The 57671-nt window shown below is 49.8% G+C and carries 58 protein-coding genes (1 of these 58 running past the window's edge); 4 read left to right on the forward strand and 54 right to left on the reverse strand.

The annotated features are described in order from the left end of the window. Positions 1–136: 136 nt before the first annotated feature. Entirely contained in the window at positions 137–1468 is a 1332-nt protein-coding gene (locus BZG78_RS03665) for an outer membrane protein transport protein (RefSeq protein ID WP_077660417.1), read from the forward strand. 110 nt (positions 1469–1578) lie between these two features. Here the strand turns inward: BZG78_RS03665 and BZG78_RS03670 are convergent, their stop codons facing one another. The 10 genes from BZG78_RS03670 to ccmA form a co-directional block, all read right to left on the reverse strand. Beyond that, positions 1579–2337, reverse strand: a complete 759-nt coding sequence (locus BZG78_RS03670; RefSeq protein ID WP_077660418.1) for an MlaA family lipoprotein — start codon at positions 2335–2337, stop codon at positions 1579–1581. Positions 2338–2411: 74 nt separating this feature from the next. Beyond that, positions 2412–3623, reverse strand: a complete 1212-nt coding sequence (gene ccmI, locus BZG78_RS03675) for a c-type cytochrome biogenesis protein CcmI (RefSeq protein WP_077660419.1) — start codon at positions 3621–3623, stop codon at positions 2412–2414. After that, on the reverse strand, positions 3620–4165 hold the full coding sequence (locus tag BZG78_RS03680; RefSeq protein WP_077660420.1) for a cytochrome c-type biogenesis protein: 546 nt from the start codon (positions 4163–4165) through the stop codon (positions 3620–3622). Before BZG78_RS03680 ends, ccmI begins: the two co-directional genes overlap by 4 nt. Then, positions 4162–4713, reverse strand: a complete 552-nt coding sequence (locus BZG78_RS03685; protein WP_077460323.1) for a DsbE family thiol:disulfide interchange protein — start codon at positions 4711–4713, stop codon at positions 4162–4164. Before BZG78_RS03685 ends, BZG78_RS03680 begins: the two co-directional genes overlap by 4 nt. Beyond that, the gene (locus BZG78_RS03690; protein WP_077660421.1) at positions 4710–6683 is read right to left on the reverse strand and encodes a heme lyase CcmF/NrfE family subunit; all 1974 of its coding nucleotides are present in this window, start codon (positions 6681–6683) and stop codon (positions 4710–4712) included. The genes BZG78_RS03685 and BZG78_RS03690 overlap by 4 nt, the downstream gene beginning before the upstream one ends. Beyond that, positions 6680–7165 carry a cytochrome c maturation protein CcmE gene (ccmE, locus tag BZG78_RS03695; protein ID WP_021023089.1) on the reverse strand — a complete coding sequence of 162 codons (486 nt, stop codon included), beginning with the start codon at positions 7163–7165 and terminating at the stop codon, positions 6680–6682. Before ccmE ends, BZG78_RS03690 begins: the two co-directional genes overlap by 4 nt. Next, positions 7162–7368 carry a heme exporter protein CcmD gene (gene ccmD, locus BZG78_RS03700; RefSeq protein ID WP_021023088.1) on the reverse strand — a complete coding sequence of 69 codons (207 nt, stop codon included), beginning with the start codon at positions 7366–7368 and terminating at the stop codon, positions 7162–7164. Before ccmD ends, ccmE begins: the two co-directional genes overlap by 4 nt. Continuing rightward, the gene (locus BZG78_RS03705; protein WP_077460321.1) at positions 7368–8105 is read right to left on the reverse strand and encodes a heme ABC transporter permease; all 738 of its coding nucleotides are present in this window, start codon (positions 8103–8105) and stop codon (positions 7368–7370) included. Before BZG78_RS03705 ends, ccmD begins: the two co-directional genes overlap by 1 nt. A gap of 28 nt (positions 8106–8133) precedes the next feature. Continuing rightward, positions 8134–8802, reverse strand: a complete 669-nt coding sequence (gene ccmB, locus BZG78_RS03710; RefSeq protein WP_077660422.1) for a heme exporter protein CcmB — start codon at positions 8800–8802, stop codon at positions 8134–8136. Beyond that, complete coding sequence (ccmA, locus tag BZG78_RS03715; protein ID WP_077576587.1) at positions 8799–9416, reverse strand: cytochrome c biogenesis heme-transporting ATPase CcmA; 618 nt, start codon at positions 9414–9416, stop codon at positions 8799–8801. The genes ccmB and ccmA overlap by 4 nt, the downstream gene beginning before the upstream one ends. 121 nt (positions 9417–9537) lie before the next feature. Between ccmA and BZG78_RS03720 the strand changes: the two genes are divergently transcribed. Then, positions 9538–10341 (forward strand): hypothetical protein, encoded by an 804-nt coding sequence (locus BZG78_RS03720; RefSeq protein WP_077660423.1) that lies wholly within the window; start codon positions 9538–9540, stop codon positions 10339–10341. Then, positions 10341–10676: an EscU/YscU/HrcU family type III secretion system export apparatus switch protein gene (locus BZG78_RS03725; protein WP_242412980.1), complete on the forward strand. Its 336-nt coding sequence runs from the start codon at positions 10341–10343 to the stop codon at positions 10674–10676. The genes BZG78_RS03720 and BZG78_RS03725 overlap by 1 nt, the downstream gene beginning before the upstream one ends. Positions 10677–10679: 3 nt before the next feature. Here BZG78_RS03725 and BZG78_RS03730 read toward each other — a convergent pair whose 3' ends face one another. The 36 genes from BZG78_RS03730 to BZG78_RS03910 all read right to left on the reverse strand — a co-directional run bounded on the left by BZG78_RS03730 (position 10680) and on the right by BZG78_RS03910 (position 46135). Further along, positions 10680–11114: a DUF2802 domain-containing protein gene (locus BZG78_RS03730; RefSeq protein ID WP_021023082.1), complete on the reverse strand. Its 435-nt coding sequence runs from the start codon at positions 11112–11114 to the stop codon at positions 10680–10682. Next, entirely contained in the window at positions 11114–11602 is a 489-nt protein-coding gene (locus BZG78_RS03735) for a chemotaxis protein CheW (RefSeq protein ID WP_021023081.1), read from the reverse strand. Before BZG78_RS03735 ends, BZG78_RS03730 begins: the two co-directional genes overlap by 1 nt. Positions 11603–11636: 34 nt before the next feature. Continuing rightward, on the reverse strand, positions 11637–12800 hold the full coding sequence (locus BZG78_RS03740) for a chemotaxis protein CheW (protein WP_077660424.1): 1164 nt from the start codon (positions 12798–12800) through the stop codon (positions 11637–11639). Then, the gene (locus BZG78_RS03745) at positions 12787–13569 is read right to left on the reverse strand and encodes a ParA family protein (RefSeq protein WP_077460316.1); all 783 of its coding nucleotides are present in this window, start codon (positions 13567–13569) and stop codon (positions 12787–12789) included. Before BZG78_RS03745 ends, BZG78_RS03740 begins: the two co-directional genes overlap by 14 nt. A gap of 10 nt (positions 13570–13579) precedes the next feature. Further along, positions 13580–14716, reverse strand: a complete 1137-nt coding sequence (locus tag BZG78_RS03750; RefSeq protein ID WP_021023078.1) for a chemotaxis response regulator protein-glutamate methylesterase — start codon at positions 14714–14716, stop codon at positions 13580–13582. A gap of 18 nt (positions 14717–14734) precedes the next feature. Then, positions 14735–16951: a chemotaxis protein CheA gene (locus tag BZG78_RS03755; protein WP_077660425.1), complete on the reverse strand. Its 2217-nt coding sequence runs from the start codon at positions 16949–16951 to the stop codon at positions 14735–14737. Between the two features lie 9 nt (positions 16952–16960). Then, on the reverse strand, positions 16961–17695 hold the full coding sequence (locus BZG78_RS03760; protein WP_021023076.1) for a protein phosphatase CheZ: 735 nt from the start codon (positions 17693–17695) through the stop codon (positions 16961–16963). 31 nt (positions 17696–17726) lie between these two features. Further along, entirely contained in the window at positions 17727–18095 is a 369-nt protein-coding gene (gene cheY / locus BZG78_RS03765; protein WP_037353866.1) for a chemotaxis response regulator CheY, read from the reverse strand. Between the two features lie 51 nt (positions 18096–18146). Further along, positions 18147–18872 (reverse strand): RNA polymerase sigma factor FliA, encoded by a 726-nt coding sequence (locus BZG78_RS03770; RefSeq protein WP_021023074.1) that lies wholly within the window; start codon positions 18870–18872, stop codon positions 18147–18149. After that, the gene (locus tag BZG78_RS03775; protein WP_021023073.1) at positions 18865–19752 is read right to left on the reverse strand and encodes a MinD/ParA family protein; all 888 of its coding nucleotides are present in this window, start codon (positions 19750–19752) and stop codon (positions 18865–18867) included. Before BZG78_RS03775 ends, BZG78_RS03770 begins: the two co-directional genes overlap by 8 nt. After that, positions 19745–21283, reverse strand: coding sequence for a flagellar biosynthesis protein FlhF (flhF, locus tag BZG78_RS03780; protein WP_077660426.1), 1539 nt, complete (start codon positions 21281–21283; stop codon positions 19745–19747). The genes BZG78_RS03775 and flhF overlap by 8 nt, the downstream gene beginning before the upstream one ends. A gap of 25 nt (positions 21284–21308) precedes the next feature. Then, on the reverse strand, positions 21309–23414 hold the full coding sequence (gene flhA, locus BZG78_RS03785; protein WP_077660427.1) for a flagellar biosynthesis protein FlhA: 2106 nt from the start codon (positions 23412–23414) through the stop codon (positions 21309–21311). Positions 23415–23608: 194 nt separating this feature from the next. Then, the gene (flhB, locus tag BZG78_RS03790; protein WP_077576583.1) at positions 23609–24745 is read right to left on the reverse strand and encodes a flagellar biosynthesis protein FlhB; all 1137 of its coding nucleotides are present in this window, start codon (positions 24743–24745) and stop codon (positions 23609–23611) included. Continuing rightward, complete coding sequence (gene fliR, locus BZG78_RS03795) at positions 24745–25533, reverse strand: flagellar biosynthetic protein FliR (protein WP_077576582.1); 789 nt, start codon at positions 25531–25533, stop codon at positions 24745–24747. Before fliR ends, flhB begins: the two co-directional genes overlap by 1 nt. An 11-nt stretch (positions 25534–25544) precedes the next feature. Continuing rightward, positions 25545–25814, reverse strand: coding sequence for a flagellar biosynthesis protein FliQ (fliQ, locus tag BZG78_RS03800; protein ID WP_021023068.1), 270 nt, complete (start codon positions 25812–25814; stop codon positions 25545–25547). Positions 25815–25825: 11 nt separating this feature from the next. Continuing rightward, positions 25826–26665: a flagellar type III secretion system pore protein FliP gene (gene fliP, locus BZG78_RS03805; RefSeq protein ID WP_021023067.1), complete on the reverse strand. Its 840-nt coding sequence runs from the start codon at positions 26663–26665 to the stop codon at positions 25826–25828. Then, positions 26662–27054 (reverse strand): flagellar biosynthetic protein FliO, encoded by a 393-nt coding sequence (fliO, locus tag BZG78_RS03810; protein ID WP_021023066.1) that lies wholly within the window; start codon positions 27052–27054, stop codon positions 26662–26664. Before fliO ends, fliP begins: the two co-directional genes overlap by 4 nt. A gap of 1 nt (position 27055) precedes the next feature. After that, the gene (gene fliN / locus BZG78_RS03815; protein ID WP_021023065.1) at positions 27056–27454 is read right to left on the reverse strand and encodes a flagellar motor switch protein FliN; all 399 of its coding nucleotides are present in this window, start codon (positions 27452–27454) and stop codon (positions 27056–27058) included. A 29-nt stretch (positions 27455–27483) separates the two neighbouring features. Then, a complete protein-coding gene (fliM, locus tag BZG78_RS03820) occupies positions 27484–28554 on the reverse strand; it encodes a flagellar motor switch protein FliM (RefSeq protein WP_077460309.1) in 1071 nt (356 codons plus the stop codon). An 8-nt stretch (positions 28555–28562) separates the two neighbouring features. Continuing rightward, positions 28563–29054, reverse strand: a complete 492-nt coding sequence (fliL, locus tag BZG78_RS03825) for a flagellar basal body-associated protein FliL (protein WP_077660429.1) — start codon at positions 29052–29054, stop codon at positions 28563–28565. A 35-nt stretch (positions 29055–29089) separates the two neighbouring features. Then, positions 29090–30649: a flagellar hook-length control protein FliK gene (locus BZG78_RS03830; protein WP_077660430.1), complete on the reverse strand. Its 1560-nt coding sequence runs from the start codon at positions 30647–30649 to the stop codon at positions 29090–29092. Positions 30650–30745: 96 nt separating this feature from the next. Beyond that, complete coding sequence (gene fliJ, locus BZG78_RS03835; protein WP_021023061.1) at positions 30746–31195, reverse strand: flagellar export protein FliJ; 450 nt, start codon at positions 31193–31195, stop codon at positions 30746–30748. A gap of 3 nt (positions 31196–31198) precedes the next feature. After that, the gene (gene fliI / locus BZG78_RS03840; RefSeq protein WP_077660431.1) at positions 31199–32518 is read right to left on the reverse strand and encodes a flagellar protein export ATPase FliI; all 1320 of its coding nucleotides are present in this window, start codon (positions 32516–32518) and stop codon (positions 31199–31201) included. Next, positions 32515–33492 carry a flagellar assembly protein FliH gene (locus BZG78_RS03845; protein ID WP_077660432.1) on the reverse strand — a complete coding sequence of 326 codons (978 nt, stop codon included), beginning with the start codon at positions 33490–33492 and terminating at the stop codon, positions 32515–32517. The genes fliI and BZG78_RS03845 overlap by 4 nt, the downstream gene beginning before the upstream one ends. Before the next feature lie 29 nt (positions 33493–33521). Further along, positions 33522–34574, reverse strand: a complete 1053-nt coding sequence (gene fliG, locus BZG78_RS03850) for a flagellar motor switch protein FliG (RefSeq protein ID WP_021023058.1) — start codon at positions 34572–34574, stop codon at positions 33522–33524. Next, positions 34564–36339 carry a flagellar basal-body MS-ring/collar protein FliF gene (gene fliF / locus BZG78_RS03855; RefSeq protein WP_077660433.1) on the reverse strand — a complete coding sequence of 592 codons (1776 nt, stop codon included), beginning with the start codon at positions 36337–36339 and terminating at the stop codon, positions 34564–34566. The genes fliG and fliF overlap by 11 nt, the downstream gene beginning before the upstream one ends. A 15-nt stretch (positions 36340–36354) precedes the next feature. Next, positions 36355–36666: a flagellar hook-basal body complex protein FliE gene (gene fliE, locus BZG78_RS03860; RefSeq protein WP_021023056.1), complete on the reverse strand. Its 312-nt coding sequence runs from the start codon at positions 36664–36666 to the stop codon at positions 36355–36357. A gap of 110 nt (positions 36667–36776) precedes the next feature. Next, the gene (locus tag BZG78_RS03865; RefSeq protein ID WP_077660434.1) at positions 36777–38189 is read right to left on the reverse strand and encodes a sigma-54 dependent transcriptional regulator; all 1413 of its coding nucleotides are present in this window, start codon (positions 38187–38189) and stop codon (positions 36777–36779) included. After that, entirely contained in the window at positions 38186–39235 is a 1050-nt protein-coding gene (locus tag BZG78_RS03870; protein WP_021023054.1) for an ATP-binding protein, read from the reverse strand. Before BZG78_RS03870 ends, BZG78_RS03865 begins: the two co-directional genes overlap by 4 nt. Positions 39236–39373: 138 nt before the next feature. Continuing rightward, a complete protein-coding gene (locus BZG78_RS03875; RefSeq protein ID WP_077460303.1) occupies positions 39374–40858 on the reverse strand; it encodes a sigma-54 dependent transcriptional regulator in 1485 nt (494 codons plus the stop codon). A gap of 163 nt (positions 40859–41021) precedes the next feature. Further along, a complete protein-coding gene (gene fliS / locus BZG78_RS03880; RefSeq protein WP_021023052.1) occupies positions 41022–41426 on the reverse strand; it encodes a flagellar export chaperone FliS in 405 nt (134 codons plus the stop codon). A gap of 12 nt (positions 41427–41438) precedes the next feature. Further along, on the reverse strand, positions 41439–41741 hold the full coding sequence (locus BZG78_RS03885) for a hypothetical protein (protein ID WP_021023051.1): 303 nt from the start codon (positions 41739–41741) through the stop codon (positions 41439–41441). A gap of 2 nt (positions 41742–41743) precedes the next feature. Continuing rightward, positions 41744–43102: a flagellar filament capping protein FliD gene (gene fliD / locus BZG78_RS03890; RefSeq protein ID WP_077660435.1), complete on the reverse strand. Its 1359-nt coding sequence runs from the start codon at positions 43100–43102 to the stop codon at positions 41744–41746. A gap of 18 nt (positions 43103–43120) precedes the next feature. Next, on the reverse strand, positions 43121–43549 hold the full coding sequence (locus BZG78_RS03895) for a flagellar protein FlaG (RefSeq protein WP_021023049.1): 429 nt from the start codon (positions 43547–43549) through the stop codon (positions 43121–43123). 55 nt (positions 43550–43604) lie between these two features. After that, positions 43605–44729 (reverse strand): flagellin, encoded by a 1125-nt coding sequence (locus BZG78_RS03900; RefSeq protein WP_077660436.1) that lies wholly within the window; start codon positions 44727–44729, stop codon positions 43605–43607. Positions 44730–44992: 263 nt separating this feature from the next. Next, entirely contained in the window at positions 44993–46135 is a 1143-nt protein-coding gene (locus tag BZG78_RS03910) for a flagellin (RefSeq protein WP_077660438.1), read from the reverse strand. Between the two features lie 470 nt (positions 46136–46605). Here BZG78_RS03910 and BZG78_RS03915 point away from each other — a divergent pair, with 470 nt between their 5' ends. Then, positions 46606–48708, forward strand: coding sequence for a tetratricopeptide repeat protein (locus BZG78_RS03915; RefSeq protein ID WP_077660439.1), 2103 nt, complete (start codon positions 46606–46608; stop codon positions 48706–48708). Positions 48709–48812: 104 nt separating this feature from the next. Here BZG78_RS03915 and flgL read toward each other — a convergent pair whose 3' ends face one another. From flgL to flgE, 8 genes are all read right to left on the reverse strand, one after another. Then, positions 48813–50006 (reverse strand): flagellar hook-associated protein FlgL, encoded by a 1194-nt coding sequence (gene flgL, locus BZG78_RS03920; protein ID WP_021023043.1) that lies wholly within the window; start codon positions 50004–50006, stop codon positions 48813–48815. Positions 50007–50018: 12 nt separating this feature from the next. Further along, positions 50019–51896, reverse strand: coding sequence for a flagellar hook-associated protein FlgK (gene flgK, locus BZG78_RS03925; RefSeq protein ID WP_077576575.1), 1878 nt, complete (start codon positions 51894–51896; stop codon positions 50019–50021). A 171-nt stretch (positions 51897–52067) separates the two neighbouring features. Further along, complete coding sequence (gene flgJ / locus BZG78_RS03930; RefSeq protein ID WP_077660440.1) at positions 52068–53018, reverse strand: flagellar assembly peptidoglycan hydrolase FlgJ; 951 nt, start codon at positions 53016–53018, stop codon at positions 52068–52070. A gap of 9 nt (positions 53019–53027) precedes the next feature. Continuing rightward, positions 53028–54116 carry a flagellar basal body P-ring protein FlgI gene (locus BZG78_RS03935; protein ID WP_077660441.1) on the reverse strand — a complete coding sequence of 363 codons (1089 nt, stop codon included), beginning with the start codon at positions 54114–54116 and terminating at the stop codon, positions 53028–53030. 25 nt (positions 54117–54141) lie between these two features. Next, positions 54142–54882, reverse strand: coding sequence for a flagellar basal body L-ring protein FlgH (locus BZG78_RS03940; RefSeq protein WP_242412982.1), 741 nt, complete (start codon positions 54880–54882; stop codon positions 54142–54144). Between the two features lie 81 nt (positions 54883–54963). Beyond that, positions 54964–55752 carry a flagellar basal-body rod protein FlgG gene (flgG, locus tag BZG78_RS03945; protein WP_021023038.1) on the reverse strand — a complete coding sequence of 263 codons (789 nt, stop codon included), beginning with the start codon at positions 55750–55752 and terminating at the stop codon, positions 54964–54966. A gap of 22 nt (positions 55753–55774) precedes the next feature. Further along, complete coding sequence (locus BZG78_RS03950; protein ID WP_077460296.1) at positions 55775–56524, reverse strand: flagellar basal body rod protein FlgF; 750 nt, start codon at positions 56522–56524, stop codon at positions 55775–55777. Between the two features lie 170 nt (positions 56525–56694). Next, a protein-coding gene (gene flgE, locus BZG78_RS03955; RefSeq protein ID WP_077460295.1) for a flagellar hook protein FlgE crosses the window boundary here: on the reverse strand, positions 56695–57671 show its 3' portion. Its footprint extends 337 nt past the window's final position; only the last 977 of its 1314 coding nucleotides appear in the window; the start codon falls outside the window, past its right edge; the stop codon is at positions 56695–56697.

The following is a 57671-nucleotide window of genomic DNA, read 5'->3' on the forward strand; positions in this document are numbered from 1 at the left end:
TTATTAGATTATTCAACTGAAAAATAAAAAGTTACAAATTATTATTTTATTTTAATCCATTTTGGCAGCGCTAAATTGATTTGCGCGCACGAGCTTTTACTCTAGGCCTCCCTTTAAACCGCGAACAAGTAAGCAGATGAAAAATAATAAGATCGTTTATCTCGCCGTTGCCACCGCACTCGGCTCGCTTTCCACCACCGCCCACAGCGCGGGTTTTCAGTTAGCAGAAACCTCAGCAACCGGCCTTGGCCGTGCCTTTGCCGGTGAAGCCGCAATGGCCGATAACGCCAGTGCGCAATTTCGCAACCCTGCCCTGCTCAGCTATTTGGCGGATACCCAGGTATCAGCGGGTGGCATCTACGTGAATCCCAATGTCGATATTGATGGCACGAATACAAACACTTCAGGCAAAAAGACGGCGACATCAACCGATGATGTCGCTCATGATGCCGTGATCCCTAACTTTTACTTTTCGCATCAACTCGACGACCGCTTGACCGCGGGCATCGCGCTGGCCACCAACTTTGGCATGGAAACCGATTTAGGCAACGACTTTACCGGCACCCAGTTTGGTAACGAAGCGGCGGTCACTACTTTTGAAATCAACCCAAACCTTGCCTGGAAGGCCACCGACCAGTTGCGTATTGGCGCCGGTATCCGTTATGTGCTGGGGGAAGGCAGTATTGGGGCGAAAAGCAGTGCAAAAGTAGGTAGTATCCCGAAAGGAACAACTTTAAAATATATGGAAGGCGATGATCGTGCCTGGGGCTGGCAATTGGGTGCCGTGTACGACATCAATGACAAGCACCGTGTCGGTTTTAATTACCGTTCCGAAGTGAACCTCACGCTGGATGGGCATGCCGAAGGGTTAACTTACAACAAGATAGCAATTCAAAAAGGTCAACTTACACCAAAAGACTATTTGAGTGGCAACCACTATTCAGGCAGCATGGATCTTACTCTCCCCGCCACCGCCGAGCTATCATCCCTGCATCAGCTGACTGAGCAGTGGGCGGTACACACCAGCCTTAATTGGACCGAGTGGAGCAGCTTTGACAAGTTAGAGGCAGATATTCCATCGCTGTCTAGTGACCCACAAATGGTCAAAGTCGAAAACTGGGAAGATAACTACCGCTTTGCAATCGGCACCACGTATCAGTGGGATCAACAGCTAACACTGCGCTCAGGCATTGCCTATGACACCTCGGCAGTCAGTGATCAAAACCGTACCTTGACCATCCCAGAAACCGATCGTACCTGGTTAAGCGTGGGTGCTGGCTATGAGATGACGCCACAGCTCACCCTAGACGCGGCCTTTACCTATGTCTTTGCCAAAGACGCCCCGGTAAAAGAGCCGCGTGACGGGATCACGTCGGATAAAGGTGGCTCTGATTTCGGCGGTGACTTTGAGGGTGAGACCACCGGTAATGTGTGGTTAGTCGGCGTGCAGGCCAGCTATCGTTTTTAAGTGCTAGACCAATAAACGCTCGCCAGTCGATGGGAGTGATTAAATAAAAACACCACGGTGTCGCCGTGGTGTTTTTTGATCACGCTTGTCCTCAACGAGTTCACGTTAACTTACGGTGCAGCGTCGATATCATCGATAAAGTCATCGAGAAACTCATCATTCAAGGCCGGTTGTTGCTCTAACGCCTCGTCCCCTTTGGCACGATAGCGACGATTTTGTAGATAAGCCTCACGCGCAAACGCATAAGGGTCTGGCGAGTTGTCCAGCTGTGATTCTTGCGATACCAAGGCCGCTCGTGATTCCATGCCATCAAACATCCACTTTAACGCCGACTGCGGCAAGGTCAGTAATGCCAGTGGCGGGTATAAACCATCGACCACTTCGCCGGCGCCTTCTCTGACCGACGTAGGACCATAACCCGGCAGCATAATATAGGCGCCCGTACCGACATCATAGTGCCCCATCGCATCGCCAAACTCACGTTGGTCGTATTGCTGAATATCAGCTGCAGAGGCGATATCAATTAAGCCACCCAAGCCAAACAAGGTGTTAATCCAAAAGCGATTAAAATGGGTGACCGCTTTTTCGCCCTCTAGCATCAGCACGCTATTTAAAAAACTGGCTGGCTCTTCTAGGTTACCCAAAAAATTGGAAATCCCGGTGCGCATTGGACTCGGTACATAATCGACGTAGGCGATCGAAACCGGACGCGCAACATAGGGATCAAGGTAATCGTAATTTACTGTCCACATCGCACGGTTAAATCCTTCTAATGGATCATCGGGGTGCGGCTCGGCACCCGGTGGGCGTGACGCACACCCTGCGACAAGACCTAACATAAGCGCCATTAAACACAGACGTTTCCACATCAAATGGGATTCCTCTATAAAATGAAAGGCTGGGAATGCCCAGCCTTGGTAACAATCTGTCTATTTTGTCTTGGTTACTGCTGTTTGTCGATAACCAGTTCAACCCCTTCGCTTAAGGCCACCGGATCACTGACACCTACCCAGTCGCCTTGCTTAGTCGCGACATTGCCATCTCGGTCAATACGCGCTTTGATCACCACGCTATCAAGCGAAGAAAGTGCCTGCACCGGGTTCAAACTGTCGCTATCAGCCAAGGCCAGTGAAACCGGAAACTTAGACAGTGGGAGACGCTTAGCGGCAATCGGCATCGCCGCCTCAGCCGATGCATGCGCGGAAATGATCAGCACGCCATCCTCGGGTAATTCAACCTGCTCCCCCAGTTTCACCGTGATCGCTATCTTGGCTCCTGCGGCACTGTTGAGAGCAAGCTGGGCACGGGCAATCGACTGATCAAGGGTTTGGTTACGCGGATTGTCTTTGCCAATCAAGGTTTTCATCGCATTCCAGGTCGCGATGGCATCTTGATAACGGCCTTGCTCGAACGCCTGGTAGGCCAGTAACGACATCGCCTGTAGATTAAAGGGATCGTCTTTCACTACAGATTTTAATAAATTCTGCGCCCGGGCACTGTCTGCCTCATCACCTGCAAACAGCAAGGCTTGCGCCAACCCCACTTGAATATCGGATTGCGAGGGTGCCAAGGCATAAGCTTTTTCCATCGCCCCTTTGGCGGTTTCGCCATCCCGATTGGCCAAGCCAATGCGTCCGAGCAACAACCAACCGGTGCTGTCTTGCGGCTCGTGCTGCAAGCGGGTCCGCAACGCCAAGGTAAGATCTTGCATCTCTTGCTGAGTTAATGGCTTCTCGCCCTCGAGTAACCGCTTTGATAGCTCGGGCAACTGTTTGGCGGTTTGCTGCCACTGCGCGACCTGATTCGCACTCCCTTCGATGCCATATAACCCAAAACTCACTATCGCAAGCACAATAAGCCCCGGCACCCATTGCATTGGCGTTAAGCGCAAATGACGAGCTTGCTTGGCTTTTTCTTTTTCAGGGATATCGTCCAACAAGGATTGTTGCAAATCCTGCGTTAAGTCCTGCTCATTATCAATCAGCCCTTCGGCACCCTCAGACTGGATTTCTTCAACCCGGTCATAATAAAAGGCTTTGTTAAGTGCATCCCGGCTGGCTTGATGGTCGTGTTCGCTTTTTTGCCAAAGGGGCCAGAGAAACATCACCGCGCCAAGTACAAAAAACACCAAGGTGGCGCCCCAAAACTCAATCATTTTGGCTCCTTTTTCTGTTCGGTTGATCCATGCTCAGCGGATACTTTAGGCTCTGCGTCGGTCGTTTTTTCTGAGGCTAAGGTCGCTTTCTCTGAAGCTAATAACGCATCAAGCCGTTGTTGTTCTTCATCACTGAACGCCTCATTCAGCGTGTGTTTGGCTCGGCGACTGCGCACAACCATCAACCCAAGCCCCGTGAACATGACCAGTGCAGGCGCAAGCCATAAAACTATGGTGGAGGCAGTCAATGGCGGATTATAGGTCACAAAATTGCCATAGCGTGCAATCATAAAGCTGCGAATTTCATCGTCAGTACGCCCTTGCTGCAGCATTTGATGGACTTTTTGCCGTAAGTCTTGCGCCAGTTCGGCATTGGAATCAGCAATGCTATTGTTCTGACACTTAGGACACCGTAACTCACTGGTGAGGGCGCGAAAACGCGCCTCTTGTTTGGCTGAATCAAACTGATAGACATCAATCGCATTGGCAAATGCTAAGGTCGCACCGGCCCACAATAGGACAATCATGATCACTTTTTTCACGATCCCTCCTCCTGCAATGCGTCAAATTTAGGCTTTAAGGTTTCTTGCCAATTACGTGCGTTAACATCCCCCACGTGCCGGTATTGAATGATGCCGTTGGCATCGATCAGAAAGGTTTCTGGCGCGCCATATACCCCTAAATCAAGCCCTAGCATGCCATCGCCATCGTATAGACTGATCTGGTAAGGATTGCCAAGATTATTCAACCATTTTACCGCTTTGCCGCGATCATCTTTGTAGTTGAGTCCAATGATTTTGACCCCTTGCGACGCCAGTTTATTGAGAAACTGATGCTCGGCATAACAGGTAGGACACCAAGTCGCCCATACGTTTAATAGTAAAGGCTCGCCATTAAAAATAGCCTGGTCATACACTTTGCCCGGCGTTTGCAAATCTTCGAGATGAAAAGCGGGCACCGGCTTGCCCACTAATACCGATTCAAGCTTGGTGGGATCGTCTCCTTGCGCATTTTTATCGAGCTGGGCGACAAAAAAACCAGCGAGAGCAACAAAGGCGAGCAATGGGAGAAACCACAGTAACTTCTTCATCCTTTCGCCTCCGATGTCGCAGTTGATGAGATCGATTTACGACGAAAGCGGTAGCGCTTATCACTGATCGCTAACGCGCCGCCGAGTGCCATCACGATGGCACCAAACCAGATCCAACGGACAAAAGGTTTGTAATAAAGCCGCATCGCCCAAGCGCCATCCGGCAATTCTTCACCCATAGCAATGTAGAGATCTCGGGTTAAACCGCGATCGATGGTTGCTTCTGTCATCATCGAACGCTGAACCGAATAAAAACGCTTTTCTGCTTCTAAATGATTGATAAAGCGCTCGCCATGGTACACATCAAAAGAGGCTACATAGCCTTGATAGTTCGGTCCTTGCTTTTCCGACAAGTCAGTAAAGTTAAAGGTATACCCTTGCAGCGTGACACTGCTTCCTGGCGCCATTTTAACGTCACGTTCAATATCATAATTTTCCACCATGGCCACACCGATGATGGTAATGGCTAAGCCAATGTGTCCCAACACCATCGCCCAATGACTGCGCCCTAACTTTTTGATCCCGACACGGAATGGATGCCGATGCGTGGCGCGTAAATGCAGCTCATAGCCATGCAAGAAGGTAATCCACAGCGCCATGGTGACTCCCATGGCCGCCATCGCTTTAAAGCTATCAGCCAATAAGGCAATGGACCCAATCCCCAAAGCGACCGCCGCGATCCCGCTTGCGAGCATGGGTTTGGCGAGGGTGGAAAGCTTATCGCGCTTCCAACGGATTAAGGGACCAATCCCTAAGAAAAAGGCAAAAGGCAGCATTAGCCATGCAAACAAAAAGTTAAAGAAAGGTTCGCCAATGGAGACCGATCCTAACCCAATTTGTTTGTGCACCAAGGGAAGCAAGGTGCCGATTAAGACTATCACCAACGCGGTCATCAACAAGGTATTGTTAACCAACAAAGCGTTCTCGCGTGAAATGAGCGACACCTTGGTGTTCCCTCGAATTTCTGAGGCGCGCAACGCATAGAGCAACAATGAACCACCAATCACCACCACCAAGAAGCCAAGAATAAATAGCCCTCGCGCCGGGTCGGACGCAAAAGAATGTACCGAGACCAAGACGCCTGAGCGCACTAGGAAAGTACCTAACAAGCTTAATGAGAATGCGGATATCGCCAATAATACGGTCCAGGCTTTAAAGGTGCCCCGTTTTTCGGTCACTGCCAGCGAGTGCATTAATGCCGTCCCAGCAAGCCACGGCATAAACGACGCGTTTTCGACCGGATCCCAGAACCACCAGCCTCCCCAGCCCAGTTCGTAATACGCCCACCAGGATCCGAGTGCGATCCCAAGGGTAAGAAATAGCCAAGCGGCCGTAGTCCAAGGTCGTGACCAACGCGCCCAGGCGGTATCTAAGCGACCGGCCAACAATGAGCCAATCGCAAAAGCAAACGCAACCGAGAAGCCCACATACCCCATATACAAAATCGGTGGGTGGACAATAAGTCCTGGGTCTTGCAGCAATGGGTTTAAATCACGCCCGTCGACAGGAAAGTAAGGTAAGGTGCGATCAAAGGGATTGGACGTTAGAATAATAAAGAGTAAAAAGCCAACCGAAATCATCCCCATGACGGCTAAAACGCGCGCGACAGAGGACAGCGGCATGCCGCGACTAAACACAGCCACCGCTACCGTCCACAGTGCTTGCACCAACACCCAAAGTAATAATGAGCCCTCGTGAGCGCCCCATACCGCAGTGAGGCGATAGTACCAAGGCAGTGCACTGTTGGAGTTACTGGCGACGTAAGCTACCGTAAAGTCATTGGTGTAAAAGGCCCAACTCAAGGCGATAAAAGAAAACAGCAACATGGCAAACATTCCCACAGACAGTGGCCGTGCCATTTTCATCATGCCTTCATGCCCTTTACTCGCCCCATAGAGGGGATAAAAACTTAAAAGTAGCGCCAGCCCCAGGGCGAGGATTAACGCATAATGCCCGAGCTCAACAATCATAACTGACTACCTTGTTTTTGCTCCTCGGTGTATTCAAGTGGCTGATGGTTTTTCTCCATCGCCTCCGCAATTTCTGGCGGCATATATTCTTCATCGTGCTTAGCCAGTACTTCACTCGCTTTCACCGTACGCGAATCAACAAGTACCCCTTGCGCGACAATGCCTTGTCCTTCTCGAAATAAGTCCGGCAAGATCCCCTCATAGGTCACAGTGACGGCAGGGCCTACATCGGCGACATCAAACTGAATTTGCAAAGACTCCTGATCGCGTTTCACCGAGCCTTCTACCACCATACCGCCGATACGAAGACGCTGACCGACTGTTGGCTTGGTCCCATCGGGTTTGCCTTGCACGATTTCAGTGGGGGTATAGAACAAGTCCATATTCTGATTCAAGGCGTAAACAACGAGCCCAATCGTGGTCGAGGCGCCAAGAACCAAAGCAAGGGTAATCCACAATCGTTTCTTACGTCGGGGCGTCATAAGGTGTTCTCCAGTGATTGAGCGTCTTTTATTCGCTGCTCTCGTGCGATTTGTTGTTTAACGGCTTGCAGGCGTTTGTTGTGAGTACGGTGATAACCGATAATCAGCGCAATCATCGCACCCGCGGTGATACCAAACGCACTCCACACATAGGCGGCATAGCCCCCCATGGATAAAAACGCACTGATACTATCAAAATGCATTAGTGGTCCTCCGCCAGCGCACGGACCCACGGTCGATGAGACTCGCGTAACAAAATTTGATTACGCAGCCCCATCAAGGTCAGGGCGATAAAAAAACAAGCGAAACCCAGCAGGCAAACCAATAGCGGCCATAGCATGCCAGGATCGATAGACGGCCGAGCGAACTTAGTGATGGTGGCGCCTTGATGTAAGGTGTTCCACCACTCTACCGAGAAGTGAATAATAGGAAGATTAATCACGCCGACCATGGCTAAAATACCGGCGGCTTGTGAGGCGGTACGCGCATCATCGAACGCGTTGTAAAGTGCCATCACACCGATATAAAGGAACAGCAAAATCAACTCAGACGTGAGTCGGGCATCCCAGACCCACCAGGCGCCCCACATCGGCTTACCCCAAATTGCGCCGGTCACCAACGCTATAAAGGTAAAAACGGCCCCAACAGGCGCAATGGCACCCACGGCCCAATCGGCCATTTTAATCTGCCAGACTCGACCGATAAAAGCGGCTATCGCCATCGACATATATGCACCCATCGACCAGATTGCGGCCGGCACGTGGATATAGATAATGCGAAAACTATCGCCTTGTTGATAATCTGCGGGCGCGAACGCCAGCCCCCATATATTTCCGATCATTAAGCTCAGCCCAGCCAGCACGGCAAACCAAGGGAGCAAAGTCCCACAGAGCCGATAACTCACTTCAGGTTTTGCGTAAGGGTGAAGCCACTTCCACATGACAATTGCTCTACTTCCTGATTAATAATTAATTCACGCTCACACGCAACGCGGCGGCGATAGCAAATGGCGCCAAGGTGACCGATCCCACCAACATGGCGCCAAGAATAGCCAGTTGCCCACTGATGTCTGCCCCTAATGCGGCCATATCAATCGCTGAGGTAGCAAAAATCAGTACAGGGATATAAAGAGGGAGGATCAATAGGCTCAACAAGACGCCGCCTTTACGTAACCCAACGGTTAGCGCCACGCCAATAGCGCCAACAAAACTCAGTGTTGGAGTCCCCAATAACAAGGTTAAGACCACCGCTTGGTAACTAGTGCTATCTAATGACAGCAACAACGCCAGTACCGGGCTCACAAGCAGCAAAGGCAACCCCGTTAACAACCAGTGTGCAATCACTTTGGCGATCACCAACACAGGTAAAGGGACAGGCATCAGCATCATCTGCTCTAATGAGCCGTCCAGATAATCGTCGCGAAAAAGCCGCTCTAAGGATAATAATGCAGAGAGCAAGGCCGCGACCCAGATCACACCAGGAGCAATTTTCTGCAGTAATTGCGGGCCAGGCCCTACCCCTAATGGAAATAAGGTAATCACGATAATGAAAAACCATAATGGATTGAGACTGTCAGCAGGCTGACGGAAGGCCACTTTTAGCTCTCGACAAATGGTCAACCACATGGCTTGGATCATTGGGCCCCCAAACGAATACGACGCAGCAAAGGATGGTCGACAAACATATCTTGATGCGTGGTGAACAATACAATACCACCTTGGTTGACATGCCGCTCGAACACAGCTTCAAGCACCTTCACGCCCTGTTTATCAATCGCAGTTAACGGCTCATCGAGAATCCACAATCGACGGTCGGTAAGCCACAAACGCGCCAATGCTACGCGTCGATTTTGACCCGCTGATAGTTGTCCTGCGGGAATATCTTCGCGCCCAGCCAGGCCGACTTTAGCCAAGGCTTGCCAAATCGCATCACTGTCATAGCGGCCATGCATTTGCATCGCATGAGAGAGATTCTCAAAGGCGGTTAGTTCGCGTTTCACCCCGGGGGTATGCCCTAGAAAGAGAAGGTTACGATAAAACACGTCGCGCTGTTGGGTAATCGTCTGCTGCTGCCAACAGACCTCTCCGCTATCCGCTAAGCCTAGACCCGCGATAATACGTAATAGCGTGGTTTTGCCTGCCCCGTTTGGTCCCTCAACTTGAACAAGATCACCCGGAGACAGAGAGAATGTCAGCGCATCAAACAACACTCGATCATCACGAACACAGCACAGCTGTTTCACTTCCAACATGACAAATGTTGCATCCTGCTTTGTGTTACAAAAGTGGACGCATAGTATCACAATGGTCAAAATGACTGTTAGTTACCATAGGGTTGCAAAGTGTGACTCGCGTAAATAATTGTGAGAAACCATGAAGATTGGGCCAACGAATCCACAACAATGGGTGGAAAAACCAGCAGCGCTTGCAAGACCAATGACAGGTCAGATAGACAGTCGTGCACTGACGCAGGCGCAATTTACGTTGCTAACCGGTCAGTCCCAGGCCTCCCTCTCCGGGGTGCTGGCTCAGTTACACCTATTGCCCGCGCTGACCGCCACTATCCAGCAACAGCCTGCCGCGACACAAACGCTGATGCAATCGTTGCTGTCATTGTGGACGTTACCGAGTCGCTCACACGACCTGAACCCGGAGAAAATCGCCGAATGGCTGTCACAACGCCCCGCAGATAAATTAATGGCGACGTTACTGCGCCAATGGCTGACACCACTATCTGAAGGCGACGGTATGAAGGGCGCATTGCGATTAATGGCCGAACAACGGGTCGCTGAATCGGTTCGCCCGGGCGAGTGGCAATGGGTGCTGCCCTTTTCCGACCCCCAACAACCCCCTATCCGGGTAAACGCGCGTCAATGCGGGGCTCAAGATTCATCGGAGTCGGCACCAAACCTAAGCTGGCAAATTCGACTTTATCTTCCCGTTGGCCGCCAATTTATTCGTGCGGATGTCGACGTCTCAGATGTCGAGAATAAAATAACGCTAACCGCCCCGACACACGCACTCCAGCAGCGAATTTATCAAACGGTTGATTGGCTTAATGATCGACTCGCTCAGCAAGCCATTGCGATGGATATCAATGTTAGTGATAAAGTAGAAACAGTCACACCGAATACAGACGAAGTGCCACCAGGGGCCGGCATTTCAGTGAGGGTATAATGATGAAAAGTGAGAAAGGTGACAAAGATAAGAAAGGTGAAAAAGGTGAGAAACGTGCCATCGCGCTTGGATATGATGGTTATAACGCTCCGACGGTTCAAGCCAAAGCGTCTAACCAACTCGCGCATGAACTCATTGAAGCACTTAATGAACAAGGCTGCCTAATTCACGAAGATGCTCACCTGCTCGCGTGGTTAGAAAAGCTTGAAAAGGAGGATGAAATCCCACCGATTCTTTACCAAGTGATAGCAGAGTTGATTGCTTATGCGTGGGTGTTGGAAGGAAAAACCCCACCAGGCTGGCACGAGCATAAGCCAATCAATACGCAGGTATAAAGACTAGCGTTGCTGATTGGCCGCTTGACGCTTACGTAAACTCAGTAAAAGCTCAGCCTCGGCTTTAGGGAGATCACATTCTTGCATCAGTTCATCCACATCGGCACCGAGGTCGACCATTTTGCTCGCACGGCTATATAAGCGGCTACCTGAATCGTGCATCTCCAGCTCGACGTGCTTTTCCAGTAGATCGTCGACATTGGCAGATAAATCCGCCAACTTTTTACCCATACCCATACTACCGGCACGCAATTCATTAAACTGCTTAGCAAGACTGTCATGGCGTTGACGCGCACTTTTTAGCACGGTTTCCATCGCCTGCAACTTGTTCTCTAGTCGCTCCCGAGCGCGCTTTTCCGCGCCCAAGCGCCACAAAGTGACGATGGCAAACACCACCGTCACCACAACCGGCAACCAAGTAAGCAGCAGCTCAACCATTACAGCATGGCCATTTCATTCCACTCTTCATCGGTCAATAACTTGTTGAGATCGACCAAGATAAGTAGTTCACCATTACGGTTGCTTACGCCTTGAATAAACTTGGCGCTTTCTTCTGTACCGACGCTCGGCGTGGTATCAATTTCTGATGTTTTCAGATATACCACTTCGGCCACGCTATCGACCATAATGCCAATGACTTGGGTTTCTGCTTCAATAACAATCACACGCGTATTGTCTGTGACCTCGGCAGAGGCTAAACCAAAGCGAGAGCGTGTGTCGATCACTGTCACGACGTTACCACGCAGATTAATGATACCCAATACATAGTCAGGGGCGCCAGGGACCGGTGCAATTTCGGTATACCGTAATACCTCACGCACCTGCATTACGTTGATGCCGTAGGTCTCTTCTTCAAGCTGAAAAGTAACCCACTGCAATACTTCGTCATTGACGCCTTCTTTTTGAATTTCAGCTACCTGAGACATTGATTTTCCTCTTTACGCGCTGTGTAACTAGTTATTACGCCATCGCTTTGGCGTCAATCCCCTGATTTAACATAGCAATAAATGCTGGGACATGGATCAAAGCACACATTTTCTCTTTTACCATGCCCGCTAGCCAAGGCCTTTTTCCGGCTTGTTTTCGCCAGCGAATGGCTTTTCCACTGAGAGCTTGTGTGCCTAGGAGTTGATCACACGCCAACCCCCACTTACTGTCCCCCAGTATCACAATATAATTATAGTCGTCCCTGTGCTGATTATCTGCCAGTTTTTCTGGCATCACCCAACGAGCAGTATCAACGACATCAAGCTGTTGCTGCTTCTCTGTCTGCAATCCTAGATACCAATCTGGTCGTCCGATCAAACGATTACAGTCTCCGAGTTGATGAATACCACCTAATTCTGCAAGTGGCACGGCATAGGTAACGCCCATACTCTCAAAAAATAATACCTGAAACTCCGCTTCAGTTTCAGCATTTTCCCACTGTGTGGGAGGAATCTCTTCACCGGCTTGTGTGTCAACCTCGACGTCAACGTCCGCCTGTTGTGCTTGCTCCGTCCTGAACGCCTCATCAACACGCACTTCTTCTTGGTCGGACGTAGATACCGTTGCTTCGGACTCGATGGAGACACCTTCGTCCGTCTCGGTCTCGGTCTCGGTCTCGGTCTCGGTCTCGGTCTCGAATGCAGTCTCTACCTCAGGCACAGACTCGTCTACCGTAATCGCGTCTTTTTCTTCTAGGCCCCAATCAGCCATGGTGTAAGTGTCTGCCACTGATTCAGACGCTTCTTCAACCAAGGGTTCTGTTGTTTCAGTCGCAGTGTCTTGGGCGCGCTCAGTTTCTGTTTGCGTTGAGGTTTCCGCTTGCGCGTCGACTTCAGCTTCTTCATCAATTCTAAGCTGAGCTAACAAACGCTCAACTTCTGCCAGATCGCGCTCTGGCTCGGCATAAGCAACCGGATCGGGCTTCAACGGTGCAGCACTAGGTTGTGGCTTGGGCTGCAAGCGTGGCTGTGTCGGATCATTATCCTCGATCAATGAGGCAGACGACACCCGCGTCACGCCCAAATCGGGTGTGACGGATTGGGAATCGCTTTCCGAGCTGTCACCTAAGTCATCCAGTAGGGCTTCAAAATAGTCATCGAGCGCCTGACCACTGGAGAGGGTGTTATGCTTGTTCATCCTGTTCCAGTCGCTCCAAATAGGTTAATAGCGTTTTGTAAGCAAAGACACCGCGGCAGTTTTTGGCATAGAAAGACGCTGGCATATGTTTGAGGCTCGCATCTCGAAACTTGGTATCAATAGGAACAGCTGACGCCCAAACTTGATCACTGTAGCGAATCTTTAACTCTTGCAATGTTTCTAACGAGGCGCGTGTTCGCTTGTCGTACATGGTAGGAATGATGGTGAGATTAAAGTTGGAGCTACGAGATTTTTGCATGATCTGTAACGTCCGCATCATTCGCTCCAGCCCTTTCATGGCCAAAAATTCAGTTTGTACAGGAATTAAAATTCGATGACTCGCCGCTAACGCATTAACCATCATCACACCTAGTATGGGCGGGCAATCAATTAATACATAGTCGTAGTCATCCGAGAGTGCGCTCAACGCCTTCTTTAGTACCAGCCCCATGCCACCACGGTTACCCATGACACGATCCAACGTTGCCAGTGACATATGAGCGGGAATCAAATCTATGTTTTCATACTGGGTCTTTAAAATAATCGGTTTGACCGTGTCTTTATTCACGGTCTGTAATTGGAATAAATCAAACAAACTTGCCGGAAGCTGCTCCGAATCAAAATTCAAATACGTCGATAGTGAGGCGTGCGGGTCGGTGTCCACCAGCAGGACACGTTTCTTACGCTCGCTAATCAATCCTGCTAATGTCACTGTGGTGGTTGTCTTACCAACACCGCCCTTTTGGTTGGCGATACTCCAGACTATCAAGCCCCACTCCTTATTTTAAATTCAGCTCAACCAGTATGCGCTCGGCAATCCGGTCAAGTGGCAAGTCTTCCGATGAGATGCCCGCTTTGGCGACCGCTTGCGGCATGCCATAAACAACACAACTGTCTTCATCTTGCGCCCAGATCGTCGATCCCGCATTTTTGAGCATGCGTGCACCTTCTCGACCGTCCGCTCCCATGCCTGTTAGCACCATAGATAGGACTTTATCGCCATAGATTTTTGCCGCCGAGCCAAATGTCACATCCACACAGGGTTTGTAATTCATCCGCTCGCCGCCATCGAGAATTTTTAAACGTGCAGCACCCGGCCGACCATCTACCATCATTTGCATGCCACCAGGCGCAAGATAAGCATGACCCGGTTTGAGCATATCGCCATCTTTTGCCTCGGCCACGGTTACCTTACTCAGACCATTTAAACGCTGAGCAAATGCGGCGGTAAATGTCGCTGGCATATGCTGAATTAAGATAATGGGCAGTGGAAAGTTCGCTGGCAGTTTAGTCAGTACCTTTTGTAGCGCAACCGGTCCCCCCGTTGAGGTACCAATTGCCATTAATTGATAGCGCTTACCCGAAGCGGCAAATTTTGCCGGCGCTTTTGCTGAAGACGCCGTACCCGCGGTGGGCCTAGACACCGGACGTGCAGGCGCTCGCACCCCACCCGTCGGTGGTACGGTTTGCTCAGAGCCGGAAGCAGGTGACGGACGTGTGGCGCGACGCATGACCGGGCGCTTACGCGCGATCTCAAGCACGCGCTGCTGGAGTAAGTTCGTTGCCTCATCTCGATTACGCGCGATATCCTCAAACTTTTTGGGAAGAAAATCGAGTGCACCCGCTTCGAGTGCATCTAACGTCGCTTTTGCGCCATCGTGTGTTAGCGATGAGAACATCAAGATAGGTGTTGGCGTTTGCGCCATGATTTGGCGCACCGCTGAAATCCCGTCTAACACCGGCATTTCGACATCCATAGTGATCACGTCTGGCTTAAGTTGCGCGGTTTTTTCAACCGCTTCTTTGCCATTCACCGCACTATCAATCACCTCCATTCTTGGATCAGCGTTGATTATTTCACTCACGCGGCGACGGAAGAAACTTGAATCATCTACCACCAATACTTTTACTGCCATGGGCGTCCTTTTCTCTCATTAACCTGCGTAATGTTTCAACAGGTTGGGCACATCCAGAATCAGGGCGATATGACCATCACTGGTGATGGTTGCACCCGCCATACCCGGTGTACCTTGCAGCAATTCATCAAGCGGTTTAATCACCACTTCCTCTTGCCCAAATAGGGTATCTACAACAAAGGCAATACGTTGGTGAGCAATTTGTACAATCACCACATGCCCTTTGGTTTTATCAATCTCCGTTGCACGTTTACATAGCCAATCTTGCAAGAAGAAAATCGGGATCGCTTTATCTCGAACAATAAGCGTGAGCTGACCATCAACCGTGTTAGTTCGGGACATATCTAAACTGATGATCTCACTCACGTTGGACAGTGGGAAAGCAAACGGGTTGTCTCCCACGCCAACCATAAGGGTTGGAAGAATCGCAAGGGTGAGCGGTACCTTGATTTCCAGCACTGTGCCTCGGCCCAGCTCAGAGTCGATATTGATCGAGCCATTCAGCTTAGTGATGCCCGTTTTAACTACATCCATCCCAACCCCACGGCCGGAAATGTCGGACACTTCTGTTTTGGTCGAAAAGCCTGGGGCAAAAATAAGATTATATGCCTCACTGTTGCTCAAGCGAGCGGCGGCTTCAGCATCCATCACCCCACGGTTAACCGCGATGCTTTTCAGCTTTTCTGCATCCATACCGCCACCATCATCGGCGATGGTCAGCAAGATATGATCCCCTTCCTGGGAGGCTTTTAAGGTAATGGTACCCACACGTGGTTTGCCTGCTTTTTCACGCTCATCAGGCATTTCAATGCCATGGTCAACCGAGTTACGCACCAAGTGGACCATAGGATCCGCCAAGGCTTCGACAAGGTTTTTGTCGAGATCGGTCTCTTCGCCCTGCATTTCCAAGACAATTTCTTTTTTCAAGCTGCGAGAAAGATCGCGGACAACACGAGGGAAACGACCAAAGACCTTTTTGATCGGTTGCATCCGCGTTTTCATCACCGCGCCTTGCAGGTCCGCCGTGACCACATCCAAGTTGGTAACCGCTTTGGCCATGCTCTCATCATTGCTGCTTTGACCCAGGCTGACGAGTCGATTGCGCACTAACACAAGCTCGCCGACCATATTCATAATGCCGTCGAGCGTGGAGGTATTCACCCGAACAGTCTGCTCTTGCTGTGGTGCTGCAGGCGGTTTTTTCTCAGGTGCTTTCTCTACAGCGGCAGGCGCTTTTGCTCCTGCCCCCGCACTTTTAGGTGCTGCTTCTTTGGCGGGTTCTGGCTTGCTCGCTTTTTTAGCCGACGCAGGATCCGGTTTGGGCTCAGGCTTAGCGTCGACTTTATCTGCATCGGCTTTCGCTCTTTCAGCATCTGCCGCTGGCCCCTTACCTCTACCATGCAAATCATCTAGCAGCTTTTCGAATTCATCATCGTCAATAAAATCATCACCACCCGATGAGGCGGGTTGGCTCGGTGCTGAAGCACTGTTTTCAGCTGCATCATCGCCTGGCTGCGGTGCGGCTGGGCCTTTACCAGAGCCATGCAGATCGTCAAGTAACTTTTCGAATTCATCGTCGGTGATATCACCGCTATCCGCTTCGGTGCTTTCCACCACTTCTGGCTTAGCGGGCGATGATTCATTTGAAGATGTCGGTGCTTTGCCTTCGCCATGAAGCTGATCGAGCAATTTATCGAATTCATCTTCGGTAATTTCATCGACGGAATCACCGCTTATCGCACCTTCGTCTTGTGCCGGTGTCGCATCGTTTTGCGACTCTGGCTCAGCAATTGGTTCGGGTTCTGGCTCCGGTTCTGGCTCTGCGGGTACTTCCTCGTCTTCGCTTGCCGGTTTGGCATAACGGTGAAGCGCTTCCAATAGTGTGGGATCTGCGATAACAGGCTCTTCACGATTTTGCACGGCAGAAAATTGGTCATTAACGGTATCCAATGCCTGCAAAATGGTGTCCATCACGTCGGACGTCAACTCACGGCCACGATTACGCAAATTATCAAAAACGTTTTCGGCACCATGGCAAGTGTCAACTAAGGCATTGAGGCCAAGAAAGCCTGCCCCACCTTTTACGGTATGGAACCCTCGGAAGATACTGTTCAATAAGTCTGCGTCATCAGGGGCACGCTCCAAATCGACCAATTGCTCAGACATTTGTTCGAGGATTTCCCCCGCTTCAATCAAAAAGTCCTGAAGGATTTCTTCATCCATCTCAAAGCTCATAGCGCACCTCTAAAAACCCAAACTCGATAATAAGTCGTCAACATCATCTTGGTTGTGAACCACGTCATCACGCTCTTCGGGATGAATCACAGGACCCTCAGGGGCTGATTTACTGGTGGTATCATCTGCTTGTGTTGCCGATGCTGCTTCGATTGCAGCGCTATCCATGCCAAACGCAGTCAGTATTTCAACCAGTTGCTGTTCCACTTCCTGCACTAATTCAATAACACGTCGAATTACCTGCCCCGTTAAGTCCTGAAAATCTTGTGCCATTAATATTTCAGTAAGGTGAGCATGCAGTTCTGTTGCCCCCCCCTCAACCTGAGTCAATAGACCCTCAATGCTGTGGCACAATGGCTTAAACTCATCCAAGGCAATGTCGCCCCGCATCAAGCTGTTCCAATTAGGCCGTACCGCTTGCAGATTGTCTTGCAAATCACTGGCAATCGGCATGGTACGCTCGACCGCGTCCATGGTTTTGTTTGCCGCTAATTCGGTTTTCTGCATCACATACGTAAGCCGATCGCGAGCATCAGGTATATCGACATTCGCCAAATCACTTACTCTGGGATCCAAGCGAAAGTCAGTAATAGAATCATGTAATTGGCGGGTCAACTTACCCACTTCATTAAACAGCGGGTCACGCGCTTCTTTCGCTATCTCAGTCAGAAGCGTGTTAGCGTTATCTTGCTCTCCACTCTCAAGATACGCGACCAATTGTTTCGCTTGGTCCAGGTTGATCATGACGGTTCCTTTTTACTGTGCGCGTGACTGATTACATGCGCTCGAAGATCTTATCGAGCTTCTCTTTCAACGTTGCGGCAGTAAAAGGTTTTACAATGTAACCGTTCACGCCAGCTTGCGCGGCTTCTACAATCTGCTCACGTTTCGCTTCGGCGGTGATCATCAATATAGGAAGGTGCTTAAGTTCATCGTCTTTACGGATCTCTTTAAGCAGGTCAATCCCTTGCATGCCCGGCATATTCCAATCGGTCACGACAAAATCAATACCGCCTTTTTTAAGGATTGGCAGCGCGGTTAAGCCGTCATCTGCTTCAACGGTATTGTTGAAACCCAAGTCACGAAGAAGATTCTTTACGATACGGCGCATTGTTGAAAAATCATCAACAACGAGAATTTTCATGTTTTTATCCAAGGTTGCCTCCGGTGAGGTCTCGTTTTATTGTCGAAACAGTTACTCACTATGCCAAGCGGTTAGCTTGGCTCTCAAACGTTGCGTAGCCTGACTTTGAATCTGACAGACCCGGGATTCGCTGACCCCTATCACAGCGCCTATCTCTTTAAGGTTTAATTCCTCATCATAATAGAGAGATAGAACCAGTGCCTCTCTTTCAGGAAGACTTTTGATCGCGCCCGCTAATGCGGCCTTGAAACTATCTTCCGCAACGCCCTGAAAGGGAGTGTTGTCGTTACGGTGACTCTCCGTTGTGAATGCATCTTCAGAGACACCCAGATCATCCATACCGATTAAACGCCCACAGCTTACGTCGTTAAGCGCCTGATGGTATTGATCCAAACTCATATCGAGCTTTTCTGCCACCTCCACATCAGTTGGGTCTCGCCCTAAGGTTTTCTCTAACGATGCAATACCATCACTGATCGTTCGACTCGCCTTATGGACAGACCGTGGAACCCAATCACCGCGGCGCATATCATCCAGCATAGCACCGCGAATACGAATACCAGCATAAGTTTCAAAACTTGCGCCCTTTGACGGGTCATAATTTTGCTGCGCCTCAAGAAGACCCACCATGCCAGCTTGGATTAAATCTTCTACTTGAACGCTCGGTGGTAAGCGCCCCATCAAATGATGCGCGATGCGCTTAACCAAACTCGAATAACGCTCAAGTACCGCTTGGCGATCTACCCCTACGCGGCTATACGTGAGCGCTTTATTCACGAACTAACTCTCCTGCGTCATCATTTTTGATCAGCAATCGCTCAACGAAAAACTCCAGATGGCCTCCCGGATTACGTGGTACCGGCCATGTCAGCGCTTTATTTGCGAGCGCATTCATGGCTAATGATGCGGGGGAGCGAGGAAATGCGTCAATGACAACTTTTTGTTTTCTCACGGCTTGCCTCACCCTTTCGTCCACGGGAATACATGCTACTAATTCTAGATTAGCATTGAGAAAACGTTCAGTGACTCGCGTTAATTTTGTGAACAAGTCTCGCCCTTCACGGTAGCTTCTGACCATATTTGCGACAACTTTGAAGCGCGTCACCCCGTGTTCTCGGCTTAATAATTTAATCAACGCATACGCATCAGTAATCGACGTAGGCTCATCACAGACCACAATGACGACATCTTGTGCCGCGCGCGAGAAGCTCAATACCATATCAGAAATACCCGCCGCCGTATCCACTAAGAGTACATCAACCTCTTCTTCGAGTGTACCAAAAGCACGAATTAAACCAGCATGTTGGGCGGGTGTCAGCTCTGTCATGCCTTGAAGGCCAGACGAAGCGGGGACGATTTTCATACCATGCGGCCCTTCCAGAATAATATCTTTGAGGTCACAGGCACCTTGGAGAACATGCGATAGGTTTTTACCCGCCCGCAATCCAAGTAATACGTCTACATTGGCGAGGCCAAGGTCGGCGTCAAGCACCATCACTTTTTTGCCCTGACGAGCCATGGACGCGGCCATCCCTAACGTGACGTTAGTTTTTCCTACGCCACCTTTCCCCCCGGTTACGGTAATAACCTTGGTACGTGACGGATTGGTTAAACGGCGAAGGCCGCTTGCTTGATCTTGCATGGTTGTCTCAATCATAAAAGTCCGCCCCATTCGACTCTGGGACATCGCTGCTCCAGAAGTGATTGTGCTGATCCGTGCCTGACTCCAACATTTCACTGGCTTTTACCACCAGAAATTGTCCCGTGGCTTGGCGGATATCTTCCGGCACACGTTGCCCATCGGCCAAGTAGGCCACAGGCAAGGCATTTTCGATGGTGACACACAATAATTCACCGAGGCTGAGCGACTCATCTAGCTTGGTCAGTACACATCCCGATAAAGGGATACGGCGAAAGTGTTCGATGGTTTCTTGCAATACACGGCGCTGCGATGTCGCAGGCAACACCAGCAAGCTACGGATATGTGAGCCACTGTTTTGCATCAGGGTATCCAGTTGCTCCGACAACCGAAGATCACGCTGTCCCATTCCAGCGGTATCTAGCAATATCAAGCGTCTATGACGCAGTTGATAGAGGATATCGGCAAGCTCATCCGCATCTTTAGCGACTTTAACGGGACAGCCAAGAATTCGCCCATACGTGGCGAGTTGCTCATGGGCACCGATACGGAAGGTGTCCGTGGTGACTAAGGCAATATCCTCAGGGCCAAATTCCATCGCGGCGCGCGCGGCTAACTTGGCAATGGTGGTCGTTTTCCCCACCCCTGTAGGGCCAAGCAAGGCAATCACGCCCCCGGTTTCTAGCATGTTCTCATCAACCGTAATCACTTGATCAGCCACCAAATCTAACAGCGCTTGCCACGCCTCATTCGGCGGCGTTTCTTCTGGGATATAACACGCCAGTTGATCGGCCAGTTCAGAGGATAGTCCCATCCGCTCTAAGCGCTTGATTAGCATCGCTCTTAATGGCTCTCGACGTTCCACCTCTTGCCACATCAACCCCGATAACTGGTGTTCAAGTAAGCTTCGAATCGAGGCCATTTCTTGACGCATGGCATCAATTTCTTTATCCGAGGCTTGCGATTGCCGTCCTTCATACCGGGACGGATCGAGCTGCGGTTTAGCGGGCGATGAACGGGGCGCTGGTGATGCATCTTGCCAACCTGAGCGACCATTGCTCTTTAACTGGCGACGAGGCTCATAGCCACGACCCAGTGCCGACTGACGCGCGTCAGTTGGAGGTTGGGAGCGCGAACCGTGACCTGATTGCTTTTGCTGACGCTGTAGCAAGGCAGTGAGCGAGTCAGCTTCGGTTTCGGGTTCAGTTGGCTGTGATTGTTCCCGATACTCATCAAGCATCGCAGAAAAGCGAGGCGGTCGCTTGCTTTGCCCATTTTGACGCGCGTGGCTTTGCTGACGCTGGCGCAATTGAACTTGATCATCAGCCAATTGCCGATGTGCCTGTGAATAGGCGTTTGCCGACTGCTGCTGCGCCTTAGGAGCAGGCTTATCCGGCATCGGCTCAGTGTCTGCATCCACAGCCGCGACAATCTCTACGCCACCAGTCACTTTTTTGTTAGACATGATAACGGCATCCGCGCCCAGCTCTTCTTTCACTTGGCCCAGCGCAGCTCTCATATCTTTTGCAAAAAAACGTTTTATTTTCAAAGCACGGCCCTACTCATAAACGAGGTTAATTGTTGCCAACCGCATTAACGATACGAATTTGTTTTTCGTCCGGTACTTCCTGGTAAGACAACACACGTAACGTCGGAATCGTATTCTTGACAAATTTTGCGAGCGTGGCTCTCAACACACCCGATGTCAGCAATACCGCAGGCTCACCTTGTAGTTCTTGCTGCTGAGTGGCTTCAGCCAGTGAAGACTGTAACCGCTCAGCAAGACCAGGCTCTATGCCTGTTGACTCCCCACCGGACGCCTGCATTGTTTTATGCAACATCTGTTCCAGTTCAGGAACAAGGGTGATAACCGGTAGCTCAGGCGCGCTGCCATTGATTTCTTGGACAATTAAGCGACGCAGAGCAATCCGCACTGCTGCCGTTAGGATGTCGGGATCTTGACTCTTTCCTGTGTACTCCGCCATGGTCTGTACAATGGTGCGGATATCACGAATAGGAATCGCTTCACTGAGCAAGTTCTGTAGTACTTTGACTAACACGCTCAGTGGGATCTGGTCGGGAATAAGCCCTTCCACCAAACGAGGAACTTGTTTACCCAGCATATCTATCAAGTTCTGCGCTTCTTCATGGCCGAGTAGTCGCTCGGCATTATTGGTGAGCATTTGGCTCAGGTGTGTCGCCAGTACCGTTGCTGAATCAACCACTGTGTAGCCTAAGGCTTGCGCGTGCTCGCGCTGGCTCGGCTCTATCCAGACGGCCTCTAAGCCAAACGCCGGGTCTTGAGTCGGTTCACCGTCAATGGGTCCGAACACTTGGCCTGGATTAATTGCTAATTCATGTTGGGGGTGTACCTCTGCTTCACCGACCGCGACGCCCATTAACGTAATGCGGTAGTTATGCGGTGGTAACTCTAGGTTATCGCGAATGTGTACGGGCGGGATTAAAAAGCCAAAGTCTTGCGAGAGTTTTTTACGCACCCCTTTCACTCGATCTAACAATTCGCCGCCTTGGTCTCGGTCGACCATAGCGATGAGCCGATAGCCCACTTCGAGGCCAATGACATCAACCGGTTGAACATCATCCCAGGACAGTTCTTTTGGTGCCGGAGGGGCTGCATCAGGGACATCAGACTGCTCTGGCGCTTGTTGTGCTTTTTGATACTGCTGGTATTTCCAATATGCCAGCCCACCACAAGCCAACGCCAAAAATAGAAAAGGCAGGTGTGGCATACCAGGCACCACGCCCATGATCGTCAGAATACCGGTGGCAATCATGAGGGCACGTGGATTATCAAACAGCTGGAACACCACCTGCTGTCCCATATCCTCATCGGTATTTTGACGCGTCACCATAATGGCGGCACCAATGGATAACAGCAATGAAGGGATTTGCGCGACAAGACCGTCACCAATGGTGAGCAAGGTATACACTTCTATCGCGTCTGAAAATTCTAAATCATGTTGGCCCATACCGATAGACAGCCCACCAACAATGTTGATGAAAAGAATCAAGATCCCGGCAATCGCATCGCCTTTAACAAATTTGGACGCACCATCCATCGAGCCATAGAAATCAGCCTCTTGCGTCACTTCTTGGCGCCGAGCACGCGCTTGCTCTTGATCGATTAACCCTGCGTTCAAGTCGGCATCAATGGCCATTTGCTTACCGGGCAACGCATCCAAGGTAAAACGCGCCGTGACCTCGGAAATCCGGCCTGCGCCTTTGGTGACAACCATAAAGTTAATGATCATCAAAATCAGGAAGACGACCAGACCGACAGCGTAGTTGCCACCAATCACGACTGACCCAAATGCACCAATGACCTGACCGGCTGCATCGGGGCCCTCGTGACCATAAAGCAAAACCACCCGGGTAGAGGCAACATTAAGTGCTAGTCTCATCAAGGTTGCAATTAACAACACCGCGGGGAAGGCAGCAAATTCAAGAGGGCGGCGGGTATAAATGGTGACCAGCAATACAATCAACGACAAGGCAATGTTGAAAGAAAACATTAAGTCGAGCAGCATCGGCGGTACAGGCAGCACCACCATCGCTAAGGTGGCCAATACCAGTACCGGTGCGCCGATCGCCGGCATCGCACCCAAGCGGTGGTAAGGTACCTTGTCAGAAAATGGCAATCGCCACTTGGCTTTTAACATGTCAGGCGTTCAAGTCCATGATTGGGGAACGTGGGCCAGTTGCCACGCGGAAATAAAACGAGAGTGCAAGGCAAGCAATTTTTACGCCAGAAAAAGCGGATAATGTGTCAGCTTTTTGGCGCGTCTACCAGCCAAAAAACACCGACAAGCAACTCGATAGCGGGACTTCGTTCACGCGTACGATGACACCATGGTTAATCGTGTTTCAAATCGGTAGGGATGGGTAAGTAGGTATCATCTGGGCGCGTGGGCCGCCGGCCTCGGCCTTTTTTGTATTGCTTGAGCTGGAAGACATACGCTAACACCTGAGCAACGGCAGTAAACAAACCGTCTGGGATCTGCTGCTCTAGCTCGGTACTGAAATACAGCGCGCGTGCTAGCGGTGGTGCAGGTACAATGGCAACATCATATTCTGCTGCAATTTCACGAATCTTCAGTGCGGTAAAATCAGAGCCTTTAGCTATTACAACCGGCGCACTATCCATGTCGCTGTTGTAGCGTAACGCTACCGAGTAGTGCTCAGGGTTCGTCACCACAACATCAGCTTGAGGCACATCGGCCATCATCCGGCGTTGCGCCATTTCCCGTTGCAGCATGCGAATACGTCCTTTAACTTCAGGGCTACCTTCGGTCTCTTTGTGCTCGTCTTTGACCTCTTGTTTAGTCATTTTCAGCTGCTCATTGTGTTGCCAAATTTGGAATGGCACATCAATCACCACCACTACCAGCAATGAACAACAGACCAACAACACAAAGTCCAATAAAATGTTTAAGGCGTGATAAAGATTGCTGGGGAAAGTGTCGATCGTCAGCTCAAAAAACTCTTCTAAGTTGATATAGACCAAATAGGTCGCAACGCCGGCGACGAGTAAGACTTTCAACACTGACTTCAACAGCTCGACGAGCCCTTGGGTACCAAACATACGCTTGAAGCCAGAAATCGGGCTCATTTTTGATAATTTTGGCCGCGCGGCTTCCCAAGAGAAGCTGACACCTCCCAAACCTGCTGCGCCGACGAGGCCGGAAATAAATAACACCACAAGGATCAAGCCTAAGGGCAATATTAGATGCAGTAGCTCACCAACGACCACCAGCATCAGCTCTGAGCTATCGAAGATTTCAGCACGCGAAAGTGAAAACAAGCGCGTCATCAGCGCCATTAACGCTTCGCCCAACGCTTGTCCAAACCACATTAAACTGACGGCACCCACCACCAGAACAGCCACTGACGCTAATTCTCTTGAGCGCGGTACTTGGCCCTTTTCCCGCGCCTGCTCCTGCCTTCGGGGTGTGGCGTCTTCTGTTCTTTCCTGACCGTCACTTTCTGCCATTAGTTAAACTCGCAATTCAGCCGGATAAGGGAGCAAATTTGATTGAGCCCGGTTTGCCAATGGTTGTTGTAGTGCGTCAACATACCGGACAGTAAGTACCAACTGATCAACAACCCCATCAACAATGCAAATGCAAAGCCAAGTGAGAAAATATTAAGTTGTGGCGCCGCTCGGGTCATCACACCAAAAGACAAATTGACCACCAACAAAGCAATGACACCCGCCAGCGACATACTCAATGCGACCTCGAACATGATCCCAAACCATGCTGCGAGGCTGCGATAATCTGCGGCCCCTATCATCTCGCCAATGGGGAGCGTCTCAAAGCTCATTACCACTAGGTTAAGCATTTTCAAGTGGCCATCGGTGGACAGAAATAACATAACGGCCAAGAAGAGATAAAACTGACCCAATAGTGGCGTGTTTTGACCGTTGGCTGGATCCACCATTGACGCAAAACCCAAACTTGATTGCATCCCTAAGATCTGGCCGAGGATGACAAAGGTTTGGGTAATGAACTGCGTGACTAGCCCCATCGCAACGCCAATCACGACTTGCTGCGCGAGCACCATAAATCCGGCAAATGACACTAACTCAATGTCCTCTGGCACCGCAGGAAGTGCAGGCATGACCGCAAAGGTAATCGCAAGAGAAAGGTATAAACGGATCCGGGTAGGCACGAAACGGGCACCAAAAAACGTCATCGCCATCATCATCGATGAGATGCGTGTAAACGGCCAAAAGTAGTTAGCCATCCAAGATAAAATCACCGAGGCCGGATATTCCATATGCCTTTCCGTCAGTACAGAATGGTTGGGATGTGATCAATCAAACGATAAAAATATTCCATCAACATCCGTGTCATCCAATGACCAAAAAACATCAGCGCAATAAACGTCGCAATTAAACGGGGAAGAAAACTGAGTGTCTGCTCGTTGATCGAGGTTGCCGCTTGGAATACAGCGACGATCAAACCGACTAACAAACCCGGCACGACAATCGCAGACACTAACAGTAGTACCAGGTAAAGCGCATCCTGGAACAGTTCAACAAACGCTTCCGGGGCCATTGCTGCCTCCTTTAGCCAAAACTGGCGGCGAGGGTAGAAAGGATCAAATTCCACCCATCAACCAACACGAAGAGCATTAATTTAAACGGTAATGACACTATCATGGGCGACAACATCATCATACCCATCGCCATCAATACCGACGCTACCACCAAGTCAATCACCAAAAACGGTAAGAACAGCATGAATCCAATTTGGAACGCGGTTTTCAGTTCTGATGTCACAAATGCGGGGATCAGTACGGTCATTGGCACCTGCTCTGGCTCGTCAACTTGAGCGCCCGACATATTGACAAAGGTTTCCAAATCTTTGACACGGGTTTGCCTAAGCATAAACTCTCGTAGTGGCACTTGCACCCGAGTGAAGGCCTCACGCGCTGTCATCTGCTCATTGATATACGGCTGTACCGCCTCTGTATTCATTTTATCGATCACCGGCGACATAATGAACAAGGTCAAAAACATGGCGATGCCAATAATGACTTGATTGGACGGCGTTTGCTGTAACCCCATCGCTTGGCGAAGGATCGCCATCACCACCACAATGCGGGTAAAGGACGTCATTAAAATGACGACCGCTGGCAAAAAGCCCAACGCGGTCATCAGCGCTAAAATTTGCAAGGTCACGGAGTAGTCTTCGCTACCATCCGGATTGACTCGCATGGTCACCGCAGGGATCCCGCCTCCGGTATTGCGCTGCGTTTCCAGGCGAACCGCTTCACCGCTGTCATTCAGTGACTCGGTTGTGATGCTTTCCTGGGCGGGCGTGGCTTCTTGCTCGGCGAAAGCAAACGGTGTCATCAAAGTGGCCACCACCAGAACCCAGGCTGCCAATAGCGTGCGTATCGTCATTTTCGATTCAATAGTTGGCTAAGCTGATTTGCAAAGCGAGAGTGAGAGTCTGGCGAAGTCGGCGCTGTTGTGGGCACCGGATTATCTAGCGCTTTTAATAGCTGCACCTGAGAAGCTGTGACACCGATGACAAGTTGCTCTCCATGTACGTCCACAACTAATATCCGCTCTTTTTGGCCAATAGCTAATTGACTGACAATTTTGATCCCATTGCTTTGCTGCGCCAAGCCAGGGAGCTTAAGCCGACGTAATAGCCACGCTAACCCAAAGATTAATGCCAATACCAGCCCGAGAGACAACAGCATTGTCACTATGCTTACATCTGGCGCCGCTGCCCAAGCGGGCATCGGCACCAACAATATTCCCCAAACGCGTCGGTTCACGATCATCTTATCGTAACTTCTTAATTCGCTCAGTTTGACTGATGACATCGGTAAGACGAATACCAAATTTATCGTTAACCACCACCACTTCACCGTGGGCGATCAAGGTACCGTTCACCAGAACATCAAGCGATTCACCGGCGAGACGGTCGAGTTCAACCACCGAGCCTTGGTTAAGCTGGAGAAGATTCCGAATATTAATCTGGGTGTGTCCCACTTCCATCGAAATGGTCACCGGAATATCGAGAATCGCATCGAGCTTACGTTGTTCATCCGCGCCCAGTTGCTTCTCACTGTCGTCAGTGAGCTCATCCAATGGTGCCGCTTGTACGTCGTCTGATCCTTCCGAATCAGACTGCTCAGCCAGGGCAGCAGCCCAATCATCATCTACATCATTTTGATCCATGACGTCTTACCCCTGTTTACTGGTCTTATTCACTGAGTTTTACCTTGTTTATCATCAATCGGTAAATCTTCCTCGAGATCATCGAGTAGCTCAGGTTTATCCTGTAATAGCGAAATATCAGACTTCGCCATATCAGGTCGTTTTAGTTTCTCAACAATTTTCAGTGCCAGTTTATCGTTAGACTGGCCCATTTTCGCTCGATAGGTTGGCAAGTCTTCCACAAAAACCGTACACGCATCTGGCATATCAACCGGGATCACATCACCTTTTTGTAACTCCATCAAATCGCGCAACGATAAGGTCACATCGAGTAGTTTTGCACTGAGTTCCACATTTACGTCCAAGATTTCATCACGTAGCGCTTTACTCCAGCGCACGTCGGTATCCATCTTGTCACTTTGTACCCCGGCGTCGAGGAGCTCACGGATTGGCTCCAGCATCGAATAAGGCATGACCATATGAATGTCACCGCCCCCGCCATCCAGTTCGATGTGGAATGAACTGACCACAATCACTTCCGATGGACTGACAATGTTTGCCATCGCTGGGTTGACTTCCGAATCAAGATACTCAAAGGCCACTTCCATAACAGGGGCCCACGCGTCTTTATAATCCTCAAACATCAGCTTCAGCAGCATCTGTATGACGCGTCGTTCGGTTGGGGTAAATTCGCGCCCTTCGATCCGAGCATGAAATCGGCCATCGCCACCAAAGAAGTTTTCAACCAAAATAAAGACCAGTCGGGCCTCCATGGTGATTAAGCTCGTCCCTTTTAGTGGACGAAACCGTACCATGTTTAAACTGGTCGGAACGTATAACGTGTTTTGGTACTCGCCAAACTTCATCATCTGCACGCCGTTTATCGAAACTTCGGCGGTTTTCCGCAGCATATTGAACAAGCTGATGCGCATGTGACGCGCAAAACGCTCATTGATAAGCTCGAGCGTCGGCATGCGCCCGCGCACAATTCTATCTTGTGACGAGAAGTCGAAGGAGACCGTCCCATCTTCTCCAACCTCGGGCTCATTATCGTCGTCATCGACGTCGTCAACGCCGTGAAGGAGCGCGTCAATCTCGTCTTGGCTGAGTAAGTCAGTCACGTCATCACCTATTGCATCACAAACCCAGTGAAGAGAACCCGCTCTACCACCGGCTCACCCGTTACTTTAATTAAAGCCGCGCGCACATTCTCAGCGGACTGACGCCGGACTTCTAGCTGACCTTGAGGGGTCCGCAGTTGCTCAACTGTGGCAGCACCAAAGGTATTGAGTAACGCGTGTTCTACCAGCGGCAAATTTTCCTTCGCTAGCGCTTCTCTCTCACTACCACGCACCAATAATTGTGCATTCACTTGCACCAGCCGTTGTTGTTCATCACCGGTCACGTTAAAGACAAACGGCTGAGGTAGCGTGACATAAATGGCCGGAAGCGTGTTATTTTCTTCCTCCAAGACAATATCGTCCTGGCTTTTATCGTCACCCGATAAAAAGAAAAAAGCCCCACCGCCTGCGGCCGCCAATAACACCACAGCAGCAACAATGATAATGATGAGCTTTTTCTTGCCCCCGCCTTGTTCCGAGGTTGCGTTGTCATTTGCCATGGCTATTCATGCTCCTCATTATTGGTGCGTTTTTATCAAGCATAGTAATCGACAGCGCGATCATTGTGTGAAACGTTTAACGCGTGCCCTACTAACATCGCGTCATCATTGTCCTCACCTGTCGTTAATCCAAGAGGTGAGCCGCCTGACGCCCCTGCCCCAGTATGATTTTGTTGTCCTGAAGCCATTTGCTGCGCGCCACTGTCTTGCTGCTGAACGGATCCTTGAGCCAACTGTAAGCCTTGTTGCTGTAGCATATCACGAAGCCGCGGCATTGCTTGTTCTACCGCGTCTCGCGCTTGCTGGTTGGCGACTGTAATGTGAACCGTCGCTTGATCGTTGTTCATTCCCAACTTAATTTGCATTCGCCCTAGCTCAGGAGGATCAAGCCGAATATCAACCTGCTTGAGGTTTTTTGACAGCATGATGTTAATACGCTCCGTCAAGGCAGTACCAGCTTCTGTGGGCGTTTGTCCGAGCGGGAGGGGCGCCTGTGCACTCTGCGCTGCTTGCATATCTTGTCGTGCCGTGGCGGACTGGGCCGACGACAACCCTAAACCACTGGCCAATTGTTGCGCTAAGTTTTCAGGGCGTGTGGCTCCCTCTGCTGTGCTAGAAGCACTGCCACTTGTCAATGAGGTGTCCGCTTGACCCGCTTGCTCTGCCATCGCTTTTAATGCGGCTTTGCTGAGGTCATCCGACTGGCCCATTTTTCCTGCTAATAACGACGCTGGATTGGCATTGGGGGTCGCTGCTGATTTTGCATCATGGCGCAGTTTATCGGTCAGCTCGCTACTCTTTAATAGTGTCGCGCCTTCTTTTGTGACGCCCTCTTTCAGCTGACCTTCTTTCGCCAGCGTTTCCTTCTCTTTGCTTAGAGATGCTGGATTATCTGTCTCTTGTTGCGCTTTGGCAGTTGACCATTTTATCGCGCTTACATCCGATTCAAGCGCGTTATCTTTGCGATGTGCAGCACTCTCAGCGTCAAGTGATTGCGTCGCTCTTACTTGACTTGCCAACGCCGCCAACTGATCCGGCGATAACTGATCGAGTACTTTTTCGGGTGACACACCCTCCGGCAAGTTTTTGGCCAGCTCAGTCAATAACGCTTGTCTGTCGATCACCCCTTCTGTGTTATCACCGTCTATCTGCACACTTTCATCGTCATCAGATTGCGTTACGTTTAGCGTCTGTGCTGATAACGCATCCGCACTGGCAGATAAGGGATCAGCGTCGGCAGTAGGCAAAGATTTGCCATTAAGCATGGCTGCCGCTTGATTCAGTCGCATCAGCAGTGCTTGGCTCTCTTCCATGACTGTCATATCGGCAATTTCGGCCATTTCCGCTTCGCTAAACATGCCATCAGCAAGCATCGCCTCGGCATCAATTGCCTGACCATCAACCAGTAAAGTCTTGCCATCTTGGGTCAGTTTAATCGGTATGTCGCCTTGCTCACCCTTGCCATCAATGGACTGGCGCAACGCCGCTAAAAAGCCGGTATTTTTATCACCTTTTACCTCGCCTGTCGCACCGTCACTGGTCGCGAGAGGGGTTTTAGGTGAGAGATTGGAAAGCGTCAGCGTAGACTGCGTCATAAGTTTCTCGTCATTACCTTATGGTTATCCTTTAAACCGAGCCTCAATGTGCTGGCATGTCGGTAATGATAAAGCAATTATCGCGCCATTTTATTCTTAGGAAAAGGGAGAGGGACGTCGGCGTGCAATAATTGCTGCCATTTCATCCATTTGACGCTGTTCTTGATAATGAGCACGTTCTGCTTCTTCTCGCGCTCGCTTTTCGATTAACCACTCGAGAGACTGCCGGTGTTGGCGTGTTTGTTGCCATGCTTGACGGCACTGTTCTAAATGATCCTTAAACTGATGCTCAGCACCTCGTTGCTTTGCCAAGGTTTCATCAAGCTGGACGATAAATTTATTAAGATGGCCAAACGCGCTGGCAGAGAGCCCTGACTGACCCCGGTCAGACATTTGTCGGCAATATTCCAGACGATACTGCTCAATTTGCTCGAGCTGGTGATAATAGCCATCTAATGCTTGCTGGGCTTCACTGACGCTAAGTTGCGCCTGCTTTTCATCTTCTTGGGCCTTTTCTAACAATAAATGCAGTGCATGGTCAGCCATAAATTATCCTTGCAAGGTTGAGCGCAACATATTGACGCACATATCGAAAGGGACCACCTCTTTCATCCCTTGTTGCAAATAATTATCCAGTTTTGGCTTCAGGTGAAAGGCTTGGTCAACGGCTGCATCACTGCCTGGCTTGTACGCGCCAATTGAGACCAAGTCTTGGTTTTTGCGGCAAACGGACAACACTTGCCGCACCGCTTTCGACATCAAGATTTGCTCGTCACTGGTAATATTGGGCATCACACGGCTTACCGACCGTTCGACATCAATCGCCGGATAATGCCCGCCATCCGCCAATTCGCGAGATAACACGATGTGACCATCAAGAATGGCACGTGCAGCGTCGGCAATTGGATCTTGTAAGTCATCACCTTCGGTCAATACAGTAAAAAATGCCGTGATCGAGCCCTGCCCGACAGCACCATTTCCTGCACGCTCGACTAATGAGGGTAAACGGGCAAATACCGAGGGTGGGTAGCCTTTGGTCGCGGGAGGTTCACCCACGGATAATGCGATCTCACGTTGTGCCTGAGCAAAACGTGTTAATGAGTCCATCAGCAAAAGGACATCCAACCCAAGATCGCGAAAATACTCAGCGATCGTCAGTGCCGTTTGACAGCCTTTTAAGCGCACAAGCGGCGATGAATCAGCAGGGGCGGCGATAACGACGGCACGGGCCCGGCCCTCTTCCCCTAAGATATCATCGATAAATTCTTTTACTTCTCGGCCACGTTCRCCAATCAGCCCCACAACCACAACTTGTGCGGTGGTGCCACGTGTCATCATCCCAAGCGTTACGGATTTACCCACACCAGAGCCGGCAAACAACCCAATTCGCTGCCCTTTACCGACAGTAAGCAGACCGTTAATCGCTTTGATCCCCACATCGAGGGGTTCTCTAATTGGCTGTCTCGCTAATGGGTTGATGGGAGTACCTTCTAAACTGGCCTGCTTATCAGTGTAGATATCCCCTTTTCCATCCAGTGGGTTTCCCATACCGTCGATAACACGGCCAAGCAGCTCCATGCCTACGGAAAGTTGGCTACGTTCAGATAAAGGCGTCACACGTGCGCCCGGGAGTACTCCAGAGACTTGTTCATTTGGCATCAAGTACAACAACTCTCCGGCAAACCCCACCACTTCCGCTTCGATGGTCCCATTTAAGGTCTCGACCGAACAAACAGAACCGATAGGCGCCCGGCAGCCGATCGCTTCGAGGGTTAAGCCGACCATTCGTACCAATTTGCCGGATGCCACGGGTTTTGGCGCAAGGTTATCTAATTGACACCGCTTTAAGCGCTCAGCCAGCTGACTCATGACGACACGCCATCATCATCGCTGGAGGAGGATGAAGCATGAGGTTTTGCTTGCTCTTGCGCTTGTGTCGCTGCGTCTGACGACGGTTGCGCCGACGACTTCAGCGTATCGGTTTCAGTCTTGGGCGTATTAGCACTGGGATCGTCAGCGCCAGACGTGGAAGACTGGGATGGCACTGATTGCCGTGACTGGTTTTTCCCTTGAAACTCGCGGAGCAACGCCTCCACCCGTTCATTGTATTGATAATCAACCACAGAATCTTTCGATTTCACATGTACATCACCACGCGCTAACGCGGGCTCTGATTGTAACGTCCAATCCCGTGAGGCTAACATGGCGTCGTCGTAGGCTTCGGTGACCACGGCATAATCATCAGGATGTAACGCGGCTGTGACGGGATGATCCGCCACGGGGAGTGCAGCTATCGATGCGCGTAATGTCTGTAAAATGACCTGCGGATTGGTTTCTAACTCCACGCCGGTCAGCGACTTAGTCAATGCTTGGACCATTACCAAAAGCTGCTGTTCGACGTCTATATCAAGCTTCTCCAATGGATGACTGAGCTGATTAAGAATGGTGTCAAGATGCTGACAGCGCGTCTCAATTAATGCTTTTCCCTCTTCAACACCCTGCTCATACCCTGCCTTTTTGCCTTCTTCGAACCCTTTTTCGTGCCCTTCTTCTAGGCCACCCTCTAGCCCTTCTTGATGCCCGAGTTGTTTGCCTTCTTCATAGCCTTCGTCATAACCTTGTTGCCGAATCGCTTCTAGGGCATCGGCCGTTAATGGCTCTGGGGCCGGCTCACTTTCTTCAACGTCAGTATCCGCTTCTGGCTCCCAGCTCGGATCATAATTGAGCGCAGTATCTTTGGGCAGATTATCTCGATCGCCATAAGGCGGCAGTGTCCAACGATCGATCGTTTCGGCGTCAGCTTCATTGGCACGAATATAGCCACGGCGTTTATCTAAACTCATCGACAACCTCTACGCGAAAGAAAAGCAACTTATACAAACTCATCACCGCCGCCACCAGTGAGCATCAGCTCACCGGCATCGGCAAGACGACGCGCAACGGAAAGGATTTCTTTTTGTGCCCCTTCAACATCGGAGACACGAATTGGCCCCATGGCTTCGATATCATCTTGCAGCATTTCGGCCGCACGTTTAGACATGTTGCGATAGATTTTCTCGCGTAAATTATCTTCCGCTCCCTTAAGTGCTTTTTGCAGCACTTCTTGCGGCACATCGCGCAATAGGGTCTGTATACCGCGGTCATCCACATCAATTAAGTTGTCAAAGACAAACATCAAGTCTTGGATTTGTGATGCCATCTCTTCGTCCTGATCACGAATGGAGTCCATTAAGACACCTTCTACACTGTTGTCCATGTAGTTCATGATTTCGGCAGCCGCTTTTAAGCCACCAATTTTGGCGGCTTGAGCACCCGCTTGGCCAGCAAACTGCTTCTCCATGATTTCGTTTAGTTCGTGTAATGCCGCTGGCTGGACTTCTTCTAAGTTGGCGATCCGCATCATCAGATCGAGCCGGTCACGCTCAACAAACTGGGAGAGAATTTCTGCTGAATGTTCAGGATCTAAGTATGACAGCACGATAGTTTGAATCTGCGGGTGCTCGTTGATGATGATGCTGGCGACTTGACGCGGATCCATCCATTTGAGTGAGTCTAAGCCTTTGGAGCCACTGCCAAGCAAGATTTGGTCAACCAAGTTATTAGCTTTGTCTTCACCCAGCGCCGCCACCAGTGCGTTACGCACAAAGTCTTCGCTTCCCATCCCAATCGATGTGTATTTTTGGATTTCTTCCAAAAACGCACGATGCACCGCCGCGACCTTGTCCGAGTTAAGATCGGTCATTGATGTCATCGCCGAACCGACTCGCTGCACTTGTTTAGGTTCGAGGTGTCGAATGATGCTTGCTGCATCTTGCTCACTTAAACTTAACAGTAAGATGGCGGCTTTCTCAATCCCACTTAAAGAGCTGATATCGAAACTTGAGCCGGCTTGCTCTTCACCCGTGTTTGCGACTTCATTTGCCATCTTCGGTCACCCAGTTTTTTACCGCTTGTGCGGCCAAGTCTGGCTCATTGGCGACCAGCGCTCGGACCGCTTTTAGCAAGTCTTCGTCTTTATGTAAGTTTGGCAGCTCAACATCTGACGCTGACATGGCAAAATTACTCGAGCCATCGAGCTCTGAACCAATCAAACCAACGTCATCGCCATCTGGGGTAATGGGTAGGCCATCCGGACCCAAGATTTCGCCATTAGGCCCGACAGTATTGCCATCTTCGTCGATATTGGGGTACAACAGCTTTTTCATCGCTGGGCGAACCAACACCACAATAATCACGATAATGACTAAAGCAGCCGCCAACCAGCGTACCCAATCATTAAAGTTTGGATGATCCCAGATAGCAACATCTTGTTCGGCAGCTTGCTCAGGTTCAACAAATGGTACGGCGATCACTTCAAGCACATCACCGCGCTGCTCACTAAATCCTACCCCGCCCATTAATAAGCGGCGGATTTTTGCCAGTTCATCATCCGTTAAAGGCTCTTTAACCACATCACCGGTGTCCGGATCGACACTTTGCTTAAAATTCACCGCCACTGAAACAGTTTGGCGGTCGATCACGCCTGATTGCGCGCGCCGATGACGAATTGTCGTATCTAATTCAAAATTACGCGTCGCTTCTCGACTGACCGAACCATTTCCGCCTACACCATTTTTTAAATCTCGTACATCTTCAGGAATAGAGGCGTCTGCTGGTGGTTGATTGCTTAATGCCCCAGGTATACCAGCCACACGGTCGGAGCCGTTATAGTCTTCACGTGTGTATTCACTGCGCGTCGCTGGCGTATTGGGGTTATATTGCCGTTGCGTTTCTTCCAACGAGCTAAAATCCAGTGTTACATCAACTTGTGAGGTATAGTTCCCCAGTCCCAGTATGGGGATCAAAATCGAGTCTATCTTTTCGCGCAATTGTCGCTCTTGTTTCCGTTCCAATTCGTACTCTTTGCGCCGCGCCGCTGAAGCCGGATCTTCACTGCCTGAGTTTAGCAAACGACCATGCTGGTCGGTGACGGTTACGCGCGTGGGTTTTAGCGAGGGGACTGCGGAGGCCACCATATCAACAATCGAGTCGACTTCTTCCTGGCCTAGGGTATTACGCCCGCCAAGGGTCAAAAAAACTGTTGCGGACGCTTCTTGGTTGTGACGCACAAAAACACTCTGTTTAGGCAGCGCCAACAGTACTCTCGCGTTTCGCACTTGACGCACTTCTTCAATCGCTGCCGCCAGTTGACGTTCACGACTCAGTTTTAAGCGTTCTGTTTCAAGCTTTTGCGATACACCAAAGCCCATATCATTGAGCAAAATATCGTCGCCCTCTGCCGTGGCTGTATTTAAGCCCGCTCGGGTGAGCCCAAGACGAATAGACGAGTAATCGCTAGAGGGAACGCGGATGGTGTTTCCATCGAGTTGATAATCGACTTTGCTTTGATCCAGGTGATCGAGAACCGGGATAAGCTCTTCCGTTTCGTACGTACCCAGTGGCCGCATCTCTGGCTCTTGTACCCAGAAAAAAAGCATCATGATCAGGGCCACGCAGATCGCGACCGCAAGCACCAAGATCAGTTGACGCACCATGTCGAGATCGCCAAATATCGAATTTGACGACGCCGATTGTTCGAGTGCATCCGGATCTTGCGCGCTTTGCTCCGAGTCTAGCGTTGCATCGGTCGATGGTAATGCTGCTGCACCATCTGAAACCGCGAGATCGGTATTTTGATTCTCTTCAGCCACTGATTAATTCCTACATTAAACAGGCATGTTCATTAATTCTTTATACGCTTCAACCAGTTTGTTGCGCGTTTGCACTGTTGCGTCAAAGGCCACACTGGATTTGTTCCGAGCGATCATGACATCCGATAAGCTCACATTACGATCGCCTTCATCAAACCGGGTGGCGAGTTCACCGGATGTTTTTTGCAGTCCATTGACATGATTAATGGCACTGGAGAGCATATCGCCAAACTCTTGGCTAACTTGCTGTCCCGTGGCAGGCTGAGACACATTTTTCGCGGCTACCGCCATGGCTTGCATTTCTTGCGTCAGGGCATTGGCTTTCATCGTCGATCCTTCCTGTGTCAATTTTTTGTCAAATGAGTCAGATTTCTATCAGATATCTGTGTGTTTGCAACTTTGAGACCACTTTAGCAAAAAGCCGCAACACCGCGCGATTATTGGGGAATATCGATGCCAGCATCACGCATTTTGGCTAATTTGTAGCGTAAGGTTCTCGGGCTAATCCCAAGGCGTTCTGCAACATCTTTGCGGCGTCCTTCACAAGCGCGGATCGTTTCTAAAATAATAGAAAATTCCTGATCGCGTAACTCATTGCCCAATCCTACGCCATTGGGGGGCTGCTCAACATGCTCAGTGGCCGTTGGAGGAGAAGCCGGAGCTTGTGCTTGGTGGTTAAAGCGCGTATTCATTACTTGATTTTGTAAGCTAGACGCATCTTGCCAATCTTGCCCCTCCAGTAGAATATCAGAGGCTTGAATGTGCGACTGCGTGGCCAAGATTAATGCGCGTTGCATAACGTTATCGAGCTCTCTGACATTACCAGGCCACGGGTACGCGAGCAGTTTCTGTTCGGCATCTGGATGCAAACTTGGGCAAGGTAAGCCTTGTTTTTGACAGTGGCGTGACAGTAAATAATGCGCCAGTGGAATAATATCACCGAGACGATCACTGAGCGCCGGCCAGGTGATGGGAAAGACATTCAAGCGATAGTAAAGATCTTCTCGAAAGTGGCCTTGCGCTACGTATTCTTTTAAGTCGCGGTTACTGGTGGCAAGCACCCGCAAATCAAGCTGGATACTTTTTCGTCCACCTAAACGCTCAACCTCACGCTCTTGCAACACGCGTAGTAATTTCGCTTGCAACCCAAGCTCCATCTCACTGATTTCATCCAGTAAAATGGTTCCGCCTTGTGCCTGTTCAAACTTGCCCGGGCAAGCCTGAACCGCGCCAGTAAAGGCCCCTTTTTCGTAGCCAAATAACGTGGCTTCTAACATGTTTTCTGGAATCGCGGCACAGTTAATGGCGACAAAAGCGGCATTGGCACGTGCTGAATGATCGTGAATATAGCGCGCCATGACTTCTTTTCCTGAGCCTGATGGCCCTAAGATCATCACATTCGCATCGGTATTTGCTACTTTGTCTGCCAACGCCAGTAAGGCGACGCTTTTTGGATCTTCAGCAATCGCATCGGAGTCATCGGTTTTGACAGGGGCATAGCGGCTCACCATATTTAACAGCACTTCGGGGGCAAACGGTTTGGCCATGTAATCGATCGCGCCCTCTTTCATCGCCGCCACGGCATCTTCGATGTTGGCATAGGCCGTCATCAGCAAAACCGGTAAATTCGGCATGTGTGTTTTAATCGAGCGCAAAAGTGCAAGGCCATCCATTCCTGCCATTTGCACGTCAGAGACGACAATATCAATGGCCTCTGATTTCAGGGTCACTAAGGCTTGCTCGGCACTGTCCGCTTCTCGCCAGTGATACCCTGCCAGCGCCAGTGTATCGACAAGCGCTTCGCGCAACCCTTCATCATCTTCAACGATTAGCACGGTTGTTTGGCTCATTGTGTTTCTCCTACGCTCTCACCATGATCTGCCACCGCCCCTTTGGCGAGCGGCAAACACAATGTAAAACAGGCCCCTTTTTCAGGCTCAGATTGTAAGGTGAGCTTGCCATCATGGGCATGACACACCATTTGCACAACGGCGAGGCCAAGACCTGTCCCTTGTTGTCGCGTGGTAAAAAAAGGCTCAAGGACTTTGGCATGTAACTCCGGCGCGATGCCTGGCCCGTTATCCGCCACCGAAAGTAAAAGGTTATCGCCCTGCAGCCGTGAATCGACAACGACTTGGCAGCCTTTGCCCGCTACCTGGACAGCATTAATCACAAGATTACTTAAGGCACTGGCTAACGCATTGGGGTTGCCCAACACCTTTACACTTTCGTCGTCACTGTTAATTGCAAAATCAACATCGTGTCCTTGAACGACCGCATCCACCATGGGCTCAAATTCATTAAATAGCTGTTCGACACTGAATACCTTGACCACGTTATTGTCGCCGCCTTTGGCAAATAGCAACATGTCATTGACTTGCTTTTCCAGATCATGCAAACGGTCTAACAACTTGAATTGAAAACGCTGCCTGGTCGCATTATTCAGGTTTGGGGCACCTAGGTTGGACGCATACAAAATGGCACTCGATAGTGGCGTACGCACCTGATGCGCTAATGATGCCACCATTTTACCTAACGATGATAAGCGTTGTAGATCACTGACACGCGATTGCAATAAACGGGTTTCGGTCATATCGGTAATTAAAATGAGCTGCCCCGAATCGGACGCTGAGATGGCCAGTTTTACTCGCCGACCATCTTTTAGTGATACCTCGTGCCCATCATCGTCACGTGGGGAAAAGGCCCGTTGTATCACCTCAAACCAACGCTGCTGAGTCAATGGCTCACCCAGTAGTCGATGCGCCTCTGGATTGGCTTCAGCAACACGTCCATTGGCGTCCAGCAAGATAACCCCCGCAGGCATAACATCCAGAACTTGCTTATATCGAGTAACTTGTTGATCCACTGATCCAAGTGGCGACGATTGGGTTTCCATTTAAGCAATACACATTTCAATCAAGGTTTTACTCATTTAAGCAGGGATTATGCCATAAAAATAGTCAATAATATCAGCTTGTTGAAGACAAAAAAGCGAAGTCATTTTTTTGACTCCGCTTTTTGACACATTACCGATTTATATTAACTCTTCTTTGTTGAGTCCGTACTTACGCATTTTTTCCACCAAGGTGGTTCGCCGCATACTCAACATATCCGCAGCTCTCGCGACGACGCCTGACTGCGCCTCAAGTGCCTGCTTGATCAGATCAACTTCTACCTCAGCCAGGGTCTCTTTAAGATTAACGCCCTCGGGAGGCAAACTAGTAAAACCTGGACTGTCAGAAAAGCCTGGCATCTCATCGTCAAACGCGGGAATATCTGGCTCACAAAACATCGCAGTGAGTGCCTCTCGCTCTGCCATTTCGGTGTCTTCTACCGAATACGCTTCTGGCTGAAATTCAGGAATATCACTGTAGCGATATTTCGCGGGAAGGTGATTTACATCCACCATTTGCCCCGGATATAAAATCACCAAGCGTTCGATAAGGTTGGCCAATTCACGCACGTTCCCTGGCCACTGATGTTCCATTAGCGAATTAATTGCTCGCGGTGAAATATGAATTCGTCCATTTCCTTCACCATCTAGACGAGACATCAGTTCGTGGATAAGCAAGGGAATATCGTCAATACGATCTCGCAATGCAGGCATCTCAATCGGGAATACGTTGAGTCGGTAATAGAGATCTTCGCGAAATTCGCCTTCTTGGATCATCGTTTCCAGTGTGCGGTGAGTGGCAGCAACCACTCTGACATTGGCGCGAATACTTTTATTTCCTCCCACTCGCTCAAACGTACGCTCTTGAAGGACGCGTAACAACTTCACTTGCATTGGCATCGGCATATCGCCGATTTCATCCAAAAAGAGCGTTCCACCCTCCGCAAGTTCAAAACGTCCTTTGCGTGCTGAAATTGCGCCGGTAAAAGCCCCTTTTTCATGGCCAAAGAGTTCACTTTCGAGGAGCTCTCCGGGAATCGCACCACAGTTCACCGGCACAAAAGGACCGGTCGCGCGTGAGGATGAATGATGAATATGGCGTGCAACCACTTCTTTACCGGTGCCAGACTCACCTAAAATCAACACACTTGCCTCGGTTGAAGCAACCTGATCAATTAAATGACGAACCTGTTCAATCACATCGCTCTTGCCAACCATATTATGAAAGGCGGTGTTGTCACCTGCGAGTTGTGGAATACTAAACGCTTGTTTTCCAGCAAACTCACGGCAATGGTGTAAGGCGTCAAACAATTGTGGGTAATTTAACGGTAAGCCCAGTTCGCCGACATAATTAGGCAACCCGGAAAGTTCACGATCATGACGTCGAATCGCAATCACTGGAACATGGTGATAGGTTGCAAGTTGGTCAAGCACTTTCTCTAACAGCGATGTCGAGCGGACGTGACCAAGAAAACATGCGCCCCAGTTTTGCTCCCAGAGTGCATCACTGACATCTGTGGTCGAGTGAAGCGCGTAACGCTCGCCGATAAAATCGAGTATCACGCCGAGATCGTGACGAAACTGGTCATCGTCATCGATAACAAGGATCTTTGCTAAATCTTGCATGTGTGAGATACGTCTGCCCTGATAACTTATTATTATTGTGCCGCTCGTAAGCAACAACAATCTCAATTTTAATCAAGACATTGTAATAGAGAACGCGCATAAGGCAACCGGAGACACAGTAAACCTGTGACTCCAGTGCCATGTCCGTCGTTTGGTAGGCGGTTTAACTGGTCGCTTGGGTCATATTATGGTATTCAGAGGGAATCTGGTCCCAAGCTGATTTTATCTCTCGCAATAGCTCAATCACATCGTCAATGGGTTCTGGCGTATTGTCTAAGTTGGCGGCACTGACTTGTCGAATCATAAAGTCATAAATGGCATCCAAATTATCCGCGATATCACCGCCCTCATCCATAGATAAACAAGCCCGTAGATTGATAATAATATCCAATGCCTTACCTAGGCGCTCACCTTTGACGGATAAATCGCCTTGTGCCATCGCCGCCTTGCCTTGAATTAAACGCTCAATAGCCCCGGCCATCAGCATCTGGATAACCTTATGAGGCGACGCGGCGCTTAACTGACTGTCAACAGAGACCTTCTTATAGGCCTGTAGTGAGCCTCTCATAGTCTTCCTCACCTATTGAAATTTCTTATACAGCTGCACAGACTGCTTCCCCTTGCGCTGCTGTAACAAGCGCTTGGCAGATTCTGCTTTGTGCTCTTCGAGCGTATCAATGAGCGTTTTTGTTCTTGCCAACGCCTCGGACCATTGTGGATGACTCGGCGCCTGTGTTGACGCTGCAATCTTATCGAGCAGCGTTTTTCTATCATGCAATTGTTGAGCCAGCTTTTCTGGATCAATGTCACTTAAGGTTAAGTGCTGAGCAATGTCTGCATCCATTACCTCTAACGTGACGAGCCAATCCGCAATCTCTGTCATGGCTAACCTGGCATGATGTTTTGCATTGCTTGCAATTGAGAACGCATTTGACTCGTTGCTTCTTCCATCGCAGAAAAGCGCTGCATGGTTCGTGACTCTAAGCTTTCCATGCGTCTATCTAACTCACGCTGATCATCACGTAATCTCAGCTTTTGCTCTGAAAGCGTGCTTTCACGGTTACTGATCGCCCCACCCGCGCCGGTGAACCCATTGACCACCTGCTCTAATTGACGCGCAAAGCCATCATTGCCACCGAAAAAACCTTCTAAAGCGTTAAAGTTTTGACGCAGCTGGCGGTCTAACACTTTATTGTCGATTTCTAAACGGCCATCCATGGTGGTCGTCACCCCAAGTTCACTCAATGTTTTCATCCCTTCAGGCGCTTTCTCTATCGGGGATGAAAATAAGTTACGTAACCGACTGGTCGCCGTACGTATCACACTTTCACCCGCCAACGGACCGCCTTGTTGCGTTTCGGGATCATATTGGCTAACGGCTTGAGAGACACGGAAGAACGCATTGTAATTATCAACAAAAGACGTAATCGTTGATCGTACCGATTCTCGGTCATGCTCTACCGCCAGTGAAAGTGGCTTATCACTGGTTTGGTCAACTTCTAACGAGACACCCTCGATAGCATTATCAAATGTATTGGTTGTACTGGACACCGAGGCGATACCATCAATCAATATCTTGGCATCTTGTGCTGCCTGCATTTGCGTCATGCCATTATTAGCTTGTCCAGCTTGAAACCCTAACTGGTGGAGTGCACTGCCTATCTGAGCATCAACATTCACTTCGATCCGATTCGTTTCCCCGGTTTTATTACCGTTTAGCACCATACGTGCGCCACTATCGTCTTGGATAAGCGACGCCTGGATCCCGGGGTTTTTAGGATCGTTGTTAATCGCCCGCACAACGTCAGCCAAGCTGTCTTTGCCTTGTGGTACATCGATCACACTGGTGCGATTACCCATGGTGATCGTAAGTTTACCCGTACCCAACGAGGCATCAGGATCGACGCCTGGCGAGACAAGCTTATGAGCCCCCGCAAGTTGCTGTACATCAATCTGATAACGTCCAGGGATGGCGTCCGGGGTTGCCGTAGCACCGAGCGCGTCGGGGTTGCTCACCGATGTGGTTCTCGCCGAAAAACCTTCGTTACGACGAAAATCATACATCTGGGTTTTAAGTGTCGCGAGAGAATCTTTTAAGCGACCAAACGCACTAATGTCGGTTTCAACGTCATTAGTGCGTTTGATAATCCGCTCTTGCTTGGGTGCACGTTCAGCATCCACGATTTTAGTGACCATGGCATTAATATCCATGCCACCGCCCATGCCTGCTGCTTTTACACTCATAACGACTCTCTCACCTCGTTACACCTTCTCTGTGACCAGCCCTCGCGCGTGTTGCGACAATTGCTTAGCAAGCTCTAACATTTCTTTTTCTGGAATTTGACGGATGATATCGCCACTGTTCATTTCATACACGGTGACAATGCTACGTCCTGTGTCTTCATCCAGTCGGAATGCGAGCCCTTTGTTAAAGTCAGACATAAACTCATCCAGCCGGGCGACCAGCTTTTCAAGCTGTTGTCGTTGTAGCTGACGGTTTTCCTCAATGCGCTGCGACTGTTCAACACGCCGTTGCTGCATTGATTCTCGCGCTTCTCGGCGTTCAGCTTGCTGATGCTGATTCACCGGATCAGACTGCGTTTTTCCAACTCTTACATCTTTTGCAATCTTTGTGCCATCAGAGGGTTTTGAGTGCAGCAGGGATGAATTGGAAACGGATGAAATGTCCATTGCTATTCACCTCCAAAAACGTAGCGGCGGCGATTAGGCCGCCGCTCGTGAATGGTTAACCGAGCAAGCTCAGTGCCGCTTGTGGCGCCTGCTTGGCTTGCGCCAAAATCGAGGTACCAGACTGCTGCAGAATTTGCGATTTGGTCAAGTTCGTTGTTTCTTTCGCGAAATCAACATCACGGATTCGGCTGTTCGAGGCCGATACGTTTTCATTGACGTTATCCAAGTTCGCAATTGTATGGCTCAAACGGTTTTGCTTCGCACCCAATTCAGCACGGTGAGAGTCGATAAATTGCATCGCATTATCGATCATACCGACCGCTTTTTGTGCGCCACCCATAGACGAAACATCCACATCTTTGATGGTTTCATCCACTTTGGTTCCCATGGAGAGCGACGTAGCCAGCGCCCCTGAGAAGGTTGCATCCGAACCTGCCCCAGTGACAATTTGCAGCTCACCGTCTTCCGTCACCGATGCACTGAGTTTATCGTCAGCCTGACCATTAATGTAGGTCGCGATTTCTTCAATGTCATCACCGCCTTTCGCCGTTACATTGATCGACGTTGAGGTGCCATCCGCATTGGTGATATTGATTGCCATGGTTGCACCGGCAGTAGCTGTCCACCCTGCTGACTTACCATTCGTAGCCGTAAAGCTAGCGCCACCCATTTCACTGTGGTCAGCGCGGATGTTTTTGAACTCCATCATCACCGCTTCACCAGCATCAGCACCCACTTGGAACGAACGCGTACCAAATGTGCCGTTGAGGAGCTTGGCACCACCGAACGAGGTGGTTTCTGCGATACGGTTTAGCTCGTCTTTCAGCGCGACCACTTCTTCTTGAATTGCGCTACGTTCAGAGTCACCGTTAGCACCGTTAGCGGATTGCAGTGACAAGTCACGCATACGTTGCAAGATGTTGCTTGACTCTTCCATCGCCCCTTCAGCGGTTTGCGCCATTGAGATACCGTCATTGGCATTTCGAACAGCCACACCCAAGCCACTGCTTTGTGCCATCAAGCGGTTAGAAATCTGAAGACCTGCCGCATCATCTTTGGCACTGTTGATACGAGAGCCGGATGACAAACGCTCCATTGAGTTGTTCAGCGCATCGGTCGAATTATTCAAAAATCGCTGAGCTGTCATCGCAGGGACGTTAGTGTTAACAGTAATAGCCATAACTATTCTCCTTAGGTTCTAGGTCCGGCTTCGCCCAGCTGACCAGGGAAAACCAGTGTAAAATTGTTCACAACCCATGTAGCGGCGCACGTTGAGAAAGCTTTAGCTTTTTTGTTGTGCGTGTCGGTATTAATACCGATGCCGTATGGCGCTATGAAGGTTAACGCCCAAAGGAGAGATATCTTTAGTGGGATTTTGATAAAAATTAGCATAAAAAAAGCGGCAACCGCTTGCCGCTTTTTTTTACCCGTAAAAACGAGAGGTTATTGCAGAAGGTTCAATGCTGCTTGCGGCATCTGTTTGGCCTGAGCCAGCATCGAGGTACCCGCCTGCTGTAGGATTTGACCTTTGGTCATTGCCGTCGTTTCACGCGCAAAGTCTGTGTCTCGAATACGACTGTTTGAAGCCGACACATTTTCCTGGATATTCGACAAGTTGCTAATGGTGTGGCTGAGTCGATTTTGCTTCGCGCCCAAATCCGCCCGCTGACTGTCGATATAACGCATCGCCGCATCGACAACGCCAACAGCCATTTGAGCACCACCGACATCGGACACATCGAGGTCTGCCGCTGTCACTAAGTCACCGTTACCCGAAACCATGCCCAGAGAGGCGGCGAGTCCACCACTAAAATTGACGGCACCTGCGACTTTATTCTCTTCAATAAAGATTTGCAGCTGTCCTTCCTCGTCAACGGACGCGGTGAGCATTTCATCTGACTGGCCGTTGATATAGCTTGCCAGCTCTTCCACATCATCGCCTGCTTTCGCGCCGATACTTAAGCTGACGTTTTCACCCTCTTTCGTGGTAAATTGCAGCTGTAATGTCGAGGCTGCACCATCCACTTCCCAGCCAGCTGATTTGGGTTGACTGCCGACAAATTCCACGCCACCCATACGGAAATCATCTGCACGAATGCTCGAGAGTCCCATAATGATCGCTTCACCGGCGTCAGCACCAATTTGGAACGAGGCTTCACCAAACGAACCATTCAGTAATCGACGTCCACCAAAAGCTGTCGTTTCTGCAATTCGGTTCAGCTCATCTTTCAGTGCCTCGATCTCTTCTTGGATAGCCACACGTTCAGATTTACCATTGGCACCGTTAGCAGATTGCAAGGAAAGGTCCCGCATACGCTGCAAAATATTGGTAGACTCTTGCATAGCCCCTTCGGCAGTTTGGGCAATCGAGATACCATCATTGGCGTTCCGCATTGCCACATCAAGCCCTCGAGTTTGGGCCACTAATCGGTTAGATATCTGCAAACCCGCCGCGTCGTCTTTAGCACTGTTGATTCGGCTACCTGACGACAGACGTTCCATTGAATTGTTCAACTCATCGGTCGCTTTATTCAGGTAACGCTGCGCAGTCATCGCAGACACGTTGGTGTTAACTGTTACACCCATTTTGCTCTCCTTTGACTTTCGCTTGCTTTGCGAAACAGCCTACCCGCGACGTGTTGCACTGTGTAATGGCGGTGCTGCGGGAACAGCTTGTTAATCAGTTTTAGTCTCAGCCCGTTCAAAAACTGGCCGCTTGGTTGATTAAATACAATATATGTGCCAACTTTTTAAAACCTTTCAAAATCAGTGTCTTACTAGATTTTTGTTGTATAATAGAGCGCAATAATGACAGCGGAATCTGCCGATTTTCTGTACCAGCGGCAATATAGCGGCAACGCCTCGCCTTCGGTTGCCGGCATGACCGGTCTATCGCTTGTCGATGTACGCTTGCAAATAGGCGGCCAACTCCGGTAACGACTGAGCTAGAAGGCATATTTTTTGCAGATATTGTTTGCAGATAGATAACACTCATCATCCCACCAGCGTCTTGACACTAAGTCGAGGCAATCATAAATAACAGGACGAAGTCACTGATGACGCAAAAAAACGACGGTCAAACGAATATGACGCTGGATGACGCGTTCCAGCTCGGTATTCGCCTCTATCAAGACGGCAATAAAGTCGATGCACGGCAAGTTTTTGAACAGATACTGAGCCAGGCGCCAGATACCGTTCCCGTGCGGCAGGTTCTCGCCGTATTAGATGCGGAACAAGGGCAATATCGCCAAGCGATGACACATCTTGAACATGCCCTTACGCTCGCGCCTGATGATCACTCTCTGTTGTTCGACAAAGCGCAACTGCTCACCCAGCAAGGCCACAACAAAGCGGCCTTAGACATTGTCGACGCTTTGTTTGCCGCCGCTCCCACCAACCAAGATATCCTTAGTTTACGTGAACAGTTAACCGCAAAACTTGGCTTGCAAGGTGAAAGCCGTCGTACACATGCTTTGCGTGATGAATTGCATCAAATTAAAAATCAAGGTCTGGCTGAGGAAATCAACAAAACCATGGCGTTGGCCGCTAATTTGATGAAGGATGGCCACACGGCACAAAGCGAACAACTTTATCAAACGATACTAACGCTTGAGCCCGACTACCCTCCTGCATTGATGGCGTTGGCTCAGCATGCGCTTGATGAACAAGAATACGGTAAGGCCCAGCAGCTCTTATTACGCGGTAATGACAAGGCGCAATCTCATCAAGTGTGGCAACTGCTTTTGGTAAGAGCAGAGTCAGGGCTCGGTGCGTATACAAGCGCTCGCCAACGCTGCTTGCAAGCCCATAAGCAAACTCAAGATCCAGCATTTTTGCACCAACTGTTGGTGGTGTATCTCAAGGAAGCCAATTGGTTGGAAGCGAGTAAACTGGCCAAGCAATGTTTGCGTGATGACCCCGAGCGCGGAGAATTACACTATGCCTATGCCCGTGCTACCTTCGAGCGACTCAAGCAACATCATCAGTTTACGCAAGATAAATTGACCGATTGCTACCAGATCCACGAGAAGGCTCTCGTTCATGTCAGCGATAAACAAGCGAATACCTTAAATGCACAATTAGGCGAGCTCGAGTGGTATATGGGAAATATCGATCAAGCCCAACATCGCCTAGAAACGTTATTAGCGGCGCAACCCGATGATCATGCGCTGCGGTTTAACCTTGCCTTTGTCTATCGTACCCAAATGGCGTGGGATAAGTTTTACTCGGCGAATGAAGCAGGACTTGATTGCGGCCGTCGACTCAAATACCACGGTGATTTACCCCGTTGGGATTTGTCGCGACCACAAACCGATGCCGTACTCATTATGCCTGAGCAAGGTGTCGGGGATGAACTCGCCTATTTTCATAACGTGGCAATGGTGGTTGAGCGTGCTCGAAAAGTGTACGTTGGCTGCGATCCGCGTCTAGAGCCCTTACTGAGTCAAGCATTTCCAAGTACAGAAATTGTGCCGATTTCTCGCAAAGATGGAAAAGATATTTTCGTCCCTGAGCATGTTCTCGCTGACATTGATAGTTGGGTGGCCGGTGGATCACTGGCAGGGTTGTGCTATCACCACTTTGACCGTCATCTTTATCAGCAAACCTATATTGTTCCTGATGTCGCAACCCATGCGCCTTGGATAGCACCGTTAGCTAAATTGCATCAGAAAGGGCCTGTGTTTGGGCTATGCTGGCGCAGTGGTCTCGCGGCTGCCACCCGTAACATTCACTACTTGGTGGCTGAAGAATTAGCAGGCTGGATAAAAGCCGTTCGCCAGCTTTGTCCTAACGCCCAGTTTGTCAATTTACAATATGGTGAGTGTGAAAAAGAGCTGAGTAAAATCAAAAAACAAACGGGCGTTGAGATCGTGTCACTGCCCGGATTGGATCTTAAAAATGATTTTATGGGGACCGCGCATGCGATCAAACAGCTCTCGGGGGTATTTACTGCGGGGACAGCGGTGCATCGGCTGACGGTTGCCGTCGGCACACCTTGCTATGTGTTTTTTGCCGGCCATAAAGAGAGCGATATACAAACGCCAGAGTCGATGCCAGGCTACGCAGAGTATGCATTTAGTTATCCGCCAATGATCAAAGACAAACAGCCACTGCTTGATGCGATAGCACGCCGTATGGTTGACGATCTCGGTCGGTAAAAAGGGGGGAATCACCCTCTACCAATAAAAACGGGGCCGCTGAGACGGCCCCGTTTTTTATTCACCGCTGGTACCTTGCGGTAACCTAAGGCTTCAACCTTGGGTTAGATATAATTAAACAACGAAAGATCTTTAGTCTTAGCAAATGCCTGCTGGGACGCTTGCAGTGCCAGCATATCTTCGTTCATATCGATGGCGGCTTGGGTATAATCTAAATCTTCCATGGTACCCAAAGAGCGATTCAACACTAATTTAAAATCTTTATGCATGCTTTCTTGTCGATCGAGCGTGGTCAACCGCGTTCCCACTTCTGAGCGTGCTTTGTTCAAGTGTTTAAAGGCGGCTGAAAACTGCTCAGTGACTTGATGGAGCTCTGCCGTTGCCGAGGCATCATCGATATCCGCATACGATAAAGCCGCACCATTTTTAAACGCATCGAAGATATTGAAGCTATCTTGTCTTTCTAAGTTGATAGTATCACCCGGCCCCATCTCACCTTCAAAGGTCATTTTGAGCGTGTTCCACTCAATGCCGGTTTGCGGATCGTACAGGCCAGCACTGACTTCGGTGCCATCTTGCATCAGTGAGTACGTGGTATCACCACTCGCATTAACATCAAACGACACCGAATAGTTGGCCGTATCAGCATCATTGCTATTTTCCGCGTTTGCCAGCAACAGCAGAGATCCATCTTCAAGATCGTATTCCGGTTGATAATCGCCAAAAGGGTTATCAATTTCCATAAACATCTTATCGCCGGGATCGGAGGTCGGCACTTCTACTGCAGGCGCTACTTGAGCCGTACGAAAGTAACTGTCGCCGGCATAACGGACATTGCCTTGGGTATCACGATAAAAAGGCTGGGTACTGGTTTGGGTGCCGGAGAACAAGAAGTTGCCTGACTCGTCCTTGGTGTTCACCAAGTCCATAAAGTTATCAAACATTCCTTGCAGATCTTGGCGGTGCGCAGTGCGGTCTTCCACCGATAACGAACCATTAATCATCGCCATCACTTTACGCTTGGCGCCATCCATGATTTGCTCTGATTCATCAATAGCGATCTCTTCACGTGTTTGACGATTTCTCGCCAAGGTGATCGAATCAATAAACTGATCAATCTGCTCATCTTGCTGGCGAAAGTTCTGAATATAGATTGATGAGACGGGGTCATCGCCGGATGTGATCACACGTTTTCCGGTCGCCATTTGCTCCTGATTATCTTGCACCTTTACATTTTGGCGCATAATGTCGTTGGAGACAGATTGGTAATTATGAAAACTAGCAATACGACTAATCATACTGATCGACCCTTATCGCGTTGCATTGAGCAGAGAATCAAAGGTTTCATTGGCCGCAGTCATGATGCGTGACGCCGCCATATAAGCGCGTTGAAACTTCATCATATTCGCCGCCTCTTCATCAAGGTTAACCCCAGACACTTGGGCGACACGTCCTTCTGCCGCATCATGTTCAACCATACTCACATCCTGCAAACGCTCATACGACGCTTTTTGCACCCCTAAATCGGTACTCAGCCCTTCATAGACATCAAGCACGGTGGAGCGGCCATTATCCATCAACTTTTGCGTTTGCAACTCTTGCATGCGAATTAAGTTACTGTTGTCGCCATCCGCCGGGATCAAGCTTACGGCCAAGACATCGTCAGGCACCGCTTTATCATTAAGATCAATCACGGTCCCATTCACGTCTATCGGCCCACCAGGTGGATAAGCTTGAGGCGCAACCAAGATTTGACCTTTGGTGTCTGTCACCGCAAATTGGCTGCCATCCGGTGAGATTCGAACTTGAAATTCTTTTTGTCCGCCACTTTGCAGTACACGGACGTCGCCCTCACCTTTACTCACCGAGCTACCACTAATATAGCTTTGTGCTGCAATATCAGCAGGATCTTCCATCGCCACCCGCATTTGCCCTGCCGCTGACCGTGCCGGGCGAATTAATACTCGCTCATTGGCCGCCAATCCTGCATCAATTTGAACACGCATTCCGTCGACATTGAAGCTGGGAGGCGTACCGCTAGGGGTGACGGCGGATTGTTTGCCGTCTGGGGCGGTCAGCGTATATTGTGTGCCATCGAACTTAAGTTGATAGTCACCCGGTTTAAGCTTTTGCAAATCATCGATATAAACTTTAAGGTCCGCGGTGGAGTCACCGTTTTGAACCACGCGAGAACGGGCGATGCGATCACTGTTAAAATCGGTAAAGATATTTTTGCCCACTTCACCATTAAGATCGAAGCCTTGTCCCTGCAAATCATTCAACGCCTGAGAAAACCCAATCGACATTCGGCCTAACTCGTCACGCGCTTGGCTGAGTGTGTCATCACGGTACTCAAATAACGCACCGAGTTTACCGCGAATATCGCTATTCGAAATGGCTTTCACACTCTTACCTTCAACGAGGGCTAAACGACGCTCTTGATGATCCGGCTCACCCGGCAAGGTAGTTAACTCACTGCTATTCATCCCGGATACCAGCATATGGCCACTGCCAATGATGACATTGAAAAGACCATCTTCGCGTGCATTCACGCTTACCTGGGTGTACTCAGACAGCTCTCGGATCAATTTGTCATGACGGTCCAATAGATCATTAGCTTCGGCGGGAGTTTTAAGTATTGCCTTATGCACATCCACCAGCTCTTGGCCGATGTCGTTCATTCGCTTTACCGTGGCATCAATTTGTGACGAGGTATCAATTGATTGCTGCTGTAACACGCCATAGACGTCGTTCATACCGGCAGCGACCATTCGCGCTTTTTCGAGCACGACTTTTCGCGCCCCCATATCACTGGGGCTATCAGTTAACCCTTTAACCGCGCCGTAGAATTCATTCATGTTTTCAGGAATTTTTTTGGCTGAATGCGCCATCATATCGTCGAGTCGACCGAGTTGATCGTTGCGCGCGGCGGCGTGAGACAAGTTCGAGGTCGCCACATTCAGTTCATTAACCGCGAACTTATCGTAGTTACGGCGTACCGCAGCAGCATGAACACCGGTACCGTAGTTGTTGCCACCCCAAAATTGCGGATCATTGGTTTGTTGCTCAACGGATTGACGGCTATACCCTTCCGTATTCACGTTAGAGATATTGTGACCTGTTGTATTCAGCTGTCGCTGCGCAGTCAGTACGCCTTGCGATCCAAGGGAAAGCAGGTCCAAGCCCATTGTGCCTCCAAGTAACCCGGCAATTAAAACGAGATAATCAAAGTAAAGCAAAAATCAGGCCAGAGAAGGTAGAGGGGGTTTTAAAGCGATGTAAAACAAGATATTAACTGATTTAAAGGCATAAAAAATCAAGCTAAAATAAAAAACGGCAAGCCTTTGCCTGCCGCTCAATTATTCCATCATGCCACGGACTTGATCGAGCACACGGATAACTTTGTCGGCATACTCAGGATCAGTGGCATAGCCCGCTTGATGGAGTTCGCGAATAAACTGTTCAGGTTGCGCAGATTGAGACAGGGCTTGCTCGTAACGGGGGTTTTCTCGTAAAAACGAAACAAAATCATCAAAACTCTCTTGATAGGATGGATACGCGCGGAAACTCGCCGTTTCTTTCACCGGGATCCCATCATACACTTCGAGTGTTTGCGTCGCGACTTTGTCTCCGCTCCAGCGTGGATCCGCTTTAATATTGAACAAGTTATGGCTGTTATCACGGGCATTGGCGATCACTTTTTTACCCCAGCCGGTTTCCAAGGCAGCTTGTGCTAAAATGATTGCTGGATCGGTGCCAAGTGCCCGCGCCGCGCGTCGTGCATGAGGCGCTAATGTATCAACAAATGCGGCAGGCGAATCAAAGCCTTCATTACGTTGTCCCGCCTCACTTCCCGCTGCCGGTGGGGCAATCGACTGGCTATCCAGCGCGGCAATCGCTTTTTCTGCCGCCTCTCGACTTCGATTTTGATCCAAAGGCAAAGATTGCGCCGATGTGCGCGCCGCATCTTCCAAGTCAGGTTCACTATCGCCCAGAGCCTGGCCCAGTTGTTCCACAATCATATCAGCCAGCCCCAGCGATCCCTCTCGGCTGAGTTCACTTGCCATTTGTTCGTCTGCCATTTGCTCATAAAACTTAGAGGTGCGATCGTCGATGAGATCGGACTCGAACGCTTCATTGGCATCACGCATTGATTTAAACAGCATCTGGGTGAACAAGGCTTCAAATTGCTCTGCCGCAGAGCGTAATGCGGCACTTTTATCGCCATCGCCATTTTTAGTCGCTTGACGGCGCAACGAATCAAGCTGGCTAATATCGTGTACAAATTGACTATCAACAGGAGATTTCATTGCTGTACCTTATATGACTATCAACTGACCATCGATGGCACCGGCTTGTTTTAGCGCTTGCAAGATGGCCATCAAGTCTGAGGGGGCAGCCCCCACGCCATTGACTGCGCGAACTAAATCGTCCAAGGTCACGCCTGGTTTAAAGTGGAACATTCGCCCTTCTTCTTCTTCGACATTGATCTCGGTATCCGGTGTGACTACCGCTTCCCCACCACCTAATGGGTTGGGCTGATCGACATTAAAGTCTTCTTGAATCGAGACGGTCATGCCGCCATGCGTAATTGCAGCTGGACGAAGGCGCACATTTTGTCCCACCACAATGGTGCCCGTACGAGAATTGACGATGATTTTAGCCGCACCATCTCCAGGTTGAAATTCAATATTTTCCAAGGTGGATAAAAACGCGACCCGCTGGCTCACATCACGTGGCGCTCTGACACGCACCGACGTAGCATCCATCGCAGACGCTGTTGATGGCCCTAGAAAGCGGTTAATCGCATCCACCATCCGCTGAGCGGTGGTAAAATCAGATTGAAATAGATTGAATGTCAGGTAATCACCACGACCAAATGGATTCGGCACTTCCCGCTCAACGGTAGCGCCATTGGTGATCCGCCCCACCGTAGGGGTATTCCCCACCAGTTGTGAACCATCGGCCCCCGTGGCACTAAACCCACCGACAATTAAGTTGCCTTGTGCGGTGGCATAGACGTTGCCATCCAGCCCTTTCAGAAAGGTTTGGAGCAAGGTTCCCCCTCTTAAACTTTCCGCCGATCCAATCGATGACACAGTCACGTCAAGTTTTTGACCCTGTTTGGCAAACGCAGGGAGGTCTGCGGTCACTGCGACTGCGGCGATATTGTCCGATTGAGGGGTTGTATCAGTAGGAAGTTCGATACCAAAGTTATTTAGCATCGACTTAAAACTTTGGTCAGTAAAATCAGTGCTTTCACCTGTCCCCGGCAAACCGACCACTAAACCATAGCCCGTCAACGTGTTACTCCTGACCCCAGCAACCTCGGCAACGTCTTTTATTCGAGCCGCAAGACTTGGTGTGGCTACAACCAGCAAGACTATCGATAACAACCACTTTTTCACGTCAACTCTCCGTCACAATATAGGGCTACAAGGTGACATTAAAGAATCGTGCCAACCAGCCTTGTTCTTGGGTATCTTGTCGCTCGCCGGTACCGGAATATTGAATTCTGGCATTGGATATACGGGTTGAAGCAATGGTATTATCCGGGCCAATATCGGCGGGTCGAATGGTACCGCTCAAGCGAATGTATTCATCGCCTGAGTTCAGCGTTAACCATTTTTCGCCGCGCACCATTAAGTTGCCATTGGCCAATACATTAATCACTTGTACTGAAATAGAGCCTTGCAAACTATTACTTTGATCTGCCGATGAAGAACCCGTTGATGAATTATCATTGCTCACTTCATACGACAAGGTGCGCTCGCCAATGGTGATTTCCTCCCCTCCTAAGGACAGAGGATCCATGCTCAAGTCGTTTGACTTGGCCAAATCGGAGCTCGCACTTTTTTGAGCCTGAGTGTTTTCCTCAAGCATGACCGTCACGATATCCCCAAGTCCACTGGGTTTTGAGCCATTATATAAATCACGCTGTTGGCTGGTATTAAACAGAGATCCTGTCGCCGTTGCATAGTGCTCCGGGGGCTGTTGCGGGCGAATCGGAGACCAAGACGGATCGTCAGCTTTGGGATCTTCACGTTGACGTAACAAACCAATCAAGCCCTCACCTTCCGGTGTTGTATCGCCTTCAACCGCATCCGTGGTCGAGGTGGCTTGGTCAAGATCACTGCCTGTATCTTGCTGCCCCGGCAATGAACAACCGCTCATCCCTAGGAGCGTGGCAAAGAAAAGGCCCGATATTAATCCACGTTGCACCGTCATCATTGCCCCCTTACACCTTCACCATGCTTATAACTGTTGATTTACGTAACTGAGCATCTGGTCAACGGATGAGATAACTTTAGAGTTCATCTCATAAACACGTTGGGCTTCGATCATATTGACCAGTTCTTCGGTTACATTGACGTTTGAAGTTTCGAGCATCGATTGTTTTACTTCGCCAAACCCATTCAGGCCTGGTACGCCTTCTTGCGGATCACCACTGGCGCCTGTGGGTAGGTAGATATTCTGACCAACCGGCTCCAAACCACCTGGGTTAATAAAATCCACCGTCGTGATTTGACCCAAGACTTGGTTTTCTTGCTGACCGCGCAAACGGACAGAGACTTCGCCATCCGTGCCGACGGTCACCTGTACAGCATCATCCGGTATCGTGATTTCAGGCTCCAGTGTATAGCCCGACCCTGAGGTAACGATAGTCCCCTCATCGTTGAGGGTGAACTGACCATTGCGTTGGTAACCCATGTTGCCGTCGGGGAGCAACACTTGGAAAAAGCCATCGCCTTCGATCATCATGTCGAGCGCATTGTCTGTTGTTTGTACATTACCATTGGTATGGACACGCTGAGTGGCAACGACCTTTGACCCTGCCCCCAACATCAAACCACTCGGCAGCTCTGTGTTCTGAGATGATTGGCCGCCCGGTTGATTAATGTTTTGATAAAAAAGATCTTCAAATACCGCGCGTGACTTTTTAAAACCGACCGTTGATGCGTTGGCTAGGTTATTCGAAATCGTCGAAATATTAGTTTGCTGCGCATCAAGTCCGGTTTTGCTGACCCATAATGCTGGATGCATAATTACTTCCTCTTAATAAACCTTAGCCAAGCCGCAATAACGATGAAGACGACTCGTCCATTTTTTCTGTGGTTTTCATTAACTTCACTTGCATTTCAAAGTGACGTTGCAAGTCAATCAGCCCCGTCATTTCACCCACTGCGTTAACGTTACTGCCCTCTAAAGCTCCCGTTTGTAACGTCACACCTGCATCCGCTGGAAATACGGTGCCAGGTTCTTTGGGCTTAAATACCCCATTTTTATCTTTGAAAAGGTCTTGGTTATCTGGGCGAACGAGTTTAATTCTATCCACCACTTCCATAGCATCAGGCGGCGCCCCCTGGGGCAATACCGAGACGCCCCCTTCTTTTCCGACTTCAATTCTTGCCGCCGGCAAAGGAATAAAGATCGGCCCGCCATTTTCACCCAAAATGAGATTGCCGTTACTGTTCTGAAGTAACCCAGTTTGATCCACTTTCAAGTGACCGGCACGGGTGTAGCCTTCTTGGCCTTGGCTGTCTAATACCGACATCCAGCCTTCACCTTGAACGGCCACATCAAGATTACGGCCGGTTGTGATGGTGGAGCCTTGCTCGAAGCTATAACCAGGTCGCTCAGTCATATTAAAAACTCGGCTTGGTAATCCCTCACCGTAAGCTTGCATAGAGCGTGACTGCTCAAGATCAGCTCGGAATCCCGTGGTACTGACATTGGCTAGGTTGTTGGCGCGCAACTGCATTGCCTGCATATCTTGCTTAGCGCCACTCATGGCGAGGTATAACGCGCGATCCATATTGGTTGCCTCCACAATCGTTCTGTAGGTAACAAAGCAAGGAGCGTGCCATTAATTAAATGCATGTTTTTTCAGAAAGATAGAAAGAGAAAATCAAGAAAGGGGAGATAAAAGAAGCAAACGAAGGCGAGGACTTGCCGCCTGACGGGCAGGCGGCAATAAAAGCGAGCTTAACGGATTTGCAAGATATTCTGTTGCATCTGGTTACTCACTTCCAGCGCTCGCGAGTTCGCTTGGAAATTACGTTGCGCGGTGATCAAATCGACCAGCTCTTGAGTCATATCGATATTAGATTGCTCAATGGTCCCGCTTTTCACTTGACCAAATGCGCCTTGCATCGCCTCACCAAAAATGGGATCGCCCGAGTCTTGGGTGATATCCCACTGGGTGTTACCCACCTGTGCTAAGCCTTGCTGGTTGGCAACACGCACCATGCCAACCCGGCCTAATGCGATGTTTTCACCATTACTGTAGGTCGCCATAATGGTCCCTTTCGGATCAATATCGACCTTGGTCAAATAGCCTGTCGTCGCCCCATCATCAGAAAATTTGCGCATCTCAAACGGCGCGGCATACTGAGTCGGGTTATCAAAGTTGAGCGTGAGCTGCTGATCACCGTTGGCACCGTTCATCTCTAATCCAGCGCCTGTTGGGCCCAAGGCATCGGTCACGATCGGATTACCGCCATTAATATTGTTCACTGAACCATCTGAGTTAAAGTCGATGGTGTGACCAACCTGTCCAGTGGCATTGGTTGAATTGCCACCTTGGATATTCACCGGCTTTTCACCTTCAGGATCCGTCATGGTGTAATACACAGACCAGCTATTGGGATTGGCCGGATCGTTACCTTTCACATAATACGTCGACAACTTATACGGCTGACCAAGCGAATCATAAACCGTTGCAGAGGTTTGCTTGTTGTAGGTTTCAGGGTCTTCAAAATTAAACTGGGTCGGATCTTTTTGCGCACCGCCAGCTGGTAAGTTCAAACCAATATCAACATTTTGTGACGCACGAGGCTGACCAAACTGATCCGGTACATTAAGAGACTGAGGCTCATAAGAAGAGACCTGCTGGGTATCAGGATCGACATTGTAACCGAGCAAGTACTGACCTTCGGAATTGATAATGTCGTTATTTTTAT

This window comes from Salinivibrio sp. MA351 (assembly GCF_001996065.1).
In the GTDB taxonomy this organism is placed as follows: Bacteria; Pseudomonadota; Gammaproteobacteria; order Enterobacterales; family Vibrionaceae; genus Salinivibrio; species Salinivibrio costicola.

Bases quoted from the DNA above. Each gene is read 5' to 3' on its own strand.
- BZG78_RS03845 (WP_077660432.1), bottom strand. From the start codon at position 33,492: ATGAGTTTAGATAAACGCCGTGGCTATATTCGTGCCAATGAAGCTGAC.
- fliN (WP_021023065.1), bottom strand. From the start codon at position 27,454: ATGGATCAAAATGATGTAGATGATGATTGGGCTGCTGCCCTGGCTGAG.
- fliP (WP_021023067.1), bottom strand. From the start codon at position 26,665: ATGACGATACGCACGCTATTGGCAGCCTGGGTTCTGGTGGTGGCCACT.
- fliS (WP_021023052.1), bottom strand. From the start codon at position 41,426: ATGAGAGGCTCACTACAGGCCTATAAGAAGGTCTCTGTTGACAGTCAG.
- BZG78_RS03730 (WP_021023082.1), bottom strand. From the start codon at position 11,114: ATGGTTGAGCTGCTGCTTACTTGGTTGCCGGTTGTGGTGACGGTGGTG.
- BZG78_RS03915 (WP_077660439.1), top strand. From the start codon at position 46,606: ATGACGCAAAAAAACGACGGTCAAACGAATATGACGCTGGATGACGCG.
- BZG78_RS03875 (WP_077460303.1), bottom strand. From the start codon at position 40,858: ATGCAAGATTTAGCAAAGATCCTTGTTATCGATGACGATGACCAGTTT.
- BZG78_RS03900 (WP_077660436.1), bottom strand. From the start codon at position 44,729: ATGGCTATTACTGTTAACACTAACGTCCCTGCGATGACAGCTCAGCGA.
- BZG78_RS03690 (WP_077660421.1), bottom strand. From the start codon at position 6,683: ATGATTGTTGAGCTCGGGCATTATGCGTTAATCCTCGCCCTGGGGCTG.
- fliE (WP_021023056.1), bottom strand. From the start codon at position 36,666: ATGAAAGCCAATGCCCTGACGCAAGAAATGCAAGCCATGGCGGTAGCC.
- ccmI (WP_077660419.1), bottom strand. From the start codon at position 3,623: ATGATTGAGTTTTGGGGCGCCACCTTGGTGTTTTTTGTACTTGGCGCG.
- flgJ (WP_077660440.1), bottom strand. From the start codon at position 53,018: ATGAAATCTCCTGTTGATAGTCAATTTGTACACGATATTAGCCAGCTT.
- fliQ (WP_021023068.1), bottom strand. From the start codon at position 25,814: ATGGCCCCGGAAGCGTTTGTTGAACTGTTCCAGGATGCGCTTTACCTG.
- BZG78_RS03685 (WP_077460323.1), bottom strand. From the start codon at position 4,713: ATGAAGAAGTTACTGTGGTTTCTCCCATTGCTCGCCTTTGTTGCTCTC.
- fliG (WP_021023058.1), bottom strand. From the start codon at position 34,574: ATGGCAAATGAAGTCGCAAACACGGGTGAAGAGCAAGCCGGCTCAAGT.
- BZG78_RS03775 (WP_021023073.1), bottom strand. From the start codon at position 19,752: ATGATTGAGACAACCATGCAAGATCAAGCAAGCGGCCTTCGCCGTTTA.
- BZG78_RS03735 (WP_021023081.1), bottom strand. From the start codon at position 11,602: ATGTCTCAGGTAGCTGAAATTCAAAAAGAAGGCGTCAATGACGAAGTA.
- flgL (WP_021023043.1), bottom strand. From the start codon at position 50,006: ATGATTAGTCGTATTGCTAGTTTTCATAATTACCAATCTGTCTCCAAC.
- BZG78_RS03865 (WP_077660434.1), bottom strand. From the start codon at position 38,189: ATGAGCCAAACAACCGTGCTAATCGTTGAAGATGATGAAGGGTTGCGC.
- flgK (WP_077576575.1), bottom strand. From the start codon at position 51,896: ATGGGCTTGGACCTGCTTTCCCTTGGATCGCAAGGCGTACTGACTGCG.
- BZG78_RS03725 (WP_242412980.1), top strand. From the start codon at position 10,341: ATGATGAAAAGTGAGAAAGGTGACAAAGATAAGAAAGGTGAAAAAGGT.
- BZG78_RS03870 (WP_021023054.1), bottom strand. From the start codon at position 39,235: ATGGAAACCCAATCGTCGCCACTTGGATCAGTGGATCAACAAGTTACT.
- BZG78_RS03720 (WP_077660423.1), top strand. From the start codon at position 9,538: ATGAAGATTGGGCCAACGAATCCACAACAATGGGTGGAAAAACCAGCA.
- BZG78_RS03670 (WP_077660418.1), bottom strand. From the start codon at position 2,337: ATGTGGAAACGTCTGTGTTTAATGGCGCTTATGTTAGGTCTTGTCGCA.
- flhB (WP_077576583.1), bottom strand. From the start codon at position 24,745: ATGGCAGAAAGTGACGGTCAGGAAAGAACAGAAGACGCCACACCCCGA.
- fliL (WP_077660429.1), bottom strand. From the start codon at position 29,054: ATGGCAAATGACAACGCAACCTCGGAACAAGGCGGGGGCAAGAAAAAG.
- BZG78_RS03755 (WP_077660425.1), bottom strand. From the start codon at position 16,951: ATGAGCTTTGAGATGGATGAAGAAATCCTTCAGGACTTTTTGATTGAA.
- flgG (WP_021023038.1), bottom strand. From the start codon at position 55,752: ATGCATCCAGCATTATGGGTCAGCAAAACCGGACTTGATGCGCAGCAA.
- flhA (WP_077660427.1), bottom strand. From the start codon at position 23,414: ATGTTAAAAGCCAAGTGGCGATTGCCATTTTCTGACAAGGTACCTTAC.
- BZG78_RS03760 (WP_021023076.1), bottom strand. From the start codon at position 17,695: ATGATCAACCTGGACCAAGCGAAACAATTGGTCGCGTATCTTGAGAGT.
- ccmD (WP_021023088.1), bottom strand. From the start codon at position 7,368: ATGCATTTTGATAGTATCAGTGCGTTTTTATCCATGGGGGGCTATGCC.
- fliD (WP_077660435.1), bottom strand. From the start codon at position 43,102: ATGAGTGTAAAAGCAGCAGGCATGGGCGGTGGCATGGATATTAATGCC.
- cheY (WP_037353866.1), bottom strand. From the start codon at position 18,095: ATGAAAATTCTCGTTGTTGATGATTTTTCAACAATGCGCCGTATCGTA.
- BZG78_RS03940 (WP_242412982.1), bottom strand. From the start codon at position 54,882: ATGAGCGGTTGTTCATTGCCGGGGCAGCAAGATACAGGCAGTGATCTT.
- BZG78_RS03665 (WP_077660417.1), top strand. From the start codon at position 137: ATGAAAAATAATAAGATCGTTTATCTCGCCGTTGCCACCGCACTCGGC.
- BZG78_RS03895 (WP_021023049.1), bottom strand. From the start codon at position 43,549: ATGGACATTTCATCCGTTTCCAATTCATCCCTGCTGCACTCAAAACCC.
- BZG78_RS03740 (WP_077660424.1), bottom strand. From the start codon at position 12,800: ATGAACAAGCATAACACCCTCTCCAGTGGTCAGGCGCTCGATGACTAT.
- ccmB (WP_077660422.1), bottom strand. From the start codon at position 8,802: ATGATCCAAGCCATGTGGTTGACCATTTGTCGAGAGCTAAAAGTGGCC.
- BZG78_RS03830 (WP_077660430.1), bottom strand. From the start codon at position 30,649: ATGACGCAGTCTACGCTGACGCTTTCCAATCTCTCACCTAAAACCCCT.
- BZG78_RS03910 (WP_077660438.1), bottom strand. From the start codon at position 46,135: ATGGGTGTAACAGTTAACACCAACGTGTCTGCGATGACTGCGCAGCGT.
- fliJ (WP_021023061.1), bottom strand. From the start codon at position 31,195: ATGGCTGACCATGCACTGCATTTATTGTTAGAAAAGGCCCAAGAAGAT.
- ccmA (WP_077576587.1), bottom strand. From the start codon at position 9,416: ATGTTGGAAGTGAAACAGCTGTGCTGTGTTCGTGATGATCGAGTGTTG.
- BZG78_RS03885 (WP_021023051.1), bottom strand. From the start codon at position 41,741: ATGACAGAGATTGCGGATTGGCTCGTCACGTTAGAGGTAATGGATGCA.
- fliO (WP_021023066.1), bottom strand. From the start codon at position 27,054: ATGATCGTGAACCGACGCGTTTGGGGAATATTGTTGGTGCCGATGCCC.
- BZG78_RS03705 (WP_077460321.1), bottom strand. From the start codon at position 8,105: ATGTGGAAGTGGCTTCACCCTTACGCAAAACCTGAAGTGAGTTATCGG.
- BZG78_RS03950 (WP_077460296.1), bottom strand. From the start codon at position 56,524: ATGGATCGCGCGTTATACCTCGCCATGAGTGGCGCTAAGCAAGATATG.
- ccmE (WP_021023089.1), bottom strand. From the start codon at position 7,165: ATGACGCCCCGACGTAAGAAACGATTGTGGATTACCCTTGCTTTGGTT.
- BZG78_RS03750 (WP_021023078.1), bottom strand. From the start codon at position 14,716: ATGGCAGTAAAAGTATTGGTGGTAGATGATTCAAGTTTCTTCCGTCGC.
- fliR (WP_077576582.1), bottom strand. From the start codon at position 25,533: ATGGAATATCCGGCCTCGGTGATTTTATCTTGGATGGCTAACTACTTT.